This is a genomic window from Roseovarius sp., assembly GCF_030373445.1.
Lineage (GTDB): Bacteria > Pseudomonadota > Alphaproteobacteria > Rhodobacterales > Rhodobacteraceae > Roseovarius.
In genome coordinates, this window is sequence record NZ_JAUCYU010000007.1 from 1 (window position 1) to 54,091 (window position 54,091).

Sequence of the window (54,091 nt, forward strand, 5' to 3'; positions counted from 1 at the left end):
GCAGAGTGACACTTCTGCTTTGCTCATGGGTGACATTTTAGCTTTGCGCGTACATCAATTTGGCGCATAATATATATTATGTTAAATCTAATGATGCCCGGAAGAAGGCATATTACCAATATCTGCAATACCTTACGCCCCGAAGCTCCGATTGCACAGCACATTCCCCCCTGCATCCGCAACGTTTCCACCGCCCACGGCCCGGCGTTTACCAGCACCCGAGCGGGCAACTTCGCCACACCTGCCGCGCGTCCTGTCATCTACCGCACGTGATCCCTCGACAGCTTCCCTGACATCCGTTTTAAATGCCCCGCAATAAGGGCGCATAATCAATGACTTCGATACTCGTACTCAACGGTCCGAACCTCAACCTGCTGGGTCAGCGCCAGCCGGAGGTCTATGGCGCCACCACGCTGGCCGAGATCGAGGCAACCTGCCGCGCCAAGGCCCGTGACATCGGGATCGGCCTCGACTTCATGCAAAGCAATTCCGAGGGCGCGCTGGTCGACGCGATCCATGCCGCCAAGGGCACGCATGACGGCCTCATCCTCAACGCCGGCGCCTATACCCACACCTCCATCGCCCTGATGGACGCGATCAGCTCGGTCGAGCTGCCCGCCATCGAGCTGCACCTCTCCAACGTCCATGCCCGCGAGGATTTCCGCCACGTCTCCTATATCGCCCGCGTCGCCGTCGGCGTGATCTGCGGCTTCGGCCCGGCCGGCTACGAGCTCGCCATCGACGCCATGCGCCGCCACCTGGAGGCGCCAAAGTGATCCCCGCGGAGGAGCTCAACGCGCTGATCACGGCGCCCAGCATCGAGCTCCTCTGGGACATGCACACCCGCCACATGGGCCGCTACGGCTTCGACCGGCTGATCTACGGCTTCACCCGTTATCTCACGCGCCATTCCCTCGGCGACCCCGACGATTTCGTCCTGCTCAGCAACCACGACAGCGCCTATACCGACCGCTTCATCGGCGACGGCCTCTATTTCAACGCCCCCATGGTCCGCTGGGCGCTCGAGAACGACGGCGCGCGCTCCTGGTCGCTCCTGCAGGACATGATCGAGATCGGCGCCCTGACCGAGGACGAGCGCAAGGTGGTCGAGTTCAACCGCTCGATGGACGTGGTCGCCGGCTACTCGATCAGCTTCAAGTCGGTCTCCAGCCGCGCCAAGGGTGCCATCGCGCTCACCGCCCGCGCCGGCATGACCCAGGCCGAGGTCGACGAGGTCTGGGCGGACCACGGCGAAGACATCCTGCTGCTCAACAACCTCACCCACCTGCGCATCATGACCCTGCCCTATACCGGCCCGGCCCGCGCGCTCACCGACCGCCAGCGCGAGGTGCTGGAATGGGTCGGCGACGGCAAGACGGTTCAGGATATCGCGCTGCTCATGGGGCTGACGCCGCCCACGGTGGAAAAGCACCTGCGCCTGGCCCGCAAGGCCCTCAGCGTCGAGACCACGGCCCAGGCCGTTCTCAAGGCCGCGTTCCAGAACCAGATCTTCGTCGTCGAACGATAGAATTGTACGCTGGAATACAAATTTTTACCGGATGGTAAGGAAATCCCTACTTTCCTGACGCCACGTAACGTCGCATTCTGGCCACGTTCCGTGAGTGGTGGCTTAAAGCCTGGAACAGGGATCGGGAACCCCTTGCGATTTCAGGGCTCTTCGATCCCCCGGCATGTGCCGGATGCCGGCTGTGGCGCTTTATTTGTTCGGGCGTCCAGCCGGCGCTTTCCCTCCGTCAGTTCATCCCCATGATGCGGGCGGCGGGGTCTGAGCGGTACTGCGCCCTCCCCATGGGCCAGTGCCGCTTTTGATTCCAAGTGGCCCCCTGCCCTCCATCCTCACATGAAAAGGGCGCCCCAAGGCGCCCTGATCAAACGATTTTTCCGGTTTGGACAGCTCAGCCGCCGGCGGCAGTCTTCGCGACTTCCGCGGCGAAATCCTCGTCTTTCTTCTCGATCCCCTCGCCCACTTCCAGGCGCACGTAACCGGCGATCTCGGCACCCGCTTCCTTGGCGGCCTCGGCCACCGTCTGGTCGGGGTTGATCACGAAGGCCTGACCCAGAAGCGTGACCTCGGCCATGAACTTGCGCATCCGGCCTTCGATCATCTTCTCGATCACCTGCTCCGGCTTGCCGGATTCGCGGGCGATGTCGATCTGGATCTGGCGTTCCTTCTCGACGATCTCGGGGTCGAGCGACGCCTCGTTCAGCGCCGCCGGGTTGGTGGCGGCGATATGCATCGCGACCTGCCGGCCGAACGCCTCGTCACCGCCGTTCAGCGCGACCAGCACGCCGATCTTGCCCATGCCGTCGGCCGCGGCGTTGTGGATGTACGAGACAACGGTCTGCCCCTCGACCTTGGCCATCCGGCGCACCGACATGTTCTCGCCGATCGTGGCCACCTTGTCGGTGATCACGTCGTTGACGCTCTTGCCGCCCATGTCGGCCGCCTTCAGCGCCTCCACGTCCGACACGCCAAGGGCAACGCCGGCGATATCCGACACCATCTTCTGGAAATCGGCGTTCTTGGCGACGAAATCGGTCTCCGAGTTCACCTCGACAGCCACGCCCTGGCCGCCCTCGACCTGGACGGCGACGAGACCCTCGGCCGCGGTCCGGCCCGATTTCTTGGCGGCCTTGGCCAGCCCCTTGGTGCGCAGCCAGTCGACGGCGGCATTCATGTCGCCATCGTTCTCGGTCAGCGCCTTTTTCGCGTCCATCATGCCTGCGCCCGTCGAATCGCGCAGTTCCTTCACCATCGCAGCAGTGATCGCCATCTCGGCTCTCCTCAAATCTTCAGGATCGTGTGGCGGCGGACTACCCCGCCGCCCGTGTCAGTTTCGTGAAAGCGGCTCAGCTTTCGGCCTTCTCCTCGGCCTCTTTCTTGACCTCTTCGGCCGATTCGAGGTCGTAGGGCGCGTCCTTGGCCACGGTATCGTCATGCGCGGTCTCTTCGCTCACGTCGCCGGTCTCGACGCCGGTCGATTCGGCGGCGGCCTCTTCGACCGGGGCCTCTTCCATGGCGCCGATATCGACACCCGCGGCGCCCATCTGCGCCGACATGCCGTCAAGCGCCGAGCGCGAAACCAGGTCGCAGTAGAGCGAGATCGCCCGCGCGGCGTCGTCGTTGCCGGGGATGATGTAATCGACCCCGTCGGGCGAGCAGTTGGTATCGACCACGGCCACCACCGGGATGCCCAGCTTCTTCGCCTCGGCAATCGCCAGCGCTTCCTTCTTCACGTCGATGACGAACAGCAGGTCCGGCAGGCCGCCCATCTCGCGGATACCGCCAAGGCTCGCCTGCAGCTTCTCCTGCTCGCGCTCCATGCCCAGGCGTTCCTTCTTGGTCATGCCCTCGGCACCACCGCCCAGAACTTCGTCGATATGCGCAAGCCGTTGAATCGACTTGGAAACCGTCTGCCAGTTGGTCAGCGTACCGCCCAGCCAGCGGTGGTTCATGTAGTATTGCGCGCATTTCTCGGCGGCTTCCGCCACCGGGGCGCTGGCCTGCCGCTTGGTGCCCACGAACAGCACCCGGCCGTTCTTGGCCACGGTCTCGCGGATCACGTTCAGCGCCGCGTCGAGCATCGGCACGGTCTGGGTCAGGTCGATGATGTGGATGCCGTTGCGCGCGCCATAGATGAACTCGCCCATGCGGGGGTTCCAGCGCTGCGTCTGGTGGCCGAAGTGAACGCCGGCTTCCAGAAGCTGACGCAGATTGAACTCGGGAAGAGCCATGGTGTATTTCCTTTCCGGTTTACGCCTCGGCACGGGGAGAGAAGCGGGATGCTTCAACCGGTGGACCGCCGGGGATGTCTCCCCCGATCAGCCCGCCCATGCCTGCGGGATTGAATGGCGCGCATATAAACGCAGCAGCTCCCCGGCGCAAGCCCCCTGGCGCGATCCGTGCTATACTGTCCCGGCCAGAGGAGGAACCGCCATGGTCCGTCGCACCGAAGAGGAACAGTTCGCCTATCTCAAACGCGTCATGCCGATCGCCGCAGTGTGTCTGACCGTCGCCACCTTCATCATCATACGGCTCGCCGGCCACCCCGTCGACAAGGCACTGCTGATCGCCGGCATCATGCTGGGTTTCGTGCTGCTCAACTGGCTGATGCGGGTGCTGCTGGGGCCGCAGGGCTACATCGTCGCCATCGCCGCGCTGGGCCTGCTCGGCTGGCGCCTGCAACATTCCGGCCTGCTCTGACCCGGATATGTCGAAATCTTTAAGAGAATTCGACCCGCATTCTTTCAAAGAAAGCGCCCCCCACCCCGCCTCAACCATTGCGCGACCCTCACCCCATGTTACCCTGACCCGGAAGAACCCGCGTGGCCGCGCCGCGCCAACATGAAGTCCCGCCGATGACCCGGTTTGCCCTGCCCGCCCAATTCGCCGACATGCTGGCCCGCAATGGCCCTGCCCCTGCCGCTGAACCGGCCTCCCTTTCCGCCCCGCACCCGGCCCTTTTCTTCGACTGGCTCGCCCCCGCCGCCACGCGCGCGGCCTCGAACGGCCCCGCCCACCTCTTCTCCGAGGACGCGGTCGACACGTTCGATTTCGTCACCACCGCCGAGGGCGACGGCCGCCTCCTTCCCGACCCCGAGCCCTCCGCCCTCGCCGAGGACGCCGACCCGGACCCGGCCCCGCCGCCCCAGCCGTCCGAGCCCGCCCCCGACCCCCCGCAGGAGAACGGCCGCCCCGCCGGGGCCCAGCCCGGCACGCCCACTTCCTCGCCGCCCGCGCCGCCACCGCCCGACGACAACGCCGCCTTCGGCCGCCCGCCCGGGGCCGAGCCCACGCTCCCGACCGGCCCGGTCAGCACCTACACCAGCCCCGGCCCCGCCGGCAGCAGCTACAACGTCACCATCGAGTTCGAGGGCAACTGGACGGTCGAGCTGCAACAGGCCTTCATCGAGGCCGCCGATTACCTCGGCAGCGTCATCCTCGAGGACATCCCCGACGTCTACGTCGATGGCGAACTGATCGACGACATCGTCATCACCGCCACGCTCGACACGATCGACGGCACCGGCGGCATCCTCGGCAGCGCCGGCCCCCGCGTGCTCCGGGACGACGGCACCTACCTGCCTGCCACCGGCGCCATGACCTTCGACGTCGCCGATGCCGAGGCGCTCTACGACAACGGCAACTGGGGCGCCGTCGTGCTGCACGAGATGCTCCACGCCCTCGGCTTCGGCTCGCTCTGGTCGCTCATGGACCTGCTCAGCGGCTCGGTCGCCGCCGGCGACCTGCGCTTCACCGGCCCGAACGCCACCGACACCTACAATACCGAGTTTCCGGGCATCGCCGGCGCCGATGCCGGGTCGCTTTCCGGCGTGCCGGTGGAAACCGACGGCAGCTCCGGCACCGCCGGCGGCCACTGGGACGAGGCGCTCTTCGATGAAGAATTGATGACCGGCTATATCGACGATGGCAGCTACGTCTCGGTCATGACCATCGCCACGCTCGAGGACATGGGCTACGACACGGTCTTCGACGATCCCTACGACCCCGACGACCAGTTCGGCCCGATCCCCGCCGCCCCGGTGAACGACGACCTCATCGCCTGACCCGGCCTCAGCATCGCGCCACGCCCTCCGGCGCGACCCCCGCCAGCTCCGGCACCGCCTCGGCCAGCAGCCCGTTCAACTCGCCACTCCCGACCGGCGCGTAGAACCACGTGCCCTCGTCCCAGAACAGAAGCCACATGCCGCAGCCGCCCAACGCGACCCCGGGCTTTGCCACCTCGTCCTCTCGCTCGGCCACGACCAGCCCCCAGCGCCACGGCCCCTCGGCGCCGTGCTCGATATCCTCCACGTGGCCGAAATCGTGGCCCGATATCTCGAACGGGTCCGCCCTGTCCGGATCGGTCAGCACCGCCCGCAATTCCGCCTCCGTCAGCCCCGTCTCCGACGCGTATTCCGCCAGCAGCGCCCCCGGCACATGCGCCAGCCGCTCTTCCCGCCGCTCCCGCAATTGCCGCGCCTGCACCAGCCAGTCCATCCGCACGCCGGACAGCCCGCCCGCGCCGGGATCGACCGACAGGTTCAGGAAGTCCGAGATCACCTCGCTCCGCCGTGCCGCCTCGTCCTGCCCGATCAGCCAGGCCTGCGGCAGGTTCGCCGCCAGCCCCGCCGCCACCAGCAGGCCCAGAAGGTAGTACCGGTACTTTCGCAGAAGCTGCTTCACGCCCATCGCCCTCGTTCCCTGCCCCGGTATCCCCCAGCCGCTCGCCCGCCTCAAGCCCCGAACCGCACCGCGCGCCGCGTTAACCGGGCGCGACACCGCCGCGAACACCGACGCAATACCGACGTCATACCGACGCGATGCCGACCCCGCTTTTCTCCCCCGAACCAACTCGTTAACCCCGATTCGCGCCCCCTGCCCCGGAATCCGCCTTGCACCCGGCCGACCGACACGCAACATGGGACCCATGACAGATATCCTCTGCATCGGCTCCGTCCTGTGGGACGTGATCGGCCGCTCGGCCAGCGTCATGCGGCAGGGCTCCGACGTGCCGGGCCGGATCACCCGTATCCCCGGCGGCGTCGCCCTCAACATCGCCATGACCCTCCTGCGCTTCGGCCTCCGCCCCGTCCTGCTCAGCGCCGTCGGCCGCGACCGCCAGGGCGAGGAACTCCTCGCCCGCTGCACGGCCATGGGGATGGACACCGCCCATGTCTACCGCTCCGACGACCTGCCCACCGATCGCTACATGGCCGTCGAGGGCGCCAACGGCCTCATCGCCGCCATCGCCGACGCCCACACGCTCGAAGCCGCCGGCCCCCGCATCCTCGACCCCCTCCGCGACGGGCGGTTGGCCCAGGAAACCAAGCCCTTCGACGGCCCCGTGGCGCTTGACGGCAACCTCACCGCCGAGCTCCTCTCCGAGATCGCCCGAAGCCCCCTCTTCGCCACGGCCGACCTCCGCGTCGCCCCCGCCTCGCCGGGCAAGGCCGAGCGCCTCCTGCCATTCCTGCAACACGCGCGCGGCACCCTCTACGTCAACCTCGAAGAGGCCGGCCTCCTCTGCCAGCAGCCCTTCGCCACCGCCCCCGAGGCCGCCCACGGCCTGCTCAAACGCGGCGCCCGCCGGGCCATCGTCACCGATGGCGGCAACCCCGCCGCCGACGGGCTGGGCGACAGCGTGCTCACCGGCCAGCCACCCCAGGTGCTCGTCACCCGCGTCACCGGCGCGGGCGACACGTTCATGGCCGCCCATATCGCCGCCGAAACCGCAGGCGCCGACCGCCCCGCCGCCCTCACCCGCGCCCTCGAGGCCGCCGCCCACCACGTTTCCGGAGATACAAGTCTTTGACCGACATCACCTTTTCCCCCGAGGTCTCGACCGCCCTTGCCGAGGGCGCCCCGCTCGTGGCCCTCGAAAGCACCATCATCACCCACGGCATGCCCTGGCCCGACAACCTCTCGACCGCCCGCAAGGTCGAGGCGACGGTGCGCAAGGCCGGCGCCATCCCGGCCACCATCGCGGTGCTCAACGGCACGCTCCACGTGGGCCTCAGCGAAACCGAACTCGAAGCCCTGGCAAAGGCGAAAGACGTGGCCAAGCTCTCCCGCGCCGACTTGGCCGTCTGCATGGCCCGCGGCGGCACCGGCGCCACCACCGTCGCCGCCACCATGATCGCGGCCCGCCTCGCCGGCATCGCGACCTTCGCCACCGGCGGCATCGGCGGCGTCCACCGCGGCGCGGAACACAGCTTCGACATCTCCGCCGATCTCCACGAACTGGCGCAAACCCCCGTCACCGTCGTCTGCGCCGGCGCCAAGGCCATCCTCGACCTGCCGAAAACGCTGGAAGTGCTCGAAACCCTCGGCGTTCCCGTCATCGCCTACGGGCAGGACAGCTTCCCCGCCTTCTGGTCGCGCACCTCCCCCCTGCCCGCGCCCCTGCGCCTCGACACCCCCGCCGCGATCGCGCAGGCCCACCTCGCCCGCACAGCACTCGCCCTCCCCGGCGGCCAGCTCGTCGCCAACCCCATCCCCGCCACGGCCGAGATCCCGCCCGAGGAGATCGACCCCATCATCGCCCAAGCCACGGCCGAAGCCGCCGAAAAGAACATCACCGGCAAGGCCGTCACCCCCTTCCTGCTCGACCGCCTCTTCGACCTGACCGGCGGCCGCTCCCTGACCGCCAATATCGCGCTGGTGCTCAATAATGCGGCCCTGGCCAGCGCCATCGCCACCGAAATCGCCAAACGCCAGCCCGCCCGGGCGTGACAGGAAAAGCCATTGTGGCCCAACGCAGAAGGCCTTAATTAACCTCTGTCCAGCTGTGGCAGAATATATGCAATGAATACGCCTTTCGACGACGATACCCCCAAGCGCCCCGGCCTCTTCGCCGGGCTGCGGGCCAGCTTCCTGACCGGTATCGTCGTGATCGCGCCGGTGGGCCTGACCATCTGGCTGATCTGGACGCTGATGGGCTGGGTCGACAGCTTCGTCCTGCCCCTCGTGCCCTACAACATGCGCCCCGAGAACTACATCGGGATCAACCTGCGCGGCGTCGGCGTCATCATCTTCCTGCTCTTCACAATCATCGTCGGCTGGATTGCCAAGGGCCTGATCGGCAAGTCCATGATTCGGTTCGCGGAATCCCTGGTCGACCGGATGCCGGTGGTCCGCTCGATCTACTCGGGCGTGAAACAGATCGCCGAAACCGTCTTCGCCCAGACCGAGCGCAGCTTCGAAAAGGCCTGCCTGATCCAGTACCCGCGCAAGGGCATCTGGGCCATCGGCTTCATCTCGACCGCCGCCAAGGGCGAGATCACCGAGAAGGCCGAGACCGGGGGCGAGCTGCTGTCGGTCTTCGTGCCGACCACGCCCAACCCGACCTCGGGCTTCCTGCTGTATTTCCCGAAAGAGGACGTGATCGAACTCGACATGTCGATCGAGGATGCGGCCAAGCTGGTGATCTCGGCGGGGCTTGTCTACCCCAACATGCCCGCCCCGGGCGAAGGCACGCCCGCCAAGCGCGACCGCGCCGCTTGAGCCTCAGGAATAGGCATCCGCCAGGTCGACCGTGCCGCGCTCTCCAAGGTCGTCGCGGTGCTGCTCCAGGAACCCCTCCGCCGCCCGGCGCCCGGCCGCCTTCAACCGGCTCAGCGTCAGCGGCGTCGGCATCAGCTTGGTCGCCACCGACATGTCCCGCATCAGCCGGTCGTCCGAGATCATGTGCACGAACAGCCGCTTCATCGCGCCCTCGTTGATGATGTCCTGCTCCAGCAGGCGCTGCGCGAAGTTGATCGCCCGCAACTCCCGCAGAAGCGAGCTGTTGAAGCTGATCTCGTTGATCCGGTTCTGGATTTCCTGCGGCGACCGCGGCACTTCCGGCCGGTCCAGCGGGTTGATGTTGACGATCACGATATCCGCCGGCAACTCCGCCCGGAACAGCGGGAACAGCGCCGGGTTGCCGGTATAGCCGCCATCCCAGTAATGCGCCCCGTCGATCTCGACCGCCTGGAACAGCGTCGGCAGACAGGCCGAGGCCAGAAGGCTCTCGGGGCTGATATCGTCGCCCGAGAACACCCGGATCTTGCCCGAATGCACGTTGGTCGCGCTGACGTACAGGCTCGGCCCCTCCAGGGCGCAAACCTTCTCGAACGAGAACTCCCGCGCGATCCGCTCCAGCGGATTGACGTAGAACGGCCCATAGGCATAGGGCGAGATCACCCGCGTCATCGCGTCGGCCACCAGGAACTGCGGCGAGGCCTCCAGCGCCGTCGCCACCTGCCCCGGGATCAGCGGGTTGCCCGCCATCCACCCCGGCAGCCGCAGGTCATTGAGCGCCCCCATCTGCCGCCACAGCCAGTCGAGGCTCGCCCGCGCCCCTTCTCGCCCGCCGTCCAGCCAGCCCGACTTGTAGGCCGCCCCGTTCAGCGCGCCCGCCGAGGTGCCGGTGATCGCCGCCACCTCGATATCCTGCTCGTCAAGCAGCCGGTCCAGCACGCCCCAAGTGAAGGCGCCATGCGCGCCCCCGCCCTGAAGGGCAAGGTTGATCCGCTTGGTCATGCGTCACCCCCGGTCGGCAAGATGCCGGCGCGCCCTTACAGCGCGGTCCAGCCGCCATCCACGCTGATCGTCGTGCCCGTCACCTGCGCCGCGGCGTCCGAACACAGGTACAGCGCCGTGCCACCGATCTGCTCGACCGTGGCGAACTCCTTCGAGGGCTGGCGTTGCAGCATCACGTTCTTGATCACCTCTTCCCGGCCCATGTCGTATTCCTTCATCGTGTCGGGTATCTGCGCCTCCACCAGCGGCGTCAGCACGTAACCGGGGCAGATCGCGTTGGCCGTGATCGGCTCCTCCGCCGTCTCCAGCGCCGTGACCTTGGTCAGCCCCACGACCCCGTGCTTGGCCGCCACGTAGGCCGACTTGTAGGGGCTCGCCGTCAATCCATGCGCCGAGGCGATGTTGACCACCCGGCCCCACCCGGCCTTGCGCATCATCGGCAGCGCGGCGGCCGTGGTATGAAAGGCCGAGCTCAGGTTGATCGCGATGATCGCGTTCCACTTCTCCACCGGGAACTCCGGGATCGGCGCCACGTGCTGGATGCCGGCGTTGTTCACCAGGATGTCGCAGCGCCCGGCCTCTTCCACCAGCCTGCGGCAGGCGTCCGGGTCCGACATGTCCGCCTGGATATAGCGCACCTTGACGCCGAACTCCTCGCCGATGTCACGGGCCAGCTTGTGGTCTTCCTCGTTATCCGTGAACGAGTTGATCACCACCTCCGCCCCGGCCTTCGCCAGTTCCCGCGCGACGCCAAGCCCGATCCCCGAATTCGACCCCGTGACGATTGCTGTCTTGCCCGAAACTGACATGATCTTCCCTCCGCAAGCGGTTTCAATTGGTCTGAGGGCCCACATAAGCCCTCCGCCCGGAGCCTGCCATGCTGCGCCTGCAAAATAAACGCGATAATCCCGCGCCCCGCCGCGATTTCACAGTTTTGTTGATTTCACCGTGTTTAAACGTCAGGACAAACCGCAGACGACCGGGAAAGATGACGCGATGAACCACTTTGATCACGAAGACGGCCCCTCCGACTGGCTCGCCGCCGAACTCGCCGACACGCTCGACGAGGATTTCGAACTCGAGATGTCCGAACCCGCCCTGTCGATGGAAATCCGCCGGATCTACCGCGAGGCACACCCGCCCTCGCTCGAGCGCAAGGATTACTTCGTCAAGCTGCTCACCCTGCAATCCGAACTCATCAAGCTGCAGGACTGGGTCCAGGCCACCGGCGAAAAGATCGTCGTCATCTTCGAGGGCCGCGACAGCGCCGGCAAGGGCGGCGTCATCAAGCGCATCACCCAGCGCCTCAACCCCCGCATCGTCCGCGTCGTGGCGCTCCCCGCGCCTTCCGACCGGGAAAAGACGCAATGGTACTTCCAGCGCTATGTCCCCCACCTGCCCGGCGCCGGCGAGATCGTGCTCTTCGACCGCTCCTGGTACAACCGCGCCGGCGTCGAGCGCGTCATGGGCTTCGCCTCCGAGGGCCAGGTCGAGGATTTCTTCCACGACGTCCCCGAATTCGAGCGCATGCTCGTCCGCTCCGGCATAAGGCTGGTGAAATACTGGTTCTCCATCACCGACGAGGAACAGCAGCTCCGCTTCCTCATGCGCATCCACGACCCGATGAAACAGTGGAAGCTCTCGCCAATGGACCTGCAAAGCCGCGTCAAGTGGGAGGCCTACACCAAGGCCAAGGAAGAGATGCTCGAGCGCACCAACATCCCCGAGGCGCCCTGGTACATCGTCCAGGGCAACGACAAGAAGCGCGCCCGCCTCAACTGCATCGACCACCTCCTCGGCCTCGTCCCCTACGAGCCCGTCGAACACGAGGATGTGACCCTGCCGGACCGCGTCTACAATTCCGATTACGAACGCCGCGTGCTACCCGACGACCTGTACGTTCCACAGAAATACTGACCGGCCCGCCAGCGGCCGCGATGCAGGGGGGCGCTTCGGCGCCCTTCTCGTTGAGGGGGAAGCCCGATGACCCAGGCCGCGAACCAGAAAGCCGCGAACAAAAAAAACGCCGGCACGAAGCCGGCGTTAAGTTATTGAGGCAGGTTTCATACAGGCAAGAAACCTATCGAGCAGTAACCCCTTTATAAGCAATCTGGCGCCGCGATCCAAGCTAAAAGTTTGAAAAGACGAGAATCCGTCTTTACGGTCCCGGCCAGCCATACAAAGACGTGACGGGATTGTTGCCGAAATGAGATCAGAATTTTTCAGGCGCGCCCGGCTCTGCGTCGCCTCCGCCGCCCTCGTCCTCACCGCCCCCGCAACCCTCGCGGACCCCGCCCATGGCATAGCTATGTATGGCGATCCCGCCCTCCCCCCGGATTTTGTGTCCCTGCCCTACGCCAACCCCGACGCCCCCCGCGGCGGCGCCGTCGTCACCGGCAATGTCGGCAGCTTCGACACCCTCAATCCGTTCACCCTGAAGGGCGAGGCGCCCTGGCAATTATCCTACCTCACGCACGAGTCCCTGATGGGCCGCTCCTACGACGAACCCTTCACGCTCTACGGCCTCCTGGCCGAATCGGTCGAGACCGGCCCGAATCGCGAGTGGGTCGAATTCACCCTCCGCGAAGACGCCCGCTTCTCCGACGGCTCCCCCGTCACGGTCGAGGACGTGATCTGGTCCTACCGCACCATCGGCGAGGAAGGGCACCCGAAATACCGCGCCTTCTGGAACCAGGTGGGCGAGATCACCGCCACCGGCCCCCGCTCCGTCCGCCTCACATTCACCACCGAGGACCGTGAACTGGCCCTCCTCGCCGGCATGCGCCCCATCCTCAAGAAATCCCAGTGGGACGAGCTCGATTTCGCCGCCTCCCGGCTCGAGGATATCCCAATCGGAACAGGCCCCTACACGGTCGAGAATTACGAGATCGGGCGCCACGTCACCCTCCGCCGCAACCCCGATTACTGGGGCAATGACCTCCCCTTCCGCCGCGGCACGATGAATTTCGACGAGATCCGCATCGAGTTCTACGGCGACAACACCGTCCTGCAGGAGGCCTTCAAGGCCCAGGCCGTCTCCTACCTGCGCGAATTCAACGCCGAACGCTGGGCGACGCAGTACGATTTCCCCGCCGTCGAACGCGGCGACATCGTCCTGACCGAGATCCCCCACAACAAACCCTCCGGCATCACCGGCTTCGTCTTCAACACCCGCCGCCCCCCGCTCGACGACTGGCGCGTGCGCGAAGCCCTGATCCGCGCCTTCAACTTCGAGTATGTCAACGACACGCTCACCGGCGGACGCCAGCCGCGCATCACCTCCTATTTCTCCAATTCCGACCTAGCCCTGCAGCCCGGCCCCGCCAAGGGCCGCGTCCGCGAACTGCTGGAGCCCTTCGCCGACACCCTGCCCCCCGGCACGATCGAGGGCTACCAACTGCCCGAGGGCGACGGCACCAAGCGCAACCGCGGCAATATCCGCGCCGCCATGAAACTCCTCAACGAGGCCGGCTGGAGCGTCGAGAACGGCGTGCTGACCAACCCCGAGGGCCGCCCGCTGGTCCTGAGCGTGCTTCTCCGCCAGGACGCGCTCCTCAGCCAGGTCACCACCTACATGGAGATCTACAAGCAGGCGCTGGAACGGCTCGGCATCGACCTGCGGATCGAGACCATCGACAACGCCCAGTACCTCGCCCGCGAGGCGGAATACGATTTCGACATCACCTTCATGCGCCGCGACCTGTCGCTCTCGCCCGGCAACGAGCAACGCCTCTACTGGGGCGCCGAGGCCGCGGACCAGCCCGGCGGGCGCAACCTGATGGGCATGAAATCCGACGCGGCCGACGCGATGATCGACGAAATGCTCTCCGCCCGCACGCGAGAAGACTTCCTCGCCGCCGTCCGGGCGCTCGACCGGGTGTTGATTTCCGGCCGCTATGTCATTCCGATTCATCAATATTCCGAGGGCCGGATTGCGCATGTGAAGGAATTGAGTTATCCACAGGATCATCTGCCGGTCTACGGGGATGGCGTTTGGTTCCTCCCGCAGGTCTGGTGGTATGAGGCAGAAGACCGATAACAGGCATAACAAGAAACCACGAGGGTGGACCCATGAAGAGGCTGATTGCTTTGGCGCTGATCGCTGTGGCCGTATCCGGTTGTGCAACGATCGACGGCGTTGGCCGGGATATCTCGGGCGCGGCACGCGGCGTTCAAAGCTGGTTCTAAAACCAGCGTCATCTGATTGTCACATGCTTCCGCTAGGGCGCGAGGCATGAATATTCTCGTCCTGTGCACCGGCAATTCCGCCCGGTCGATCCTGCTCGAATCCATCCTGAACACCGAAAGCGTCGGCCGCGTCCGCGCGTTCTCCGCCGGCTCGCAACCGTCGGGCCGGGTGCATCCGCAGTCGCTGAAGCTGCTCGAGGAGAAGGGCCACGACACCACCCATGCCCGCTCCAAAAGCTGGGACGAGTTCGCCGCCGACGACGCGCCCCTGATGGACATGGTGATCACCGTCTGCGGCTCGGCGGCGGGCGAAACCTGTCCCGTCTGGCCCGGCGCCCCGGTGCGCTCGCATTGGGGCGTGGACGACCCGGCCGCCGCCCCCGAGGCGGAATGGGACACGGCCTTCACCACCGCCTATGACAGGCTGGAGGCCCGCGCGCTGGCGCTGCTCGACATGAACTTCGAGACCATGGAACAGGGCGAGTTGAAAGCGACGCTGGATCGCATCGGTCAGCAGGGCTGACCAACCCGCGAAGCCGCCCTGTTGCGCGGCACACAAGATCTTGCCTGTTGCGCCCGGTACGGCGCATCAACACCCCGCGAAACTGACCGGAACACCGACGTGTTACCGACGTATTACCGACGCGATACCGACATCGCGTCCCCAGCAAAGTAACGCCGTTAACCCGATTCGCCCGGAAACCCTGTCGACAGCCGCGAAATCACCGCGGCGTCACCCGCAGCCAGATCCCGTCCTTCCCCCGCACCGTCAGGTGCGCCACCGGCATCGCCGGCCGTTCCGGAACGGCCTCGAACCGGCATTCCCTGACCAGGAGCGACAGGATCAGCGGCCCCTCGATCATCGCGAACCCCGCCCCGGTACACACCCTTTGCCCGGCCGAAAACGGCATATAGGCATGGCGCAAACACTCTTTCCCGTTCTCCGTCGCGAACCGCGCCGGGTCGAACTCATCCGGCCTTTCCCAAAGCCTCTCGTGCCGCTGCAAATGCCATGGGCTCAGCACGATCTGGCTGCCTTTCGGCACCTCCCTGTCGCGGAACCTCTCCGGGCACGCGGCCTCCCGCACCATCATCGGCACCGGCGGGTAAAGCCTTAGAGTCTCACGGAAAATATCTCTCGCCACCCGCAGCTTGCCCATGTCGGAAAAGCCCGGAACCCCCGCGCCATAGACCTCCTCCGCCTCCGCCGCCAGCCGCTCCTGCCACTCCGGATAAAGCGCCAGCAGATACAGCGCCCAGGCCAGCGCCGAGGCGCTCGTCTCATGCCCCGCCAGGAAGAAGATCGCCACCTGGTCGACCATCTCCTCCGTGTCGAACCGCTCCCCCGTCTGCGGGTCCGCCGTGGTCATGATCTTGGTCGCCAGATCGTCCGGCGCCTGCCCCTGCTCGATTTCCGCCATCCGCTCTGCCGTCAGCTGCGTGATCAGCCGCCGGATCGTCGCCGCCGTGGCCTTCGTCTTCCTCCGGTGAAAGCGCGGAAACCAACGTGGCAAGGGGATCAGCGCCCCCAGGTTCAGTACCGGCTGGCTCCGCTGATGCTCCTTGAACTCCGCAAAGACCTCCCGCGCCACCGCATGTTCAATGGGGATCGAGAACAGCGTGCGAAAGATCACGTCGGCCGCGGCGTGGCTGGTTTCCTCTTCTATTTCAAGGGGTTCTCCATCGGCCCTCGCCCTCACGCGCGCCACCGCCCCCTGCCCGGCCTCCAGCATCGCGGGGAAGGTATCGCGCAGCCGCCCGCCCTCGAAAGACGGGTCGATGATCCGCCGCTGCCGCTTCCACACCTCGCCATTCGTCACGAACACCGAGTTCCCCAGAAGCGGCCGCAACCCCTCGCGAATACGGTCCGATTTCGGAAAATCGTCGGGCCGTTCCTTCAGGATCAGGTCGACCAGTTCCGGCTGGTTGCAAAGGAAAGACCGAAAGAACGGTGTCCGGTATTCCGCCATCCACGCCCGGTACAACCTTGCCGGCTGGGCCGATAGAATATCCTGCCGAAACAACCGCATATACCGCCGCAGCGATACCGCACCCTCCCGCGCGGGGGGCTTGGGCGGCAGGGTCATGCCGCCGTGCTCGTGTATTTCGAGGCGGCGATTTCGATCCGGCTGGGCGATGGCGGGCGATCCTCGAACCGCTCCGACAGGGTCATCGGCCCGGCGGTGATCCGGAAATAGTCATAGTCCCCCGGCAGGTCGAAGGCGCAAAGGTATTGAAAATGCAGCCGAAAAAACCGCCAGCGCAGCGCCTTCCACCGCTCGGGGCTCAGCGTCTGCGTGAACGCCGCCGACAGGATCAGCGGCCAGCGCTTGCCCTCCTCCGGCGCCACGCCCGACACCGCCACCGGGTCGCACAGCGCAAAGGCACAGCCATCGCCGGGCGCCGTCACGTCGACCCAGGTCAGTTCGCTGCGGGTACACAGGAACGCAAGATCACGCCGTAACCTCTTGGCATCCGGGAGAAAAGACACCATCGGCACCACCTGCCCCAGCGACAGGAACGACAGCGTCGGCCCGTTCGCGGGCACGTATCCCAGCCGGATCAGGTCGGCCAGCACCGACACCGCCAGATGCGCCCCCGAGGAATGCCCGACGATCAGCACCTCGTCCACATCCGACCTCATCGCGTCGGCAATCTCGGCCGTGAACCGCGCCATCCGCGTCTCCAGCTCCGGCGGTTCGGCCCCGCGATGCCGTGCAGAATAGGCATAGTCATGCATCAGGTAATACGCGAAGAACTTGTTGTCTTTCCTGCGAAACCACTCCAGCGCAAAGGGCACCACCACCAGCCCCGCCCAGAACAGCCAGGGATGCACATACGCCGCCAGAAGGCTCCCCAGCCCCCAGGCCAGCAACAGCGCGATCACCAGCTGCACCAGCAGGAACCCCACCGGGTAAAGTGCTGCGATCACCGGCCCCTTGCGCAGCCGCATCAGTCGGAACAGCGCCCCCGAGGCGATATAAATCCACGCCGTGCGGATCATCAGCAAGTACGTCCCCACGATTCCCCGCTCCATGCTGTCCCGCACGATGTCCGACCAGACCAGCACGTCGAACTCGGCATCCACCGTCGCGCCGTCCATCTTGCCACGCACGCTCCAGCCATAGCGCTTCTTGCCGCGCTTGGCCTGCAGGTCGATGGCATAGCCCGAAATCTCCGCCTGCTCCGCGCCCTCTTTCCGATAGAGCTCGCGATAGCGGCGGGGATGGATCGGGTCATAGCCCGGGATGTAGAAAACGCGCCGGCGGCGCACGGTTTGCTGGGGCAAGCTGCTCATACCTCACCTCTGTTGGGCGATAGCCTAGCGCAGCTTTTTGGCAAGAGTAAGACCTAACCGAGGGTGGCAAGTGCCGGGAATGTCTCGAGAAGCCAGAAGGAAAAGGCGGAAAAGCCCCCCGTGAGCATCAGCAGCCCGATCGTCCAGAGCAGCAGGCCCATGACCCGCTCGATCTGTTCCATGTGCCGTTTCATCCACGCCATCAGCCTGCCCAGCCGGGGCAGGAAGGCCGCGACCAGAAGGAACGGCACGCCCAGCCCCACCGCGTAGACCGCCAGCAGTGCGGTTCCGCGCGTGACAGAGCCTTCCGACGCCGCCAGCGACAGGATCGCCCCAAGCTGCGGCCCGATGCAGGGCGTCCAGCCGAAGGCGAAGGCCAGCCCCAGAACATAGGCCCCGAAAGACGATCCACCCCGGTCGCCCACATCCATCCGCGCCTCGCGGTCGAGAAAGCCGATCCGGTAGACGCCCACGAAATGCGCTCCGAAGACCATGACAACTATGCCCGCCAAGGTATTGAAATACCCCTGGTATTGCAGGAACACCATGCCCGCAGCCGAGGCCGCGAAGCCAAGCAGGAGGAACACCGTCGACAGCCCCAGCACAAAGAACAGCGCCGGCAGAACGGCCCGGGATCGCGGCTGTCCGGAGGCTGAAAGGTCCCCCACGGTGATCCCGCTCATATAGGCCAGGTAAGGTGGCACCACGGGCAGCACGCAGGGGCTGAGAAACGAAATGATCCCCGCGACAAGGGCCACGGCCATGGCCGGAAGAAGGGCCGCGTCGATGATTTCGATTCCGAACATGGCGCTCACATAGACCATTCGCGGGGCCGGGTCACGAGGCCATCTGTCACAACCCTGTAGACTTGCCGTGATGCGTGGATTATCCCGCGCACATGGAAGCCGATCTTACCCTCGATGCCCGCGGATTGCTCTGCCCCCTGCCGGTGCTGAAACTGCGCAAGCGCCTGAAGTCGCTGGAGATTGGCGCGGTGCTCGAGCTGTGGGCCGACGATCCGGCGGCGGTGATCGACGTGCAGCATTACTGCAGCGAATCCGGCCATGATTTCCTCGGGATGGACGAGCAGGACGACTACACCGCCTACCGCGTCCGCAAGTCCGGCTGAGGCGTCCGACATGAAAATCCCGGCCGCGAGGGGCCGGGATCATTCGTTTCTTTGACCGGATCTACCGCCCGATCGACCACCAGCCGCGGCGTTTCGGCTTGTCGTCTTCCTCGGCCGGTTCCGCCGATGCGTTGGCGGGTTCCGGCTGACGCTCCGGTTCGGGTTCCGGCGCGCTTTCAGGCTCAGCCGGTGCCGGCTCCGAGGCCGCTTCAGGTGCGGCTTCGGGCTCGGGCTCCGGTGCCGGTTCAGGCGCCGGCTCGGCCTTCTTCGAGCGCGACCGGGTGGTCTTTTTCGGCGCCGGTTTCTTGGCGGTCTCTTCCTCTGCCACCTCCGGTGCCTCCGGCGCCTCGACCGTTTCCGCTTCGGGCTTGGCTTCGACGGCCTCCGCCTCGGGTTTGGCGTCCGCGGCTTCCGCGGCCTCCGGCGTGGCCTCGGCCTCCTCGGCCTTGGCCTTGGACTTCGACGAGCTGCGCGGCTTGCGTGTCACCTTGCGTTTCGTCGCGGGTTCAGCCTCTTCGGCTTTCGCCTCTGCGGTCTCGGTCTTGTCGGATTGGTCGTCAGCGGCTGTCTCGTCCTCCGCCTCGGGCTTGGCCTCAGGTTCGGAGCCCCCCTCTTCCGTGGAGCTGTTGTCGTCCGACGCGTCCTCGGTCCTCTGATCCTCGCCATTGCCCGAGCGGGATTTCGACCGGCGACGACGACGGCGGCGGCGCTTCTTCGGCTTGCCGTCATCCTCGCCATTGCCCGGCGCCGGAGCCTCCTCGGCCTGCTGGGCCTGATCCTCTTCGGTGCTTTCGTCCTCGTCGACATCGTCCATCAGCGAGCTGTCGACCGACACCACCGGCGCGGCCTCGGGCACGTGGCGGGTGGCGGTCTTGAACTTGTCGATGCTGAAATCGGGGCTGATCAGAACCGGGTCACCCTCGATCCGCACGGACAGGCCGTAGCGCATCTCGATCTGGGCGACATGCTCGCGCTTCTGGTTCATCAGGAAGTTGGCGATGCCCACCGGGCATTTCACCAGCACCTCGCGCGAGCGGCGGCGCACGCCTTCCTCCTCGATCTGGCGCAGGATCGACAGGGCCAGGTTGTCGTCCGACCGGATCAGGCCGGTGCCGTGACAGGCCGGGCAGGCCTGCGTGGTCGCCTCGATCATGCCGGGGCGCAAACGCTGGCGGCTCATCTCCAGCAGGCCGAAGCCCGAGATGCGGCCGACCTGGATGCGCGCGCGGTCGGATTTCAGCTTGTCCTTCAGCTTCTTCTCAACGGCGTTGTTGTTCTTGCGCTCGTCCATGTCGATGAAGTCGATCACGATCAGGCCGGCAAGGTCGCGCAACCGAAGCTGGCGGGCCACTTCCTCGGCGGCCTCGAGGTTGGTCTTGAGCGCCGTTTCCTCGATCGAGCCTTCCTTGGTGGCCCGGCCGGAGTTGACGTCGATCGCCACCAGCGCCTCGGTCACGCCGATCACGATGTAGCCGCCCGACTTGAGCTGAACCGTCGGGTTGAACATCGAGCTGAGGTAGCTTTCCACCTGGTAGCGGGCGAAGAGCGGCATCTGGTCGGCGTAGTGCTTCACGTTCTTGGCGTGGGACGGCATGATCATCTTCATGAAGTCCTTGGCCACGCGATAGCCGGCCTCGCCCTCGACATGCACCTCGTCGATGTCGCGGTTGTAGAGGTCGCGGATCGAACGCTTGATCAGGTTGCCTTCCTCGTAGATCTTCGCGGGCGCGATGGATTTCAGCGTCAGCTCGCGGATCTGCTCCCACAGGCGCTGCAGGTATTCGTAGTCGCGCTTGATCTCGGACTTGGTGCGCTTGGCCCCTGCGGTGCGCACGATCAGGCCGGCGCCCTTGGGCACGTCGATCTCGGACGCGATTTCCTTCAGCTTCTTGCGGTCGGCGGCGTTGGTGATCTTGCGGGAGATGCCGCCGCCGCGCGCGGTGTTGGGCATCAGCACGCAGTACCGGCCGGCCAGCGACAGGTAGGTGGTCAGCGCGGCGCCCTTGTTGCCGCGCTCTTCCTTGACGACCTGCACCAGCAGGATCTGGCGGACCTTGATAACTTCCTGGATCTTGTAGCGGCGCGGGCGCGGTTTGCGCGGCGGACGGATGTCATCGGTATCGTCGTCATCGGCGACCGACTCGATCGTGTCGTCCTTCGACGCGGCGTCGGACCGCTTCGACGAGGACCGGCCCTTGGACGAGCCGTTGCCGTTATCGTTGTCGTCGTGAGAATGATCATGGTTGTGATCATCCTCGCCGGACTTTGCATCCTTGTCCGCGGATTTGCCTTCGCTTTCCGCAGCTTCCGTGCCGGCGCTGTCCTCTTCGGGTTCCTCGACCGGGGTTTCCGCCACGGTTTCCATCGGCGAGAGGCCTTCCTCGTCCCCTGCCCCGGCGCCCTCGTCGAGCTCGATTGTTTCCATGCCCGAGATTTCCTCGGACGAGGTCACGGCATCGTCGGTCTTCGCCTTGGCGGCCTTCGAGCGCGACGACGAGCGGCGCGAGGAGGATTTCTTGGGCTTCTCGTCGTCATCCTCGCGGGCGCGCTGCTGCTCGGCATAGGCGCGCTCTTCCTCGAGCAACGCCTCGCGGTCGGCCACGGGGATCTGGTAGTAATCCGGGTGGATTTCCGAGAAGGCGAGGAAGCCGTGCCGGTTTCCGCCGTAATCGACGAAGGCCGCCTGAAGCGACGGTTCGACGCGCGTTACCTTTGCGAGGTAGATATTTCCGGCGAGCTGCCGTTTGTTCTCGGATTCAAAATCGAATTCCTCGACCTTGTTTCCGTCGACCACCACGACGCGGGTCTCTTCCGCGTGGGTGGCATCGATAAGCATCTTCTTAGCCATTTATGTCCGTTGCACGACAAGGACCGCCTGCACCCCGGGGGTGCGAGCGGGCGTTGGTCATGTCTTTCTGGAGCGATTTGCAACGCGCGGAAGGCCCGACCGGATCGGGTCTTTCTGTGGAACGTCGATGTTCTCGCGCGCGTCATCGCGGTTCTTCTCCAGGGCTGCGGGACCTCGGCCCCCGCCCCCGTTCATGTGCCGCATCATCATTCGGGATGTGTCGGCGTCTCGTGGTCCATCAAAGGACCCAATCGGTTGCCTCGCGATCCGTTTTTCGGGCCGAGGCAGCGAAACTCTGGAATGGTCCACAACCGGTGGACGCTATCTCCTAAATAACGGGGGACGGTGGCAAAACACAATGGGTAATCGTGACTGCGCGGCAAATCGCGAAGGCGCGGCCTGGCCGGCCGAGCGTGAAATTCGCGGAGACGTTTCACCCGCGCGGCCCGTAACCGCGCGGGTGTTGGCCCCTCAGGCCGAGAAGTTGGGCTGGCCGTTCGACGCCATGAGGCCGCCATCGACAGGCAGGACCACGCCGTTGACGAAGCGCGCGTCGGAAGAGGCAAGAAACGCGATCACGTCGGCCACCTCTTCCGGTTGGGCACCGCGGCCCATTGGAATGCGGTCCTTGAACCGTTTCATAAGGGCGTCATCCTCGCGGATCCCTTCGGACATGGCCGTTTCGGTCATCGTCGGAGCCACGGCGTTGACGCGGATATCCGGCGCAAGGTCCAGGGCCATGGCGCGGGTCATGTTGCTGACCGCACCCTTCGACGCGTTGTAGCCGAACATTGTCCAGTCGCCGCCTTCGCCCGATACCGAGGAGGTGTTGACGACAGAGGAACCGTCCGCCTTTTCAAGATGCGGAAGCGCGGCTGTCACGCAGTTGAAGACGCCGCCGACATTGGTGCGCATGATGTCCTCGAAATCGCCATGGGACAGCTCGCCCGGGGCGCCCCCGCGGGCAATGCCGGCATTGTTGACCAGACAGGTGAGGCCGCCGAAGGTTGCGACCGTTTCCTCGACCAGCTTTTCGGCGTCCTCGCGAGACGACACGTCTCCCGAGACGATGTGACGCTGCATCTCGGGCAGGTCCTTGGCAACGTTCTGGAGCTTTTCCTTCGTCCGGCCGTTGAGGACGACGTTCCAGCCGTCCTCGGCAAAACGCCGGGCCGTGGCGGCGCCGATACCTGAACCGGCGCCGGTGATGATGACGGTGCGGGTCATGCTGCTTTCTCCTACTCGTGTTGAAGGAGAAACGCGTGGTCCGCGGGCTGGTTCCGGCGCGCTAGAGGTAGTCGGAACGCTGCAGGCCGTACTTGGCCATCTTCTCGTTCAACGTCCGTCGCGGCAGGCACAGCTCGTCCATCACCGAGGCGATCGAGCCCTTGTGCCGGCGCATCGTGTTGTCGATGAGCATCCGCTCGAACGCCTCGACATATTCCTTGAGCGGCTTGCCCTCGGTCGTCATCACCGGCTGCATGTCTTGGTGATCCGACATCAGGAGCGAGGCGATGGTGCCGCTGCCGCGCCGGGCCTGAAGCACGGCGCGCTCGGCCACGTTGATGAGCTGGCGGACGTTACCGGGCCACGGCGCCTGCAGCAGTTGCGCGGCTTCCTGTGCCGAGACCTGCGGCGCGTCGCAGCCGTAATCCTCGGCGAACTGGTCGGAGAAGCGGGTGAAGAGCGTCAGGATGTCCTCGCCCCGCTGGCGCAGCGGCGGCACGGTGATGCGCAGGCTGGCCAGCCGGTAGAACAGGTCGGGGCGCAGCGCGTCTTCGCAGGTGCGGTCCTGTTCCTGCAGGTTGCAGATGGCCACGATCCGGGTTTCCGGCGGCGCACCCTCATCGTTGATGAAGGTCAGCAGCTTGGCCTGCGCCGCGTCGCTGAGCGACTCGATGTCTTCCAGCACCAGCGTGCCGCCTCGGGCCTCTTCCACGGCAGGAAGCTGGTTGTCCTCGGGGTTCATCGGTCCGAGAAGGCGCTTGACCAGCACGTCCTGTTCCAGCGCGGCACAGGAGATCAGAACGAATTTCTTGCCGGCCCGGGCGCCCACGGCATGCAGGGCATGGGCCACCAGCGTCTTGCCGGTGCCGGTCTCGCCCTCGATCAGCACGTGGTTGTCGGCCTGCCCGAGGTCGAGGATATCCTCTTTCAGGCGCTCCATCACCGGGCTCTGGCCGATCAGCTTCTTCATGAGCTGGCCGCCATCCGACAGCTCGCGCCGCAGCGCGCGGGAGTCGAGCGTCATCCGGCGGGCATTGGCGGCCTTCTTGGCCAGCTCGTTCATCCGGTCGGGGTTGAACGGCTTCTCGAGGAAGTCGAACGCCCCCATCCGCATCGCCTCGACCGCCATTGGCACGTCACCATGGCCGGTGATCATGATCACCGGCAGGCTCGAGTCGGTGCCCATCAGCTTTTTCAGGAACTGCATCCCGTCCATGCCGGGCATCTTGATGTCGGTGACGACGATGCCGGGGTAATCCGGGCCCAGCACCTTCAGCGCCTCCTCGGCCGATGGGAAGGCCTCGGTGTCGTAACCGGACAGGGCCAGCCACTGGCTGATCGACTGGCGCATATCCTTTTCGTCGTCGATGATCGCGATCTTCATGGCGCTTGGCATCTTGTTCTTCTCCGCTGCCGATTATTCTGCGGCCGGCCGTTTGGCCGTCTGCGTGTCTTCCGGTAAGATAGGTAGCTGCATTTCAAATACAGCCCCGCCCGATGCGGCGTTGCGTGCCGTCAGGCGCCCGCCCAAGTCGTTCACGATGCCCGAGGAAATGGCAAGGCCCAGCCCCACCCCCTCGCCCGGCTGCTTGGTCGTGTAGAACGGCTCGAACAGGTTCTCGATGTTCTCGATGCCGATGCCGTTGTCGCGGACGGTCAGCACGGCGGTCTCGCCGGCGGCGAGGATGATGTCGATGGTGGCGTCGGGCAAGGTGCTCGTGGCGTCGAGCGCGTTGCGCAGCAGGTTGATCATCACCTGCTCGATGCGCACCCGGTCGCCCATCACCATGACCGGCCCGTCGGGCAGCGTGCGGGTGATCTTGACCTGCCGCTGGCGCAGTTGCGGCTCCATCATGGCAAGGGCGGAATTGAGCGCATCGGCCATGTTTACAGGGGCAAGCTCGTCGCCGCTCTGGCGGGCGTAGGACTTGAGCTGCCGGGTGATCGCGCCCATCCGCTCGATCAGGTCGTCGATCCGCTGGAAGGAGGAAACGGCCTCTTCCGGGCGGTTGCGGTTGAGCAGCAGGCGGGCCCCCGCGAGATAGGTTTTCATCGCCGCCAGGGGCTGGTTCAGCTCGTGACTGACGGCCGCCGACATCTCGCCCAACGCGGCCAGTTTGGAGCTCTGCGCCAGCGTCTGTTCCGCCACCGCGAGGTTTTCCTGAACCCTCTGTCTTTCGGCGATTTCCCGCTGCAACCTCATGTTCAGTGCGCGAAGCTCCGCCGACTCGCGCTGGAAGAGCGCCATCCGCACGGTGGCCTTGCGGTTGAGGAAATAGAAGGCCAGCGCCAGCAGGATGGCGAAGCACATGATCTCGAGCGCGAGGAAGCCGTTCACCTTTTCCCGCACGCTGGCATAGGTGGTGAAGCTGGCGATGCGCCACCCGCGGAAGGCCACCCGGCCGCCCACCCGCATCACCGCCTCGCCCTGGACATAGGCGTCGGGCGGCAGGGTGTTCCAGTCGGCGGTGGCCTGAAGGGCGCGCTGGATGGCGCTGGAGGGCGGCTCCTTGGCGAGCGCCTCTTCCTCGGTCAGGCCACGCCAGCGGGGTTCGGTGGCAAGGATGATCCGCCCCTCGCTGTCGGTGACGAGCACGGCGTCGGAGATGCCGGCCCAGGCGCGTTCGTACTTGCCCAGCCCCACCTCGACGAGGATCACGCCCGCCAGCCCCGCCTGTGTCTCGACCCGGCGGGAATAGAAGAACCGGAAGCGGCCGGCATCGTCGCGCAGGATGTTGAAAATGTTGTCTTTCGAGCGCGTCGCCTCGATGAACACGGGCGACTCGCGGTAGGACTGGCCGATCGATTCCCGGTCGGTCGAGGCCACCACCCGGCCGTCATTGCCCAGAAGCGTGAGCGAGGCCGCCGAGATCTCCTCGTTGAACGAGATAAGCCGTTGCGAGGATTGTGAGAAATCCGAGGTGGCCAGCGCCGAGATCAGCGTCGGGTCGCGCGACAGAAGCTGCGGAACGATGGCGTTCTGGCGCAGTTCGCTCAGAAGGTTGCCGCTGTAGAGGACCAGCCGCAGCTCGGCCCGGTTGCGCGTCGTCTCGGTGAAGCGGTCGGTCAGCAGGCTGTTGGTCACCGCCACGGTCGAGACCGCCAGCACCACGAGGATTGCAAGCGCCAGCCGCGCCCGCCAGCTCAGCGTGCGCGGGCGCCTGCGCGGGCCGCCCGAAGGATCTTTGTCCGACGACGTTGCCATGCGGGTCAGGATACGCCGCCGCAGGCGTTGCAACAAGGGCTCACGCGGTCTGCAGCTGGTCGACGAGGCTGTTGAAGAGGATGCGCCCCTCGGTATTGCCGTGCAGCGGGTCGGCCATCCGCTCGGGGTGGGGCATCATGCCCAGCACGCGGCGGTTTTCCGACAGGATACCGGCGATGTCCTGCAGCGAGCCATTGGGATTCTGCACGTAGCGGAAGGCGACGCGGTTCTCGTCGTTGAGCCGCTTGAGCGTGTCCTCGTCGGCGTAATAGTTGCCATCATGGTGGGCGATCGGGATGGTGATCCTGTCACCTTCCGAGTAGCCCGATGTATAGGCGCTGTCGGCGGTTTCCACTTTCAGGTCAACGGCCTTGCAGACATATTTCAGCCCGCCATTGCGCAGCAGCACCCCCGGCAGAAGCCCGGTCTCCGTCAGAACCTGGAAGCCGTTGCAGATGCCAAGGACGTAGCCGCCCTTCTCGGCATGGGCTATGACCGACTGGCAGATCGGCGAGTTCGCCGCGATCGCCCCGCAGCGCAGGTAGTCGCCGAAGGAAAACCCGCCCGGCACGCCGATCACGTCGATGCCCGAGGGCATCTGCGTGTCCTTGTGCCAGACCATCGTCACGTCGGCCCCGGCGTTCTCGAAAGCCACTTTCAGGTCCCGGTCGCAATTCGAACCGGGAAAGACCACCACTGCCGCTTTCATGTCGTGTCCTTTCTGAAGAAGATCCTGTCGGTGACGAGCCAGAGCAGACCGGCGACGGACCAGCCGACAAGACTGATGAGCCCAAGGATAACGGGCATAAACCACAAGCCCTGCCAGGTGTCGAGCCGCACGTTGCCTCGGGAGGCGGGAATCGCGCGGATCGCGGCGGTCTCGCCCACCCCGATGTCGAAGGAGGCATGCGCGCTGCCGACGCTGGCGCGGCGCGGGACGCCGTCGATCTCGTAGGTGAAGACCGGTTCGTAGTTCACCGTGCCACGGTCGAAGATCGTCTCGCCCGGCCATTCGTAGCGTTCCACCACCGTGCCGATGACGCGCTCCGATCGGGCGACATAGACAGCGCTTTCTAGGCCATAGAGCATTGCCGCGAGAAGTGTCAGGACGGGAAAGACGAACAGGACCACGGCCACCCGCTGGCGCAGCGTCATCCGCGCGAGCGGCCCCCAGAGGGCCCACGCCACGATTGCCCCGGTAGAGCCCCGGGGCCGGTCCATCAGGCGATCTCGACCGTGTAGCTTTCGATCACCGTGTTGGCGAGCAGCTTCTCGCACATCTGTTTGACGGCTTCCTCGGCCTTGGCCTTGTCCGTCTCGGCCAGGTCGATCTCGATCACCTTGCCCTGGCGCACGCCCTCGACGCCATCGAAGCCCAGCGACCCCAGCGCGTGGCGCACTGCCTCGCCCTGCGGGTCGAGCACCCCGGTTTTCAGCATGACTTGCACGCGTGCCTTCATCGGTCCTGCCCCTCTTCTGCTCAGTTGATCAGGTGCGGCTTGGTCATCGGGGTCGATGCCTTGGGCATGACGCCCAGCCGCTTGGCCACTTCCGAATAGGCATCCGTCAGGCTGCCGAGGTCGCGGCGGAACACGTCCTTGTCGAGCTTCTGGCCGGTCTCGATATCCCACAACCGGCAGCTGTCGGGAGAGATCTCGTCGGCCACGATCAGGCGCATGAAATCACCCTCGTAGACGCGGCCGATCTCGATCTTGAAGTCGATGAGCTTGATGCCGACGCCGTACATGACGCCCGCGAGGAAATCGTTGACCCGCAGCGCGAGGCTCAGGATGTCGTCCATGTCCTGCTGGGTGGCCCAGCCGAAGGCGGCGATATGTTCCTCGGTGACCAGCGGATCGCCCAGCTTGTCGTTCTTGAGGCAGTACTCGACGATCGGGCGCGGCAATTGCGTGCCCTCGTCCATGCCCAGCCGCTTGGCCATCGACCCGGCGGCATAGTTGCGCACGATCACCTCGAGCGGAATGATTTCGCAGGCGCGGACGAGCTGTTCGCGCATGTTGAGCCGTTTCAGGAAGTGGTTCGGGATGCCCACGTTGGTCAGCCCGGTCATGAAATACTCGCTCAGCATGTTGTTGAGCACGCCCTTGCCTTCGATCACGTCCTTCTTCTCGGCATTGAAGGCGGTGGCGTCGTCCTTGAAATACTGCACGATGGTGCCCGGTTCCGGCCCCTCGTACAGGGTTTTCGCCTTGCCTTCGTAGATTTTCTTGCGACGCGCCATGCTGACTCCAGATATCGCAGGTGCCGGGCGACTCCCCGTCCTGCCTTTGCGCTCTCCATAAGGCATGGGACCCTCTGCCGCAAGACACCGGGGGCATGGGCCCCGCGGCGCCCTGCCCCCTTGCGGATTGCGGCCCCTGAGGGCATACCCAAGGAGAAACCGAAACGCTTTGCCTGGGAGCGGAGACATGACCACATTCGACGATCGCGAAAACGCCTTCGAAAACAAGTACGCCCATGACGAGGAGATGAAGTTCAAGGCCGAGATGCGCCGGAACAAGCTGCTGGGTCTCTGGGCGGCGGAGCTGATGGGCAAGACCGGCGAGGATGCCAATGCCTATGCCGTCGAGGTGGTGAAATCGGATTTCGAGGAAGCCGGTCACGAGGACGTGGTGCGCAAGGTCGCGGGCGACCTGGGCGACCTGGCCGATGCCGACACGATCCGAGGCAAGATGGACGAGCTTCTGAAAATCGCCAAGGACCAGGTGATGAAAGAGGCGTAAGCCCCTGGATCAAGACCTTTTGGGGGCGTTTCCGTTGCTTCGGGGACGCCCTTTTTCGTTTCCTTGGCCCGTCACCCGCAAGGGCGATTTGTATTTGCGCGCGGCCCGGGAACGTGACAGATAAAACCGCAGTCTTTTGACAGGATACCCGATGACCAACGCCCTCTCCCGCATGATGGAAACCCGCGACTGGATCCTGGCCGACGGCGCCACGGGCACCAACCTCTTCAACATGGGGCTGAGCTCGGGCGACGCGCCCGAGATGTGGAACGAGGAGCATCCCGACCGGATCGAGAAGCTTTATTCCATGGCCGTCGATGCGGGCAGCGACCTGTTCCTGACCAACTCCTTCGGCGGCAATGCCGCGCGGCTGAAGCTGCACGGGGCGGAAAAGCGGGCGCGCGAATTGTCACGCATCTCGGCCGAGATCGGGCGCGAAGTGGCCGACCGGCGGGATCGCCCGGTGATCGTGGCAGGTTCGGTCGGCCCAACGGGCGAGATCATGGCGCCGATGGGCAAGCTCACCCACGAGCTGGCGGTGGAGATCTTCCACGAACAGGCCGACGGGCTGAAGGAAGGCGGGGCCGACGTGCTGTGGCTCGAGACCATCTCGGCGCCCGAGGAATACCAGGCCGCGGCCGAGGCGTTCCGGCTGGCCGGGATGCCGTGGTGCGGCACGATGAGCTTCGACACCGCGGGCCGGACGATGATGGGCCTGACCTCGGCCGGGATGGCGGACATGGTGGAAAAGCTCGACACGCCGCCGCTGGCCTATGGCGCCAATTGCGGGGTCGGCGCGTCGGACCTGATGCGCACGGTGCTGGGCTTCGTGGCGCAGGGCACCGGGCGGCCGATCATCGCCAAGGGCAACGCGGGCATTCCCAAATACGTGGACGGGCACATTCACTATGACGGCACGCCGGAGCTGATGGCGGAATATGCCGTGCTTGCCCGTGACGCGGGCGCCACGATCATCGGCGGCTGCTGTGGCACGATGCCCGAGCACCTGTCGAAGATGCGCGACGCGCTGGAGACGCGGGAGCGCGGCGAGCGTCCGACGCTCGACCGGATCACCGAGGCGCTGGGGCCGTTTTCGTCGGCCGTGGACGGCACGGAAGAGGACAGCGACCCGCAATCGGCCCGCCGGGGCCGTGGCGGGCGCCGCCGCCGCGGCTGACGCGGTCAGAGGCCGAAAAGTTCTGACATCACGCGGCGATCTGCCTGCGCCCTGTCCACGACCCAATCGCGAAATCCGCGCTGGACCGGCCCGAAGCGCCGGCCATCGACCCAGATGAGCTTGTGCTCGTAAGACGCGGGGAAAACGGAGACTTGTCCGAACGGCATGATCAAGGTGCCCTGCGCGACAGAGGCAAAGATCTCGGACAGGCCGCCCAGAACCAGCCCGACGCCGGAATGCGCCAGGCGCACGCCGCTGCCCGTCAGCGCATAGCGCGGCTGCGCGGACTGCGCCTCGTCGATCGGCACGCCCATCTCACGCCCCCAGCGCCCCCAGTCGGCCCAGTCGGGGTCGGTGGTGGGCACGTCGATATGCACCAGCGGCACGCCACTGACATCCATCGCCCCTTCCTCCAGACCATAGCGCGCGGCAAACTCCGGCGTGCAGACCGGCACCACCCCGCTCGGCAACAGGGGAAGACCGGCCAGGTCTTCGCCGATCTCGCCCATGTAGCGGATCGCGAAATGCAGATCCGCCCCGTGCAGGTCGACCACGTCCCATGTCGTGTTCAGGTTCAGGTCGATCGGCCCCAGCCGCGAGAAGAGACCGGGCAGATGCCGGGGCAGCCAGGTCTCGGCAAAGGTCTGGGTCACGGACACGGCCACGCGGTTGCCTGCCGGTTCGGCGGTCAGCACCTCCTGCGCGCGGGACAGGGCCGTCATCGCCCCGGTCAGCCGCCCCGCGACCGCCCCCAGTTCCGCCGTGGGGGCCAGCCCGCCGGGCGTTCTGGTGAAAAGCGGCCGGCCAAGCCGCTCTTCCAGCCCGCGCACCTGCGCGGTGACGGCGGCCCGCGTCACGCCCAGTTCCTCGGCCGCCTCGGCGATGGTGCCAAGGCGATGCACCGCCTCGACCGCCCGCCACCCGTTGAGATGCGACAGCTGCATCAAGCCTCCTGACAAGCTTTCCTTGCCAGGATAGCAGAAAGACTGACGTGATTTGCAGAATAATCGGGTGTTCACTGAGGGGGCGACTAGAATTCCTGAAGGAGGAGCATCCCATGAAAGCCTATATGATCGAACGCGACATTCCCGGCGTCGGCGCCATGACCGGCGATGAGCTCTGCGGCGCCGCCGCCACATCCTGCAAGGCGCTCGCGCAACTGGCGCCCAAGGTGCAGTGGCAGCATTCCTACGTGACCGGCGACAAGACATTCTGCATCTACCTCGCCGATGACGAGAGCGCGATCCATGAACACGCGAGACTCAGCGGGTTCCCGGCCACCAAGGTCACGCCGATCGCCGGCCAGATCGACCCGACGACGGGCGATGCCCACGCCGGCTGACGCCCTTGCCCGGCGCCGCGTCAGAACAGGTCCAGCTGCTCGGCGCGGCCCGGCACGCGGAACAGGTCGGTCCGCAATGGCGGCAGGCGCTTGTTCAGCCCCAGCCGCCGCGCCGCCACGCGGAAGCGGGCCGCGATCAACTCGGCATGGGCCCCCTCGCCCCGCATCCGGCGGCCCCATTCGGGGTCGTAATCCTTGCCGCCATGCATGCCCCGCACCAGCCCCATGACCCGCGCGGCCCGGTCCGGGAAATGCGTCTCCAGCCATTCGCGGAACAGCGGCGACACCTCGAGCGGCAGGCGCAGCATGACCCAGCTGGCCCCTTCGGCGCCGGCGTCCCTGCCGGCCTTGAGCAGCGCCTCGACCTCGTGATCGTTGATCGCGGGAATAATGGGCGAGGTCATGATCCTGACCGAGATGCCGGCCGAGCTGAGCCGTTCGATCGTCTGCAGGCGGCGCGCGGGTGACGGTGCGCGGGGCTCCATCTTGCGGGAGAGATCGGCGTCGAGCGTGGTGACCGAGAGGCCCACGCGCACCAGCCCGCGTGCGGCCATGTCCGACAGGATGTCGATGTCGCGCTCGATCAGAGTGCCCTTGGTGACGATGCCGACCGGATGGTTGAAATCGCTCAGCACCTTCAGGCAGGCGCGCATGATTTCATGCGTCTTCTCAATCGGTTGATACGGGTCGGTGTTGGTGCCGATGGCGATGGTCTCGGGCCGGTAGTTTCCGTTCGACAGCTCGCGCGCCAGCACCTCGGGCGCGGCGGGGCGGGCCACCAGCCGGGTTTCGAAATCGAGCCCCGCCGACAGGCCGAGCCAGGCATGGCTGGGCCGGGCGAAGCAGTAGATGCAGCCATGCTCGCACCCCCGGTAGGGGTTGATAGAGCGGTCGAACGGCAGGTCGGGCGAGCGGTTGTAGGTGATCATCCGGCGCGGCACCTCGACGCTGACCTGCGTGCGCAGCGGCGCCTCGTCGTCGGGGGCGCTGTTCCAGCCGTCATCCTCGTAGACGCGGCCATGCCGCTCGTACCGCCCGGCGGCATTGCTTCGGGCACCGCGGGCGCGGCGCCTGAGTCTCGGGTCGACGGTTTCCGACATGTTCCGTTCCATACCGCATTCATGGAACATTAAGGGAACATTTGCAATAACCCCATGGATCAAGGCCCGTTGGCTTCCCCCGCCCCGTCGCGAAATCGCGCGAGACGTCGGAAGCGATGCGGCCAGTGTCGTAATTCGGAAAGTGCGCCTGCGACAAATTGACGATAGCTTCGGCTGAAACACACGCGCGCGGCGCCAGCGATTGCAAGGAACGGCTTATGTCCGACGAAGAAGACGACATCATCCTGTCGGAACTGGACGACGAGGAACTTGTCCAGCAGATGTTCGACGACCTCTACGATGGTCTCAAGGAAGAGATCGAGGAAGGCGTAAACATTCTTCTCGAGCGTGGCTGGCAACCTTACCAGATCCTGACCGAGGCGCTGGTCGGCGGCATGACCATCGTCGGAAAGGATTTCCGCGACGGGATCCTGTTCGTACCCGAGGTGCTTCTGGCGGCCAACGCGATGAAGGGCGGCATGGCCATCCTCAAGCCGCTGCTGGCCGAAACCGGCGCGCCCCGCGTGGGCAAGATGGTGATCGGCACGGTCAAGGGCGACATCCACGACATCGGCAAGAACCTCGTCTCGATGATGATGGAAGGGGCCGGGTTCGAGGTGGTCGACCTCGGGATCAACAACCCGGTCGAAAACTATCTCGAGGCGCTGGAAACCGAACAGCCCGACATCCTGGGCATGTCGGCCCTGCTGACCACGACGATGCCCTACATGAAGGTCGTGATCGACACGATGGTGGAACAGGGCGTGCGCGATGATTACATCGTTCTGGTGGGCGGTGCGCCGCTGAACGAGGAATTCGGCAAGGCGATCGGCGCCGACGCCTATTGCCGCGACGCGGCCGTGGCGGTGGAAACCGCCAAGACCTTCGTCAGCCGCAAGCACAACCAGGGCGCCACGGGCTGAACCGCCGCCTGATCGGTATTCGGAACGGCCCGCCCGACTGTGCGGGCCGTTTCTTTTCGGGGTGAGATGATGACCGAGCTGCCAAGCGACACGACCCTGACCGAGGACGGCTTTGCCGAGCCGGCGCGGGGTCGCATCATGCTCATCGCCTGCGGGGCGCTGGCGCGCGAGATCCTGGCGCTCAAGCGCGCCAATGGCTGGGATCACATGGTGCTGCAATGCCTGCCGGCGAAGTACCACCTCTACCCCGAGAAGATCACGCGGGCCGTCGAGGAGACGGTGCACGAGAACCGCGGCGCCTATGACGAGATCTTCGTGGTCTACGCCGATTGCGGCACCGGCGGGCTGCTGCAGGCGAAATGCGCCGAGCTGGGCGTCGAGATGGTGGCGGGCCCGCATTGCTATTCCTTCTTCGAGGGCAACGGCGCCTTCGCCGCCCGCGACGAGATCACCGCCTTCTACCTGACCGATTTCCTGGTGAAGCAGTTCGACGCCTTCGTGTGGAAGCCCATGGGCCTCGACCGGCATCCCGAGCTGCGCGACATGATCTTCGGCAATTACACCAAGCTGGTTTATCAAGCGCAGGTTAACGACCCGGCGCTTGAAGCGAAGGCGCGGGACTGCGCCGCGCGACTCGGGCTGGACTACGAGTATCGCTTCACCGGTTACGGAGACCTTAAGACCGCGCTCGCCGCCCGCGCCTGACCTGCCGCTTCTTCTGGCCGGAAACATCCCGGGGGTGAGTGGGCTTCTCGGGACCTTTCCGGTGGAGAGGTCCGCCCACGAACGGGCGGAGCCCAGGGAATTGGCCCGCAGGGCCAAGAGGGGCAGCGCCCCTCCCCCTGCTCAGGCGGCCTCGGCCGCGACGCTGCGGATGCGTTCGACCATCGCGCGCAGGCCGTTGGAACGCTGCGAGGACAGGTGATCGTTCAGCCCCAGCCGGGCCAGTTCGCCATGGGCGTCGACCTTGGGCACCTCGGCCACGGGCCGGCCGTTGTAGAGCGCCTTCAACACCGCGATCAGCCCGCGCACGATCATCGCGTCGCTTTCGCCCTCGAAACTGAAGGTGTCGTTCTCGATCCTGGGGTGCAGCCAGACCTGGCTGGCGCAGCCGTCGACCTTGGTGGCCGGCACCTTCAGGGCGTCGTCGAGCGGCTCCATCGCCTTGCCGCGATCGATCACGTAGCGATAGCGGTCTTCCCAGTCCTCGAGTAACTCGAAATCCTCGACGATCTCCTCAAATGCCTCTGTGGCCAAAGGTCCGGTCCCTTTTCCTTGCGTCCCCAGACACCTAGGCGCGCATTTGCGGCACGTCCAGCCCCAAGGGCGCTTTTCAAGTCACGCCAATTGCGGTAACAGGCGGAAAGCCAAGGAAAGGTCTTCGCGCATGCGCTTCACTGTTGTCGCCCTCATCCTTTCGACTTTGCTGCTGTCGGCCTGCGGCGGGGGCCTGCGAGAGTCGCGGCTGAACCCGGCCAACTGGTTCGGGCGCAGCACGTCGGTCGAGACGGAACCGGCCACGGTGCGCACCTCGGACGGGCGCGTGCAGGAAGTGAACCCGCTGATCGGCGAACGGGGGCAGTCGCAGCTCATCGCGGCCAACCGCAAGGTGACGACCGAGCGTACGGGCCTCTTCGGGCGCAAGAAGGAGGTCATCTACCAGGGCACGCTGATCAGCCAGGTGACCGATCTCACGATCGAGCCGACCGCCACGGGGGCCATCGTGCGTGCCGTGGGCGTGACCTCGCGGCAGGGCGCCTATGACGTGCGGCTGCTGCCGCTGTTCGATGGCGAGCCCCGAGATGGCGTGCTGACCTACGAGTTTCTGGCGCTTCAGCCGATCAACACGCCGCAGGGCCCCGAGCATACCCGCCGCATCCAGGCCGCGCAGCCGCTGAGCCATGGCGACCTGGCAGAGATCCGGACGATCCGGGTGATCGCCAAGCGCAACACCCGCCAGAGCGCCCGGCGCTAGTTCATTCGAGACATCTGGCAAAGGCGAAACGCAGGCCCCGTTCAAGCGTCGCGCGCGTGTCGCTCAGGGCCGTGGCCCGAGTTTTTCCCGAAACGCCTCAGAGGTCGACCGCCACGATCGACTTGCCCTTGGCGGCCAGCGCCACCTTGCCCTGGCAGAGCCGCATCGCGTCGCGGCCGAAGACCTCGTTGCGCCAGCCCTTGAGCGCCGGCACGTCGCGTTCGCCGGCGGAGATGGCATCGAGATCGGCGGCGCTGGCGATGAGCTTGGAGGCAACACCGAATTCCTCGGTCTTGGCTTTCAGCAGCACGCGCAGCAGGTCTGCGAGCGCCGGGTTGACCTGCAGCTTCTCGCGCGAGCGGTCGGGCTTGGGCACATCGTCATTGGGCGTCTCGAGCCCCGCCTTCACCGCCGCGAGGATGCCGTCGGCGATCTCGCCCTTGCGGGCCTCGCGCAGCAACAGGCGGGAGCGGCCCAGCTCGTTGAGCGAGCCGGGCTTGGTCGAGGCCAGCTCGACCAGCGCGTCGTCCTTGTAGACCCGGCTGCGGGGCACGTTGCGGGTCTGGGCGTAGTCCTCACGGAAGCGGGCCAGCTCGCGCACGATGGCGAGGAAGCGGCCCGAGGCGTTGCGGGTCTTGACCCGTTTCCACGCGTCTTCTGGCCGGATGATGTAGGTTTCCGGGTCCTTGAGGATTTCCATTTCCTCAGCCACCCATTTCTCGCGCCCGGTCTCGGCCAGCTTGTCGGCGAGGTATTCGTAGATGTCGCGGAGGTGGGTCACGTCGGCCAGCGCATAGGTCATCTGCGCCTCGGTCAGGGGGCGGCGCGACCAGTCGGTGAAGCGCGAGGTCTTGTCGAGCGACTGCCGGGCGATGCGGCGGACGAGGGTTTCGTAGCCCACCTGCTCGCCGAAGCCGCAGACCATGGCTGCGACCTGCGTATCGAACAGCGGCTCGGGGATGACCCCGGCATCAACGTGGAATATCTCGAGGTCCTGCCGCGCCGCGTGGAAGACCTTGACGACAGAGGTGTCGCGGAACAGGTCGTAGAGCGGCTCGAGCGACAGGTCGCCGGCGATCGGGTCGACCAGGACGGCATCGTCCTCGCCCCGTGTCGGGAGGGCAAGCTGCACGAGGCAGAGCTTGGAATAGTAGCTGCGCTCGCGCAGGAACTCGGTATCGACGGTCACGTAATCGCAGTCGGCCGCGCGGGCGCAGAATTCCGCCAGCGCCTCTGTCGTGGTGATGGTGGTGATCCGCGAACGGGTTTTTTCCTTGGTCATTCTGCCTCTTCGTCCCCAGTTCGGCACGGTATATGACAGCAGATCGGCAAAGAAAAGGCGATGGTTGAATTCTCCGGCGCAGGGGTCGCGGGACGCGGGTGCCGGTTATTTGGGCGTGTCGCGGGCGTCGATGATGAGCGGGGCGCGGTCGCCCATTGCGAACCGGTGCAGGACGGCCGGGTAGAGGATATGTTCCTGGGCGAGGACGCGGGCGGCGAGCGTGTCGGGCGTGTCGCCGGGGCGGATGGAAACGGTGGCCTGCCCCAATATCGGGCCTGCGTCGAGGTCGGGAATGACCTTGTGCACGGTGCAGCCGGCCTGGGTGTCACCGGCGTCGAGGGCGCGGGCGTGGGTGTTGAGACCGGGGTATTTCGGCAGGAGCGACGGGTGGATGTTGAGCATGCGCCCCTGCCAACGGCGGACGAAGCCCTCGGTCAGGATACGCATGAAACCGGCGAGGCAGAGAATGTCGGCGCCGGCCTTGTCCAGCTCGGCCTGGAGGGCGGTCTCGAAGGCCGGGCGGTCGCCCTTGTAAGGCCGGTGATCGACCACGGCGGTGGGCACGCCGCGTTCGGCCGCCTTGGCGAGCCCGCCTGCGTCGGCTGAGTTGGCCAGCACCAGGCACGGCCGCGCCGGGTGATCGCCGGTCATGCTGTCGACGAGCGCCACCATGTTCGAGCCGCCGCCGGAGATCAGGATGGCGACCCGCCTGGTCAAACGAGAGTGCCGGTGTAGGAAACGCCCTGCCCTTCGGTCACGTGGCCGAGGGTATGGACGGTCTCGCCCGCGTCCTGAAGCAGCGAGGTGAGCGCGTCGGCCCGGTCGGCCGAGACCACGAGGATCATGCCGATGCCGCAGTTGAAGGTCTTCAGCATCTCGGCTTCGGCCATGCCGCCCGTCTCGGACAACCACTTGAAAACGCCCGGCAACTCCCAGGCATCAAGGTCGATTTCAGCACCCAGCTCGTCAGGCAGGACGCGGGGCAGGTTCTCGGTCAGACCGCCGCCGGTGATGTGGGCCAGCGCGTGAACGCCGCCGGCGCGAACGGCCTCGAGAGCCTGGCGGACATAGAGGCGCGTGGGGGCGAGAAGGGCCGCGCCAAGCGTGCCGTCGGACCAGGGGCAGTCGGCCTCCCAGCCGAGGCCGGAAAGCTCGACCAGCTTGCGGACGAGGCTGTAGCCGTTGGAATGGACGCCGCTGCTGCCGAGGCCGAGGAGGACGTCGCCCGCCTGCACGCCCGCCGGCAGGTCGGTGCCGCGTTCCATGGCGCCCACAGCGAAGCCCGCGAGGTCGAAATCGCCGGCCTCGTACATGCCGGGCATCTCGGCCGTCTCACCGCCGATGAGGGCGCAGCCGGATTGCGCGCAGCCCTCGGCGATGCCTTCGATGATCCGCGCGGCGGTTTCGGTCTCGAGCTTGCCGGTGGCGAAATAGTCGAGGAAAAACAGGGGCTCGGCGCCCTGGCAGACAAGGTCGTTCACGCACATGGCGACAAGGTCGATGCCGATGGTCTCGACATTCCCGGTGTCGATGGCGATGCGCAGCTTGGTGCCGACGCCGTCGGTGGCGGCGACGAGAATGGGGTCTTCGTAACCTGCCCCCTTGAGGTCGAACAGCGCGCCGAAGCCGCCGAGGCCCGCCATCACGCCGGGGCGCGCGGTGCGCTTGGCGGCGGGCTTGATCCGCTCGACAAGGGCGTTGCCCGCGTCGATATCCACGCCTGCCTCGGCATAGGTGATGCCGTTCCTGCCCTTGCTCATCGTCAGACCTCTCGCCGCTCGGTGGCGCCGGGTTAGCTTATGCGTAACGTGAAGGGAAGTACCTTGCGGGGTACGGCGCGGAGAATCAGGGTTAACCTGCTGAAACGGCGGGAAAACCGGATGTCGGTATCACGTCGGTATAACGTCGGTATTTTGTCGGTGCTTTTTTCGGTGGCGGGACGGGGTTAACGGGGCGTGCGGTGGCGTTGCGCCCTGCCCTGCGCCAGATGCCCCCCGCCAAGGCTTGACAACCCCTGCCAAGGCTTGACGACCCCCGGCCCCTTGCCTACCAGTGCTTCCAGGTCGGGCCTGTAGCTCAATTGGTTAGAGCAGAGCGCTCATAACGCTTTGGTTGGGGGTTCGAGTCCCTCCGGGCCTACCAGACTATCCCTTTGAAATCACACAAAACCCTTGCCATGCAGGGGCTTTGTCCGTTCTATGGTTACAACTTTGGTTACAAAACGGGGAGGATCATGGCCGGGAAAGTCAGGCATTTAGTCAATCGCAGTGGCCGATATCACGCGCGTCTCGTGGTGCCGAAAGACCTGCGCCGGATCGTGGGTAAGACGGAATTGCGCGCCCCGCTAGGCGGCGACTACCGCCACGCCCTCAGGCTGTTGCCCGGCGCGGTCGCCGAGCTACAGCACCAAATCGCCCTTGCCGAGCGGAAGGCCAGCACCAAGCGCAGCATTGGGGCGCCGCGGTATCCGCTGGCGCCGGACCAGATCGCGCACAGTCACTACATGCAGCGCCTCGAATTCGACGACGAGCTGCGCAATGATCCACGCTACGCCTCAGTCCCGGTTGACGAGCTTCTGGTATCCCGGCTGCGCGAGGCCATCGCCGGCCGCGCCAGTGACGACGAGCTGCGCGAGCTGGTCGGCTACCAGATCGAGCAATTCCGCAAAGCTGGCAACATGTCGGCCACGCCGGGTTCAGACGAATGGCGGATCGTGGCCCGTGCCTTGTGCAGCGCCGAGCTAGAGGCGCTGGCAAGGGCCGCAGAGCGCGACGAAGGTGACTTCGCCGGCCAACCCTCAGACCCGCTCATAAAGAACGCCCAGCCGCCCGAGGATGCCCCTGCGCCGGTCAACCTCGCCCTGCTTTGGAGCGACTACAAGGCGAGCCGCAAGCAAGCCGGCTTCATGAAGGACGATGGACGCCGCCAGAACCCGGTGATTGAAAACCTGCGCCAGCATCTTGGCCATAGCGATGCGGCGCGGATCACCAAGAAAGACCTTTTGGCGTGGCGCGACAAACTTTTGGAGACACGAGGCCCCAAGACGGTGAGTGATATCTATCTTTCGACGGTCAGGTCGCTCTTAGGGTGGGCCGAGGAAAACGAACGTCTGCCGGCCAACGTGGCCGCGACCGTGAGACAGCCAAGACCGCGCCGCCAGCACGGCCGCGAACGAGGATACACCGACGCGGAGGCCCTAGCGGTGTTCAACGCCGCCCTTACCTACAAGCGGAAGATCAACGAGGTTGGCCGCAGTGAGACGCCGCACCAAGCGGCCGCGAAGAAATGGTGCCCGATCATCTGCGCTTTCACCGGCGCCCGGATTTCGGAGATTACCCAATTGCGGAAAGAGGACGTGCGCCAAAAGGGTGACTGGTGGATCATCCGCATCACGCCGGACGCCGGCTCACTGAAGGCGGGTAACTACCGCGACGTGCCGCTGCACCCCCAGGTAATCGAGCTGGGCTTCGTGGACTTCGTCAAAGCCGCCTCGCCCGGCCCCTTGTTTCATGCTGGCAAGGATCCCGAGAAATACGCCACGGCGGCGAGTAGCGTATCAGATCAGGTTGCCAAATGGCTGCGCAATTCCGGCCTGATACCCGAGGGTGTTTGGCCTAACCATGCGTGGCGGCACCGGTTCAAAACGGTCGCACGTGAGATTGGCGCGTCGGATCGCGTCACGGATGCGATTTGCGGTCATGCTGGCAGGACGGCCGGCGACAACTACGGCGACGTGACGTTGAAGGCGAAAGAGAGGTTGATCGATAGTTTGCCTCGGTTTTCGACAAACTAATACATTCGTCTATTTGATCGTGAAGTTGTCTCTATGGTCATCCATTTCCGCCCACACGTCATCGGGTATTATATACGGCCACCTCAGCCTATTATGCGTGCCGGGAACGATCTCCACCAAACCTAATGCCAGAAGAGGTTCAAGCTCTGGCTGGTTAAACTTTGCTGTGAATGATTGTTTGTTTTGCTCGAAATGGTGCGCCATGACCCGATGCTGTTCTTCAGGCAGTCTGTGGAGCTTTTCGACAACTTTCTTGCGAGCCGATCGATATTTGGACCGTTTAATCGCCAATTGGATTGAGCTTGCGACTTTACCCACCAGATTAGCTAACACGATGGACCAACTGAAGATCGCAACGATAAAGAAAATCAGCGCAACCCAACTAGGGAGGTCTTTCAGCAAAGGCCATCGGTAAATACTTCCCGCGGTCGTAAGTGACGAGGCAAATCCGGCGGCTAAAGCTGAGCGCCAGTTCGCCGACATCGCCTCTGTAAATTCTTTGAGGGTTGGTAACTGCATGCCATTTCTCAAATAAGTCTTACGCAACCAAATTATCTTCAATTTTTCAGACCCTGCAATTGGAGAAATCGTTACTTACACGATGTGTAATGATATAACATTTTTCTTTATCCACGTTTCCGAGTGTGTTATTTGTGCAACACACAAACACGGACGCGGATTGCATGGCATTCGAAAAATTCAAGAAAAAGCTGGGCTTTGTAGCCGATGAAAAGGCCTACACGCTCACCGATCCCGAGGCGCTCGCCTTCTTCGGTGCCATCCCTACCACGTCCGGCCTGTCGGTTGGCCCCGGCAACGCAATGCGCGTCCCGGCCGTGGCTTGCGCCACCGCTCTCATTTCCGAAACCATCGGCTCCCTGCCGGCCAAGCTTTACGACAGCGCCGACAAGAGCGCCCTGACTGATCACGCCGCCTACCGCCTGATCCACAGTGAGGCGAACGAGTGGACCAGTGCCGGAGAGCTGCGCGAAGCCCTTACCCTTGATGCCCTGCTGCATGGCGCCGGCCACGCCTACGTCACACGCCTCAGCGACGGCACCCCCTATGAGCTGCACCGGATTGAACCGGGGAAGGTGCAACGCGACTTCGAGCCGGACGGCGAACCCTTCTATCGCGTCACCACTGCGAACGACCAAGTCCGCATGTCCTACCGCGACGTGCTGCGCATCGAAGCCCTTGGCGGCGTATCCCCGATCACCCTTGGCCGTGATGCTATTGCGTTGGCCTTGGCCTTTGAAAACCATATCAGCACGTTCTTCAAAAATGGCGGCCGTCCTTCTGGGATCATCAAGGTGAAAAAGTCCATGGCGCCTGAGGCCAAGCGAGCCTTGGCTGAAAGCTTCTTCAGGACGCATAGCGGCCAAAATGCCGGCACCGTCGCGATCTTTGATGAGGATATGGATTACATTCCACTCACCGTTTCCCCTGCCGACGCGCAGTTTTCCGAAAACCGGCTTGAGCAAATCCGCGAGATCGCCCGTGTGTTCCGCGTCCCGCCGACGATGCTCTTTGAGCTTAGCCGCGGCACGTGGAGCAACACCGAAGAAATGGCCCGCCAGTTCCACGCGATCACGCTCAAGCCGTGGCTGACAGCGTGGGCGTGGTCCTATGCCCAGTGTCTGCTTACGCCTGAGGAACGCACCGGCGCCTATGTCGAATTCATCACCGACGACCTGCTGACCACCGACGCGGCCGCCCGTGCGACCGCCTATGGCCAGTATCGCAGCATGGGCGCGCTCACTGCCAACGAGGTGCGCGCCGGGCTCAACCTGCCCCCGCAGGCCGGCGGCGACAAACTTCAGAATCCTTACACCACCACCGGCAAGGAACCCGTCGAATGAAGCACACCGCATTCTTCGGTGACGCTGAACACACGTTCGCGCTCACCGACCCCATGATCACCGAGCTTGAGCGCATCACTGATCTTGGTATCGGCGCGCTCTACCTGCGCGCCGTCAACATGCAGTTCAAGCTTACCGATCTGGTCGAGATCATCCGGCTTGGCCTGATCGGCGGCGGGGCCAACCCCGAACAGGCCATGCAGCTCACCGACACCTACGGCCGCAACCGGCCGATTGATGAGCTCTATCCCCTCGCCATGGATATCCTTGATGCCCGTTGGGGTGGCGACACGGCCGACAGCGAGGCCGACAAATGACCGAGCGCCTCGAAGTCAAAGCCAACCTCGAAGTGACCGACGAAGGCACGATCACCGGTATTGCGTGGCCCTTCGCCTCGCCCGACCGCGTAGGCGACACCATCACCAAGGGCGCGCTCACCACGCCCGACACCCTGCCTATGCTCTTTGCCCATGACCAAGGCCAAGTCGTCGGTGTCTGGGATGCGATTGCCGAAACCGACGAAGGCCTGACCGTCAAGGGCCGCTTGCTGGTCGAGGACGTGGAGCGCGCCCGCGAGGTCCGCGCCATGATCCGCAACAAGGCGGTATCCGGCCTGTCCATCGGCTTCGTCACCAAGCAGGCCAAGCGCCATGCCAAAGGCCGCAACATCACGGCCGCCGACCTTCACGAAATCTCAGTTGTTGCCGTCCCGTGCCATCCGGGCGCGCAGATCACATCCATCAAATCCGATGGCACCCCCCTGCCCCATATGGAGACCCCGAACATGGAAAACGAAGAATCCGAAATCGAACAGAAACACGAGGCACAGACGCCGGCCAACGACACGCCCCAAGTGCCCCAGGTCGACACCAAAGCCTTCAACGAGATCAAGGCGCGGCTCGACAAGCTGGAAGCCAAGGGCAACCGCCCGCTGATCACCGGCTCGGGCAATCCGGCCATGGGCGCCGAGGAAGTGAAGGATTTCACGCACTACCTCTCCACCGGCGAGAAGAAATCGCTGACCACCGCCAGCGATACCGCGAACCATATCCTTGCCCCCGAGGACGTCAGTTCCGAATTCATCCGCAATCTGGTCGAGTTCAGCCCCGTGCGCGCTATCGCAGACGTGCGCAGCACCACGGCCGCCACGGTGATCCTGCCGAAGCGCACCGGCGTGACCAATGCCGCATGGGTTGGTGAGACCGACGCGCGCACCGGCAGTGAACCAGCGTTCGATCAGGCCGAGCTGAACATCAAGGAAATCGCCACTTACGTGGATATGTCGCTTCAGCTCGCCGAGGACAGCGCCAACGTGCTTAGCGAAGTCAATCTCGCGCTCGCCGAGGATTTCGGCCAGAAAGAGAGCCTTTCGTTTGTCAGCGGCAGCACCACCCTTGAGCCGGCTGGCTTCATGGCCAACGCCAACATCGCCGCTACCAATGCGACCGGCGCCGCGGCTATCGACCCCGACGAGCTGATCGCAATGATGTATGCCCTGCCCGGCACCTACCGCAACGCAGGCACTTGGGTGATGAACGGCGCCACGCTGGCAGCCATCCGCAGCCTGAAGGACGGGAACGGCAACTACCTTTGGCAGCCGTCCTATCAAGCAGGCCAGCCCGAGACGATCCTTGGCCGGCCGGTGATCGAAGCCGTCGACATGGCGAATATCGAGGCCGAAGCCGAACCGATCATCTTCGGCGACTTCAAGCGCGGCTATCGTATCTATGACCGCCTGTCGCTGGCGGTGCTGGCGGACCCCTACACGCAACGCGCCAATGGTCTGATGCGCTACCACGCCCGGCGCCGTGTCGGTGCTGGCGTTGTGCGCCCTGACGCCTTCCGCAAGCTCAAACTGGCCGCAGCCTAAGCCGGTCATGCCTAAGCTGTCCGCATATGAAGGGGTGGCGCTGGAATACGGCGGCAATGTCGTGTTCCTGCGCCCCTCTTTGCGGGCAGCAACCCACCTTGAGCGCCTGCACGGCGGCTTCCCTGCCCTGTTGCGCAAGATCGAGGAATTCGACACGCGCACCGTGCGCGCCGCTATTACCTACAGCGCCGACAGGGACGCCGCCGAGCGCCTTATGGCTTACGCAGGCACTCAGCCCCTCTCCGGTTTCATGCTGGCCGCACAACGGCCGCTCTTTGAGCTGGTGCAGGCCCTTCTGCCCGAGGCACCTGACGACCAGCACAAGGACAAGTCCACCGGCGACCCGATGCCATGGGCCGAGGTCTACCGTGAACTGTTCGGCCTCGCGACCGGTTGGCTTGGCTGGACCCCTGAGACAGCTTGGAGCGCCACGCCCCAAGAGATCACCGACGCCTTCAACGCGCACCTGGCCAAGCTGAAGGCCATCCACGGCGCTGGCGAGGATGATGACGACCAGACCCCCGAAACCTACACGCCCGGACAACTGGCGCAGATCGAATCCCAAGGCCACGATCCGGCCTTCGACCGCGCCGGCCTGCAAGGGCTGAAGGCCAAGGGGAAAGCCTGATGCCCCGCCCGCCCCATATCTGCACGTGTGGCCGCACCGTGGCGCATGGTGACGTCTGCCCCTGTAAGCAGGCAGCCAAGCGCGCCCGTGATCGGCGCCATGATGCAAACCGGCCACGTGCCTCAGAACGTGGATACGGCCACAAGTGGCGTGTCGCTCGTGACCAGTTCCTTGCCATCAATGATAGCTGCGCATGGCCCGGCTGCTGCGCCCCTGCCACCGTTGTGGATCACCGCATTCCGCACCGTGGCGACATGACCCTGTTTTGGGATCGCACCAATTGGCAGCCGCTATGCGCGCGCCATCACAATCGGCACAAGCAACGGCAGGAGCGCAGCCAATGACTACCTCTTACGCCGGGCGTGTCATCCGCCGAATGTTTCTTCCTTCTTCGGTCGCGGTAAGAGCACCGTTGTCCGTTTCGACCGCAAGGCCGCGTGCGATCAAGACTTCTGCAACCGTTTCGTCGAAGTGCCGAACATCACCGTGCTTAAGCCGCATCATCAATTGGTATTGTTCGCCAGAAAGGCGGTCGCCAAATATCTCCATTGTTCGTCTCCGTTTTCGTGGAGCTCGAGATTCTTCGAATTGCGAAGGCCAATCAAGAGTCAAAAAAGCAACAGGTCTTGGAGCGCGCTTTCAAGTGGAAGAACTCCAATGAGCTACGATGGCGACCGCGCGCTCTGGTGCGAAGTGCTCGCACTGGCAATCTCTGATGCGCTTGATGGCATTCGAGGCGTCCACCGTGACCGCCTTTTGAAGGTGCGCGCAATCGAGGCTGCGCGCCGATACATCATCGAACCGAACCACGACTTCAACTTCGTCTGCACCAATGCCGGTCTTGAACCTGAGGTAGTGCGCGCCCGGTTGGCCAAGCAGATCGCAGATGCGCCGACCCCCGAACAGATTGTCGAGCAGAACGGAAGGCCAGCAACGAACAAGTTCAGTGTGCGCCGTGAACGGAAGCACAAGCAGAAGCACCGCGCCCAAGGGCCGGGGGTGGTCTCCGATTTTGCGAGGGATTCAGGGACCGGCGCGGGGAGGTCCGCACAAGACAGCCCGAATATAAGTTTTTCAAAGGAGTGCGCATAATGGCCGCACAAACTGCCCTGACCCTGCTTAAGTCGCAGCTCAATCTCGACCACAATCTTGATGACGTGCTGTTGACCCACAAGCTCGAAGCTGCCGAGCTTTGGATTGCCAATTACACCGGCGTGGAGTTCGACGCCGGCAACCCAGCTATGACCGAAGCGGCGTTGCAGCTCGCCGCCTACTGGTATGAGCAACGCGAGGCCGCATCCTTTGGCTTGACCACAGCGCCGGTGCCCTTCGGCGTCCGCGACTTGCTTTCCCCCTATCGCAATCAGGTGACCGGCCATGTCGCTGACTAAGCAATCGAAGGCGCTCGAAGCCCGCCTGAAGGCCATCCCGCGCGAGGTGCTGCGCGAGGTCCACCCTGCCCTTGTCAAAGGCGCCGAGGAAACCGCCGACGCGATGCGCGCCCTTGTTCCGGTTGCCGAGGGCGACTTGCAGGCGTCCATCACCGTGACCGCACCGGGCGAGACCACCCCGGCATATGCGGAAGGCGGCGGGCGCCGGACGGCCGAAGACAATCAGGCACTTGTGACGGTTGGCAACGAGAAGGTGCGGCACGGCCACCTGCAAGAGTTCGGCACGGTGAAACAAGAGGCGCAGCCCTTCTTTCGCCCCGGTGCCCGGCTGGCCCGGCCCAAGGCCATGCGCCGGATTCAGCGCGCCATCGGCAAGGCCATCAGGAATGCAGGGGGCAAGACATGATCGAACCTAGCATCGCCCTGCAAACGGCGCTCAGGGGCGCGCTCATTGGCAACTCGGCCGTGATGAACCTTGTGGCCGCGGATAACGTGCGCGCCGGCTCGACGCGACCGGACAACCTGCCGTGCATCATCTTGGCCAATCCGCAGACCGTTCACCTGGGCCGCGCCAGTGGTGGTGCCTACCTGACGCGCGTGTTTCTCGACTTGCACGTCTGGGCGGTCGAGGATGGCGCGGACATGGCTAGGCAGATCGGGGGTGCCGTATCGGTAGCGCTTTGGGATCGACCGGCCGCCGATGGCATTGCCATTGATGCCTATGATCGCCCCAGCTTCGTCTACATGCGCGACCCCGACCCCGAACGCGCATACTGCCATGGTGTCGGCACGGTCGAAGCTGTCGTGCAGTGGAGGGCGTGACCATGCTGCGCGCCGGGAAGCTTGACCGCGAAATCACGATTGAGCGCGAGACTGAGACTGTTGCCGCGAGCGGCGCGGTGTCGAAGACATGGGCGCCAGTGGCAACCGTGCGCGCTGAGCTGGTGCAGCAATCGGCCGAAGAATATCTCGCAGGCTTTGGCGAAGCTGAGGGCGGCAACGTGGTGTTCCGTATCCGCTACCTCGCAGGGATCACCACGGCCGACCGTGTGAGCTACGCCGGTGCCGCCTACGATATCGACGGGATCAAGGAAGTGGGCCGGCGCCGAGCGCTAGAGCTGAAGTGTGTGATTGGCAAATGAGGGTAGACCTAGCAACCACGCGAGGCGGGCGCGGTGTGTTCATCGCTTCGGTGGAGCTCGCTATGAGCCTGAGAAAACGCGCGGCACTCGTCGGAGCGCGTAATCAGAGAGAAGACAACCGCGAGAGGCAAGATAACCACAAGAATTTTGGTCAGGGCAGCATCGGGATTCATGGCAGTCTCCAGCCGAAGTTCGCGCCTCCATCGCGATCGAAAAATTTTGACCATTTGGTCAACTATGAAGAATTTTGGGGCGCCGTATGACTGTTCATTCCCGTGGAGTCAAGCCACCCCTCTCACCCGATACTGACGCGCTCACAAAGGCGCCGCCGGTGCCCCGTTACTTGGCCCCGCAGGCCAAGGCCGAATGGAAGCGGATCATGCCGCAGCTCATTGCGCGCCGGGTGATCACCAAGGCCGATCTGGCTGGCGTGGAGAATTACTGCATCTGCATTGGGACCGTGCGCCAGATCGAAGAAGACCGCGCCGGCGGTCAGATCGACGTGAAGCTCTTTGGCGTGATGAACCGGGCGGCACAAACTGCGCGCCAGCTCGCGGCCGAGTATGGCCTGACGCCTACAAGTCGCGCCCGTATTGGCGCCGTCCAGTCGAGCGATGACGACGACGACAACCCGCTCGCGGTGTAACGATGAGCGCGACCAGCATAGAAGCCAAATGCGAAACCGTTTCGCATTCTCCTAGCACCTATCCGGGCTGGATCTTCGACGGCAGCCCTATTCCTGACCCGCTAGGCCACGGCGAGCGCGCCGTGAAGTTCCTGCGCCGGCTGCGCCATCCCGCCAGCACCGAGCCGAAGCAGCGCTTCCAGCTCTATGCGTTCCAAGAGCGTATCGTGCGCCGCATCTACGGGCCGCGCCACAAGGATGGCAGCCGGATCGTCAAAACGGTCTTCCTGATGCTCCCAAGGGGCAACCGCAAAACCAGCTTGGCGGCGGCGCTGTCGCATCTCCACGTGATCGGCCCCGAGAAGCGGCCGGCCGGTCAGGTGATCTTCGCGGCGTCGGATCGTGAACAAGCCGGGATTGGCTTCCGCGAAGCCGCCGACATCATCCGGTGCGACAAGCGGCTTGTGGAAGCGACGCGCATTCATGACGCCTTCAACAGCGCGAAGCAGATCACCGACAAGGCCAGCGGCGCCCGCCTGCGCGCCGTGTCGAGCGACGGCCGCGCCCAGCACGGCACGACGCCGGCCTTCGTGCTGGCCGACGAGATTCACGCTTGGAAGGGCCGCGAGCTTTGGGAGGCGCTCAAGTCCGGCCTCGCCAAGACCGACGATAGCTTGCTCGTGATCGCCACCACGGCCGGGCGTGGCCATGAGAGCTTGGCCGCAGAGCAATTCCAGTATGCCCGGCGGGTTGCCCTGGGCGAAATCAACAACCCCGAATTCCTGCCGATCATCTTCGCCGCCGAGGCCGACGACAATTGGCAGGATGAGAAGGTTTGGCACAAGGTGAACCCCGGCCTGCAACATGGCTTCCCGTCCCTGCCCGGCTTGCGCTCACTGGCGAAGGAAGCGCAGGATCACCCGGCCGAGCGCTACAGCTTCCAGCAATACAACCTGAACGTCTGGCACGGGAACAGCCGCGACCCGCTGTTCAGCATGTCCACATATGACGCCCGGCGCTTCGATGACGATGAAACCGACCTAGAGGCCCTGCCCTGCTGGATCGGCGTGGACATGGCGCGCAACGGCGACACGGCGGCCGTGGTCGCGGCATGGCTGCACGATGACAGCCAGATCACGGTCAAGCCGTGGTTCTTTGTGCCGGGCGACGACCTGAAAGAGCGCAGCGACCGTGACGGCGTTCCCTATGAGCGCTGGCGCGACGAAGGGCTGATCACGGCCACGCCCGGCCCAATCATCGACCCGGATATCGTCGAGGATCACGTGCGCGAGCTGGCGGCGCGCCATGACGTGCAAGAGATCGCCTTCGACCCCCACCTCGCCCGGCAGATCATGCAGCACTTGCACGATGATGGCCTGCCCGTGGTGGAGCTGCGACAGGCGCCCCTGAGCATGGGCGTAGCGACTGGCGACCTAGAGCGCACCGTCAACGGCCGCATGATCCGTCACGATGGGCACCCGGTGTTACGACATCACTTCGACAGTGTGGTTGTCAGCCGAAATGAGACGACCGGGCTTGTCCGGATGCACAAAGACAAGAAGGTCGACCGGATCGACGGCGCGGTCGCGGCCGCGATGGCGGTTCACCGGACGGTAGCAGGCGAAACCAGCCGCTCACAATACACCGGCGAAGACGCCGAGATTTTCACTTTCTGAGGTATGAGCAAATGAATGACGCAACCCTTCCCGGCTTGGTAGTCAACGTCGAAGCGCGGATCACGAAACTTGAGAAAGGCCTTGAGCGCGCCAACCGGGCGCAGCGCCGCGCCAGTCAACAAATGGAGCGCCGCGCCCGCCAGAGCGCCGACAGGATGAGCGCCAGCTATGCACGGGCAGGCAGTGCCGCCGCCGGGGCGTTCAAGCGTGTGGGTGTCGGTGCGCTGGCCGGTTTGGCGTCCGTTCAGACCGTCCGGCAGATCGGCAACGTGACGCGCGGTGTCGCTCAGTTGGGCGACGAGGCCGAGCGCGCCGGACTGGCCGTCGAGCCGTTCCAGGAATGGAAGTATGTTGCCGAGCAGAACCGCATCGGCCTCGACGCGATGGTTGACGGCTTCAAAGAGCTGAATCTGCGCGCCGATGAATTCATTACCACCGGCAAGGGACCGGCAGCCGAGGCATTCCAGCGCATGGGCTACGGTGCCGATGAGCTGCGCGAGAAACTGAAAAACCCGTCCGACCTTATGCTTGAGCTGGTCGACCGGATGCGCCGCTTCGACACCGCCGCGCAAATCCGGCTCACCGATGAGATTTTCGGCGGCACCGCCGGGGAACGTTTTGTTGAACTGGTTGATCATGGTGGCGCGGGGCTGCGTGCCACCATGGATGAGGCGCGTGAGCTTGGGCTTGTGCTTGACGAGGATGTTGTGCGCCGCGCCGATGAGTTGAATCGCAAATTCGACCAGTTGGCGGCCAAGGTTAGCGCGTTCGGCAAGCGGCTGGCGGTCGGGATCGCGGAAGGTGCCGCCGAGATCGCCGGTTTGCGTCAGGAGCTGACCGACCTGTTCGAGAACGAGGCGCATGCCCGTGCGGTTTTGGGAAATGAGGTGTTCGACAATCTCGACCAGAACGGCGGCGCACTTGAGAAGCACAAGGCCGAAGTGGTCGATCTGCGCGAGACCTACGCCGAGCTTTTCCGCGAAGTGAACCGCCTGTCCGGCCCGGATGGAATTCGCGTCTTTGAGATCGACGACGAAGAAGTGAAATTCGCGCTGGCCGGGATCGTCACAGAAATCAACGACCTGACCCGCCAGCTCGAAAACGGACAAGTCAGCGCCGACGACTTCACGAATGAGATGAGCGACTTGGCCGGCGAAGCTGACGCACTGCTTCAAGAATTGGAGAATATAGACGGTGCCGGTTTCTCAAATGTGATCGAAGGTATTGGCAGCCTCACATCTGCCATTCGTGAGGCCATCGGCGAGGCGTCGAAACTGCGCAGCGAATTGCCCGGCGGCTATGTCGCATCTGGTCGCGGTGACGGCCGCAACGAGGCTGACCGGCGCAGGCGCGAGGATAACGGCCGCGCGACCCCACAGGCGCCGACAACCTCACTGCGCCCGAGGGCTGCGCCGGCTATGGTTCATGACAACGTGCGGACCGATACGCGCGACACTGGCGGCGGCCGCAGCGCCAACGAATACCGCGAGGCGGCCGAGGCCATCCGCGAGGAAACGCGCGCACTTGAGCTTGAGGCGGCTGCACTCGCGGCCGTGGCGCTCGCCGGTGATGATCTGGCGCCGGCCGTCGAAGCCGCGCGGCGCGAGGCCGAGTTGCTCAACGAGGCGCAGCGCCAAGGGCTGGCGATCACGCCCCAGCTTCGGCAGGAGATCAGGCAGACGGCCGCAGCCTATGCGCAGGCCGATCAGGCGGTCGCGCAGGCCGAGGAACGTATCGACGATTTCGAGGCCGCTAAGGATCGGCTCAAAGGGACCGCCGAGAGTGCCTTCACCGGCTTGATCACCGGCGCCCATAGCTTCCATGACGCGCTGTTGATGATCATCAACGATCTGGCGCGCATGGCCGCGTCCCGCCTGTTTCAGTCGTTGTTCTTTGGCGGCAGCTCGACCGGCGGCGGGCTTTTGGGCGGTCTCTTTGGATTCGCTAGTGGCGGCTACACCGGCGATGGCGGCAAGTTCGAACCGGCCGGGATCGTGCACAAGGGCGAATTCGTCATGTCGAAAGAGGCGACCAGCCGCATTGGTGCCGATAAGCTCGCAGGACTCCACAGGGCCGCGCTGGCGGGCTTTAGCTCTGGCGGGCTGGTAGGAGGCCCGAAAACCCTTAAGAGCGGCTCACGGGCGCGCTCTGAGTCTCTGGCGGGTATGAACGTGACGATCAATGCCCCTGTGCATGTCGAGGGCAGCGCCGGAACGCCGGAACAGAATGACGACCTCGCCAAGCGCATGGCACGGCAATTTGAGGCTACCATGAGAGGCACCGTGGTGTCGGAAATCCAAAAGCAGATGCGGCCGGGCAACATGCTGGCGCAGAAGGGTGGCCGGTGATGGCACTCCAAACCTTCGAGCCGCCTGTCGCGCCCTCACCCGGCACCACGTTCAAGCCGAAGGTAACGCTCAACCGCGCAGACTTCGGCGACGGGTATGTGCAGGCGTCACCGCGTGGGCTCAACCACATCCGCGAGAATGTGGAGCTGAGTTGGCACGGTCTCACGGAACCGCAGATGATCCTGATCCGCGCCTTCTTCGAGGCGCATGGCGGATACACCCCTTTCTGGTATCAGCCGCGTGGGCGCACGGAAGCCCTCTTGTGGACGTGTGAGGCGTGGACGGTCTCAGACGCGGCACCTTGGAGGGTGACCGGCACGCTCGTGCAATGGTTTGGGCCGGGAGAGTGAGAGGGTGAGACCGCGACCGGGATGGGCTTGAATAATCCCTACCCTCTTCCGGTCGCGGTATGAGAGTGGGCGCCGGGCGCCAGCCCGGCGGCAAGGCCGAAGGCCGCGCAGGGGCGGCGCAGCCGCCCAATGAGGGTGACCGGGTGAGAACTCAAAAGGTAATGGTTTGCACGTAATCTCATATTCTTCTTGTATGAGTATATAGGTGTATAGGTGGTAGAGTTATAAAAATACGTGCAAACCATTACCTATCTCTCCTTCCATGGAGCTCGCACCCTCACCCGGCTAACGAGAGCAATAAACGCTATAGCATTTCCTGCGCACTTATGCTATAGTGTTGGCAATGTGTCAACTACACCCGGACGAGAACATGACGAGAAAGCAAAACCCCACAATCCAACTTCCCCGCGAGCGCATCGAACAATTGCGCCAATTCGGTCAGGCCACGTCCACCTCAACCATGAGTGAGATTGTCGGCTCCCTGCTTAAGCTGGCACGTCAGCAGGGTCTCGTGGAACACGGCATCCCAGGTATCAACGTCAAAGTGAACGTGCTCGCGGATGGCCTCGCAATCCGCTTCCCCAACAGCCCGACTGCCGGATTCAGTTTCGACGCCGCCTCGAAGATCGCCGACACGATCCGCGAATATCTCGACGGCCAACACGCTGGCGAGAAGAACGCGCACCTGACCGACCCCGACACCCACGCCAACAGCTTTGCTATCTGGCGCCGCGGCAATTCCATCAAGATCGCCATTCCAATGAATGCACCTGAGAAGAACTTCACGCACGATTTGGCGGAGGAATTCGCAGACCTCTTGGACAACGCGGTCGCCCGGTCGAAGATCGCCCACTAGCACAAGAAAGGGCCGGTGCGGCAACACCGGCCCCTTACTGTATACGTGGCTACTTTTGGAGGAACATCACGTATGAAAGAACATAGCGCATCGCCAACCAGACCGCACGAGGAAAATGACCGCGAGGACGAAAAACGTGAAGGCTTCGAGGCATTTTTCGCTGGTGCGCCAACGGTCAATGCACTTAGTCTTGGGCCTAGCGACGAAGAAATCGCGGCACATGACGAGGCTATGCTTGCCGAGTTCGACCGCGAGTTCGACCGCCTGTTCGACGACGCCGAAGCTGATCAACCGCGCGTAGACCCCTGCTCGGCACCGTCCGAGGAAGGTGAAGTCGAGATCATTCAACATGAGCCAAGCACGACTACGCCCTACGACAAAGCCTTCGTCGAGGTTCGGCGGCTTGAAGCCGAGCCAGACAGTCTAGAGCGCGGGAGTGACGAGTATCACCGCGTCATGAGTGATCTGGCAAAAGCTCGTGGTCGCCTCAAATTGGAGACTGACCGGGGCAAGAGCGATAGTTGGCGGTGGCGCCGGAAGGTCGATGAATGGCGCAAGGACGAAGGTCACGAGAAATACAATGCTTCGCGTCGCACACGCGGCAAGCCCAACCATATGACCCCCAAGAAAGTTCTGGACGCTATGACGCCAGAGGAACGCGCGCAGCACGACAAGGACAGGAACGCGGATCGCGTCAATCGCTCCAAGTATATGAAGAAGTTCGGCACGGATGGATTGGGCTTGTCCGGTGACGAGCTCAAGGAAGCTGTCGAAAAAGAGGTCGTGCGTGCCCGGCGCAAGCGACTGGCAAAAAGAACTGGCGCCTGAGTGTATTATGTTATATCATAACACACAGAGGGCTCATTCCCCGCCCTCTCACACCACCGTCCCGGCTCCCTTTGAAATCAATCGGATGTAAGTCAGCATTCGCCGGGGCGGTGGTTAAGTCACAACTTACTTACAATAAAAACAATAACTTACGCGACACTTTTCGCTTGATCAGTGGATTCCGCGTGTGCAATTGATCTGGATATTCACGCTACCAGAGAGAAGGACACACGAAC

59 protein-coding genes and 1 tRNA gene are annotated in these 54,091 nt (G+C 64.5%); 36 read left to right on the forward strand and 24 right to left on the reverse strand.

All coding sequences use genetic code 11. The features are described from left to right. Window positions 1–332: 332 nt before the first annotated feature. Both aroQ and QUV18_RS13400 read left to right on the forward strand, forming a co-directional pair. Window positions 333–776 carry a type II 3-dehydroquinate dehydratase gene (gene aroQ / locus QUV18_RS13395; RefSeq protein WP_300894446.1) on the forward strand — a complete coding sequence of 148 codons (444 nt, stop codon included), beginning with the start codon at window positions 333–335 and terminating at the stop codon, window positions 774–776. Next, a complete protein-coding gene (locus tag QUV18_RS13400; RefSeq protein ID WP_300894448.1) occupies window positions 773–1,528 on the forward strand; it encodes a LuxR family transcriptional regulator in 756 nt (251 codons plus the stop codon). The genes aroQ and QUV18_RS13400 overlap by 4 nt, the downstream gene beginning before the upstream one ends. A gap of 388 nt (window positions 1,529–1,916) precedes the next feature. Here the strand turns inward: QUV18_RS13400 and tsf are convergent, their stop codons facing one another. Continuing rightward, window positions 1,917–2,795 (reverse strand): translation elongation factor Ts, encoded by an 879-nt coding sequence (gene tsf / locus QUV18_RS13405; RefSeq protein WP_300894451.1) that lies wholly within the window; start codon window positions 2,793–2,795, stop codon window positions 1,917–1,919. Window positions 2,796–2,871: 76 nt separating this feature from the next. Continuing rightward, window positions 2,872–3,756, reverse strand: a complete 885-nt coding sequence (rpsB, locus tag QUV18_RS13410) for a 30S ribosomal protein S2 (protein ID WP_300894453.1) — start codon at window positions 3,754–3,756, stop codon at window positions 2,872–2,874. A gap of 202 nt (window positions 3,757–3,958) precedes the next feature. Here rpsB and QUV18_RS13415 point away from each other — a divergent pair, with 202 nt between their 5' ends. Then, entirely contained in the window at window positions 3,959–4,225 is a 267-nt protein-coding gene (locus tag QUV18_RS13415) for a hypothetical protein (protein WP_300894455.1), read from the forward strand. A gap of 155 nt (window positions 4,226–4,380) precedes the next feature. Beyond that, entirely contained in the window at window positions 4,381–5,589 is a 1,209-nt protein-coding gene (locus tag QUV18_RS13420; protein ID WP_300894457.1) for a leishmanolysin-related zinc metalloendopeptidase, read from the forward strand. A gap of 7 nt (window positions 5,590–5,596) precedes the next feature. Here QUV18_RS13420 and QUV18_RS13425 read toward each other — a convergent pair whose 3' ends face one another. Beyond that, window positions 5,597–6,214, reverse strand: coding sequence for a hypothetical protein (locus QUV18_RS13425; RefSeq protein WP_300894459.1), 618 nt, complete (start codon window positions 6,212–6,214; stop codon window positions 5,597–5,599). Window positions 6,215–6,443: 229 nt separating this feature from the next. On the opposite strand from QUV18_RS13425, the gene QUV18_RS13430 reads away from it, so the two are divergent. From QUV18_RS13430 to QUV18_RS13440, 3 genes are all read left to right on the forward strand, one after another. Continuing rightward, window positions 6,444–7,337 carry a PfkB family carbohydrate kinase gene (locus QUV18_RS13430; RefSeq protein ID WP_300894461.1) on the forward strand — a complete coding sequence of 298 codons (894 nt, stop codon included), beginning with the start codon at window positions 6,444–6,446 and terminating at the stop codon, window positions 7,335–7,337. Beyond that, a complete protein-coding gene (locus QUV18_RS13435) occupies window positions 7,334–8,257 on the forward strand; it encodes a pseudouridine-5'-phosphate glycosidase (protein WP_300894463.1) in 924 nt (307 codons plus the stop codon). The genes QUV18_RS13430 and QUV18_RS13435 overlap by 4 nt, the downstream gene beginning before the upstream one ends. A gap of 72 nt (window positions 8,258–8,329) precedes the next feature. Next, on the forward strand, window positions 8,330–9,028 hold the full coding sequence (locus QUV18_RS13440) for a DUF502 domain-containing protein (protein ID WP_300894465.1): 699 nt from the start codon (window positions 8,330–8,332) through the stop codon (window positions 9,026–9,028). Window positions 9,029–9,031: 3 nt separating this feature from the next. Here QUV18_RS13440 and QUV18_RS13445 read toward each other — a convergent pair whose 3' ends face one another. Both QUV18_RS13445 and QUV18_RS13450 read right to left on the reverse strand, forming a co-directional pair. Next, entirely contained in the window at window positions 9,032–10,048 is a 1,017-nt protein-coding gene (locus QUV18_RS13445; protein WP_300894467.1) for a patatin-like phospholipase family protein, read from the reverse strand. Between the two features lie 35 nt (window positions 10,049–10,083). Further along, window positions 10,084–10,857, reverse strand: coding sequence for a 3-hydroxybutyrate dehydrogenase (locus QUV18_RS13450; RefSeq protein ID WP_300894469.1), 774 nt, complete (start codon window positions 10,855–10,857; stop codon window positions 10,084–10,086). Window positions 10,858–11,044: 187 nt separating this feature from the next. Between QUV18_RS13450 and ppk2 the strand changes: the two genes are divergently transcribed. The 4 genes from ppk2 to QUV18_RS13470 all read left to right on the forward strand — a co-directional run bounded on the left by ppk2 (window position 11,045) and on the right by QUV18_RS13470 (window position 14,759). Next, window positions 11,045–11,965 carry a polyphosphate kinase 2 gene (ppk2, locus tag QUV18_RS13455; protein ID WP_300894471.1) on the forward strand — a complete coding sequence of 307 codons (921 nt, stop codon included), beginning with the start codon at window positions 11,045–11,047 and terminating at the stop codon, window positions 11,963–11,965. A 289-nt stretch (window positions 11,966–12,254) separates the two neighbouring features. Then, window positions 12,255–14,087: an extracellular solute-binding protein gene (locus tag QUV18_RS13460; RefSeq protein WP_300894473.1), complete on the forward strand. Its 1,833-nt coding sequence runs from the start codon at window positions 12,255–12,257 to the stop codon at window positions 14,085–14,087. A gap of 32 nt (window positions 14,088–14,119) precedes the next feature. Continuing rightward, window positions 14,120–14,236: a lipoprotein gene (locus QUV18_RS13465; protein WP_300894475.1), complete on the forward strand. Its 117-nt coding sequence runs from the start codon at window positions 14,120–14,122 to the stop codon at window positions 14,234–14,236. Between the two features lie 46 nt (window positions 14,237–14,282). Beyond that, a complete protein-coding gene (locus tag QUV18_RS13470; RefSeq protein WP_300894477.1) occupies window positions 14,283–14,759 on the forward strand; it encodes an arsenate reductase ArsC in 477 nt (158 codons plus the stop codon). 199 nt (window positions 14,760–14,958) lie between these two features. Here the strand turns inward: QUV18_RS13470 and QUV18_RS13475 are convergent, their stop codons facing one another. Genes QUV18_RS13475 through QUV18_RS13485 form a run of 3 tightly spaced genes read right to left on the reverse strand, consistent with a single transcriptional unit; the run spans window position 14,959 to window position 18,340 of the window. After that, window positions 14,959–16,323 (reverse strand): cytochrome P450, encoded by a 1,365-nt coding sequence (locus QUV18_RS13475; RefSeq protein WP_300894479.1) that lies wholly within the window; start codon window positions 16,321–16,323, stop codon window positions 14,959–14,961. Next, window positions 16,320–17,534: a hypothetical protein gene (locus QUV18_RS13480; protein ID WP_300894482.1), complete on the reverse strand. Its 1,215-nt coding sequence runs from the start codon at window positions 17,532–17,534 to the stop codon at window positions 16,320–16,322. Before QUV18_RS13480 ends, QUV18_RS13475 begins: the two co-directional genes overlap by 4 nt. A gap of 53 nt (window positions 17,535–17,587) precedes the next feature. Further along, window positions 17,588–18,340, reverse strand: a complete 753-nt coding sequence (locus tag QUV18_RS13485) for a cytochrome c biogenesis protein CcdA (protein WP_300894484.1) — start codon at window positions 18,338–18,340, stop codon at window positions 17,588–17,590. Between the two features lie 92 nt (window positions 18,341–18,432). Between QUV18_RS13485 and QUV18_RS13490 the strand changes: the two genes are divergently transcribed. Then, entirely contained in the window at window positions 18,433–18,663 is a 231-nt protein-coding gene (locus tag QUV18_RS13490) for a sulfurtransferase TusA family protein (RefSeq protein WP_300894486.1), read from the forward strand. Between the two features lie 61 nt (window positions 18,664–18,724). Here QUV18_RS13490 and QUV18_RS13495 read toward each other — a convergent pair whose 3' ends face one another. The 8 genes from QUV18_RS13495 to purC all read right to left on the reverse strand — a co-directional run bounded on the left by QUV18_RS13495 (window position 18,725) and on the right by purC (window position 28,185). Beyond that, complete coding sequence (locus tag QUV18_RS13495; RefSeq protein ID WP_300894489.1) at window positions 18,725–21,511, reverse strand: ribonuclease E/G; 2,787 nt, start codon at window positions 21,509–21,511, stop codon at window positions 18,725–18,727. Window positions 21,512–21,982: 471 nt separating this feature from the next. Then, a complete protein-coding gene (locus QUV18_RS13500; protein ID WP_300894491.1) occupies window positions 21,983–22,738 on the reverse strand; it encodes an SDR family oxidoreductase in 756 nt (251 codons plus the stop codon). Between the two features lie 61 nt (window positions 22,739–22,799). Beyond that, window positions 22,800–24,134 (reverse strand): sigma-54 dependent transcriptional regulator, encoded by a 1,335-nt coding sequence (locus tag QUV18_RS13505; RefSeq protein WP_300894492.1) that lies wholly within the window; start codon window positions 24,132–24,134, stop codon window positions 22,800–22,802. Between the two features lie 21 nt (window positions 24,135–24,155). Then, window positions 24,156–25,943 (reverse strand): ATP-binding protein, encoded by a 1,788-nt coding sequence (locus QUV18_RS13510; RefSeq protein ID WP_300894494.1) that lies wholly within the window; start codon window positions 25,941–25,943, stop codon window positions 24,156–24,158. A 40-nt stretch (window positions 25,944–25,983) separates the two neighbouring features. Beyond that, window positions 25,984–26,652, reverse strand: a complete 669-nt coding sequence (gene purQ / locus QUV18_RS13515; protein ID WP_300894496.1) for a phosphoribosylformylglycinamidine synthase subunit PurQ — start codon at window positions 26,650–26,652, stop codon at window positions 25,984–25,986. After that, the gene (locus QUV18_RS13520) at window positions 26,649–27,098 is read right to left on the reverse strand and encodes a hypothetical protein (RefSeq protein WP_300894498.1); all 450 of its coding nucleotides are present in this window, start codon (window positions 27,096–27,098) and stop codon (window positions 26,649–26,651) included. The genes purQ and QUV18_RS13520 overlap by 4 nt, the downstream gene beginning before the upstream one ends. 65 nt (window positions 27,099–27,163) lie before the next feature. Further along, the gene (purS, locus tag QUV18_RS13525; protein ID WP_300894500.1) at window positions 27,164–27,403 is read right to left on the reverse strand and encodes a phosphoribosylformylglycinamidine synthase subunit PurS; all 240 of its coding nucleotides are present in this window, start codon (window positions 27,401–27,403) and stop codon (window positions 27,164–27,166) included. Between the two features lie 20 nt (window positions 27,404–27,423). Then, window positions 27,424–28,185 carry a phosphoribosylaminoimidazolesuccinocarboxamide synthase gene (gene purC / locus QUV18_RS13530; RefSeq protein WP_300894502.1) on the reverse strand — a complete coding sequence of 254 codons (762 nt, stop codon included), beginning with the start codon at window positions 28,183–28,185 and terminating at the stop codon, window positions 27,424–27,426. Between the two features lie 187 nt (window positions 28,186–28,372). Here purC and QUV18_RS13535 point away from each other — a divergent pair, with 187 nt between their 5' ends. Beyond that, window positions 28,373–28,687: a DUF1476 domain-containing protein gene (locus QUV18_RS13535; protein ID WP_300894503.1), complete on the forward strand. Its 315-nt coding sequence runs from the start codon at window positions 28,373–28,375 to the stop codon at window positions 28,685–28,687. A 151-nt stretch (window positions 28,688–28,838) separates the two neighbouring features. After that, on the forward strand, window positions 28,839–29,864 hold the full coding sequence (gene bmt / locus QUV18_RS13540; protein WP_300894504.1) for a betaine--homocysteine S-methyltransferase: 1,026 nt from the start codon (window positions 28,839–28,841) through the stop codon (window positions 29,862–29,864). Between the two features lie 5 nt (window positions 29,865–29,869). On the opposite strand, the gene QUV18_RS13545 is transcribed toward bmt, so the two are convergent. After that, entirely contained in the window at window positions 29,870–30,808 is a 939-nt protein-coding gene (locus tag QUV18_RS13545; protein WP_300894505.1) for a LysR family transcriptional regulator, read from the reverse strand. Between the two features lie 113 nt (window positions 30,809–30,921). Between QUV18_RS13545 and QUV18_RS13550 the strand changes: the two genes are divergently transcribed. Beyond that, window positions 30,922–31,206, forward strand: coding sequence for a DUF4242 domain-containing protein (locus tag QUV18_RS13550; protein ID WP_300894506.1), 285 nt, complete (start codon window positions 30,922–30,924; stop codon window positions 31,204–31,206). A 20-nt stretch (window positions 31,207–31,226) separates the two neighbouring features. On the opposite strand, the gene QUV18_RS13555 is transcribed toward QUV18_RS13550, so the two are convergent. Beyond that, window positions 31,227–32,318 carry a PA0069 family radical SAM protein gene (locus QUV18_RS13555; protein WP_300894507.1) on the reverse strand — a complete coding sequence of 364 codons (1,092 nt, stop codon included), beginning with the start codon at window positions 32,316–32,318 and terminating at the stop codon, window positions 31,227–31,229. 206 nt (window positions 32,319–32,524) lie between these two features. Here QUV18_RS13555 and QUV18_RS13560 point away from each other — a divergent pair, with 206 nt between their 5' ends. After that, entirely contained in the window at window positions 32,525–33,229 is a 705-nt protein-coding gene (locus tag QUV18_RS13560) for a B12-binding domain-containing protein (RefSeq protein WP_300894508.1), read from the forward strand. A gap of 69 nt (window positions 33,230–33,298) precedes the next feature. After that, on the forward strand, window positions 33,299–33,934 hold the full coding sequence (locus QUV18_RS13565; RefSeq protein WP_300894509.1) for a DUF1638 domain-containing protein: 636 nt from the start codon (window positions 33,299–33,301) through the stop codon (window positions 33,932–33,934). A 141-nt stretch (window positions 33,935–34,075) separates the two neighbouring features. Here the strand turns inward: QUV18_RS13565 and QUV18_RS13570 are convergent, their stop codons facing one another. Beyond that, the gene (locus tag QUV18_RS13570) at window positions 34,076–34,486 is read right to left on the reverse strand and encodes a SufE family protein (RefSeq protein ID WP_300894510.1); all 411 of its coding nucleotides are present in this window, start codon (window positions 34,484–34,486) and stop codon (window positions 34,076–34,078) included. A gap of 130 nt (window positions 34,487–34,616) precedes the next feature. Here QUV18_RS13570 and QUV18_RS13575 point away from each other — a divergent pair, with 130 nt between their 5' ends. Then, on the forward strand, window positions 34,617–35,204 hold the full coding sequence (locus tag QUV18_RS13575) for a hypothetical protein (protein WP_300894511.1): 588 nt from the start codon (window positions 34,617–34,619) through the stop codon (window positions 35,202–35,204). A 97-nt stretch (window positions 35,205–35,301) separates the two neighbouring features. On the opposite strand, the gene rnd is transcribed toward QUV18_RS13575, so the two are convergent. From rnd to purM, 3 genes are all read right to left on the reverse strand, one after another. Continuing rightward, a complete protein-coding gene (rnd, locus tag QUV18_RS13580) occupies window positions 35,302–36,459 on the reverse strand; it encodes a ribonuclease D (protein WP_300894758.1) in 1,158 nt (385 codons plus the stop codon). Between the two features lie 132 nt (window positions 36,460–36,591). Beyond that, window positions 36,592–37,203 carry a phosphoribosylglycinamide formyltransferase gene (purN, locus tag QUV18_RS13585; protein WP_300894512.1) on the reverse strand — a complete coding sequence of 204 codons (612 nt, stop codon included), beginning with the start codon at window positions 37,201–37,203 and terminating at the stop codon, window positions 36,592–36,594. After that, a complete protein-coding gene (purM, locus tag QUV18_RS13590; RefSeq protein ID WP_300894514.1) occupies window positions 37,200–38,246 on the reverse strand; it encodes a phosphoribosylformylglycinamidine cyclo-ligase in 1,047 nt (348 codons plus the stop codon). The genes purN and purM overlap by 4 nt, the downstream gene beginning before the upstream one ends. Window positions 38,247–38,551: 305 nt before the next feature. On the opposite strand from purM, the gene QUV18_RS13595 reads away from it, so the two are divergent. Together QUV18_RS13595 and QUV18_RS13600 are read left to right on the forward strand one after the other, a co-directional pair. Further along, window positions 38,552–38,628 (forward strand) — tRNA-Ile (locus tag QUV18_RS13595). A 34-nt stretch (window positions 38,629–38,662) separates the two neighbouring features. Beyond that, window positions 38,663–40,279, forward strand: a complete 1,617-nt coding sequence (locus QUV18_RS13600; RefSeq protein WP_300894516.1) for a DUF6538 domain-containing protein — start codon at window positions 38,663–38,665, stop codon at window positions 40,277–40,279. Between the two features lie 9 nt (window positions 40,280–40,288). Here the strand turns inward: QUV18_RS13600 and QUV18_RS13605 are convergent, their stop codons facing one another. Beyond that, window positions 40,289–40,798, reverse strand: coding sequence for a super-infection exclusion protein B (locus QUV18_RS13605; RefSeq protein WP_300894518.1), 510 nt, complete (start codon window positions 40,796–40,798; stop codon window positions 40,289–40,291). A 164-nt stretch (window positions 40,799–40,962) separates the two neighbouring features. Here QUV18_RS13605 and QUV18_RS13610 point away from each other — a divergent pair, with 164 nt between their 5' ends. The 4 genes from QUV18_RS13610 to QUV18_RS13625 are packed head-to-tail and all read left to right on the forward strand — an operon-like array spanning window position 40,963 to window position 44,639. Next, on the forward strand, window positions 40,963–42,141 hold the full coding sequence (locus tag QUV18_RS13610; RefSeq protein ID WP_300894520.1) for a phage portal protein: 1,179 nt from the start codon (window positions 40,963–40,965) through the stop codon (window positions 42,139–42,141). After that, the gene (locus QUV18_RS13615; protein ID WP_300894521.1) at window positions 42,138–42,458 is read left to right on the forward strand and encodes a gene transfer agent family protein; all 321 of its coding nucleotides are present in this window, start codon (window positions 42,138–42,140) and stop codon (window positions 42,456–42,458) included. Before QUV18_RS13610 ends, QUV18_RS13615 begins: the two co-directional genes overlap by 4 nt. Next, entirely contained in the window at window positions 42,455–44,011 is a 1,557-nt protein-coding gene (locus QUV18_RS13620) for a phage major capsid protein (protein WP_300894522.1), read from the forward strand. Before QUV18_RS13615 ends, QUV18_RS13620 begins: the two co-directional genes overlap by 4 nt. Window positions 44,012–44,018: 7 nt before the next feature. Continuing rightward, a complete protein-coding gene (locus tag QUV18_RS13625) occupies window positions 44,019–44,639 on the forward strand; it encodes a hypothetical protein (protein ID WP_300894523.1) in 621 nt (206 codons plus the stop codon). A 351-nt stretch (window positions 44,640–44,990) separates the two neighbouring features. Here the strand turns inward: QUV18_RS13625 and QUV18_RS13630 are convergent, their stop codons facing one another. Further along, window positions 44,991–45,188 (reverse strand): hypothetical protein, encoded by a 198-nt coding sequence (locus QUV18_RS13630; protein WP_300894524.1) that lies wholly within the window; start codon window positions 45,186–45,188, stop codon window positions 44,991–44,993. 108 nt (window positions 45,189–45,296) lie between these two features. Between QUV18_RS13630 and QUV18_RS13635 the strand changes: the two genes are divergently transcribed. From QUV18_RS13635 to QUV18_RS13690, 12 genes are all read left to right on the forward strand, one after another. Next, window positions 45,297–45,731: a hypothetical protein gene (locus QUV18_RS13635; protein ID WP_300894525.1), complete on the forward strand. Its 435-nt coding sequence runs from the start codon at window positions 45,297–45,299 to the stop codon at window positions 45,729–45,731. Beyond that, window positions 45,731–46,030 carry a head-tail connector protein gene (locus QUV18_RS13640; protein ID WP_300894526.1) on the forward strand — a complete coding sequence of 100 codons (300 nt, stop codon included), beginning with the start codon at window positions 45,731–45,733 and terminating at the stop codon, window positions 46,028–46,030. Before QUV18_RS13635 ends, QUV18_RS13640 begins: the two co-directional genes overlap by 1 nt. After that, entirely contained in the window at window positions 46,017–46,436 is a 420-nt protein-coding gene (locus QUV18_RS13645; protein WP_300894527.1) for an HK97-gp10 family putative phage morphogenesis protein, read from the forward strand. The genes QUV18_RS13640 and QUV18_RS13645 overlap by 14 nt, the downstream gene beginning before the upstream one ends. Beyond that, on the forward strand, window positions 46,433–46,852 hold the full coding sequence (locus tag QUV18_RS13650) for a DUF3168 domain-containing protein (protein WP_300894528.1): 420 nt from the start codon (window positions 46,433–46,435) through the stop codon (window positions 46,850–46,852). Before QUV18_RS13645 ends, QUV18_RS13650 begins: the two co-directional genes overlap by 4 nt. A gap of 2 nt (window positions 46,853–46,854) precedes the next feature. Continuing rightward, window positions 46,855–47,172: a phage head closure protein gene (locus QUV18_RS13655; RefSeq protein WP_300894759.1), complete on the forward strand. Its 318-nt coding sequence runs from the start codon at window positions 46,855–46,857 to the stop codon at window positions 47,170–47,172. A gap of 62 nt (window positions 47,173–47,234) precedes the next feature. Continuing rightward, the gene (locus QUV18_RS13660; RefSeq protein ID WP_300894529.1) at window positions 47,235–47,435 is read left to right on the forward strand and encodes a hypothetical protein; all 201 of its coding nucleotides are present in this window, start codon (window positions 47,235–47,237) and stop codon (window positions 47,433–47,435) included. Beyond that, a complete protein-coding gene (locus QUV18_RS13665; protein ID WP_300894530.1) occupies window positions 47,432–47,818 on the forward strand; it encodes a P27 family phage terminase small subunit in 387 nt (128 codons plus the stop codon). Before QUV18_RS13660 ends, QUV18_RS13665 begins: the two co-directional genes overlap by 4 nt. A gap of 2 nt (window positions 47,819–47,820) precedes the next feature. Then, window positions 47,821–49,473 carry a terminase TerL endonuclease subunit gene (locus QUV18_RS13670; protein WP_300894531.1) on the forward strand — a complete coding sequence of 551 codons (1,653 nt, stop codon included), beginning with the start codon at window positions 47,821–47,823 and terminating at the stop codon, window positions 49,471–49,473. Window positions 49,474–49,484: 11 nt separating this feature from the next. Further along, on the forward strand, window positions 49,485–51,821 hold the full coding sequence (locus tag QUV18_RS13675; RefSeq protein ID WP_300894532.1) for a hypothetical protein: 2,337 nt from the start codon (window positions 49,485–49,487) through the stop codon (window positions 51,819–51,821). Beyond that, entirely contained in the window at window positions 51,821–52,171 is a 351-nt protein-coding gene (locus QUV18_RS13680; RefSeq protein WP_300894533.1) for a phage tail protein, read from the forward strand. The genes QUV18_RS13675 and QUV18_RS13680 overlap by 1 nt, the downstream gene beginning before the upstream one ends. Window positions 52,172–52,631: 460 nt before the next feature. Next, entirely contained in the window at window positions 52,632–53,027 is a 396-nt protein-coding gene (locus QUV18_RS13685) for a hypothetical protein (protein WP_300894534.1), read from the forward strand. Window positions 53,028–53,099: 72 nt separating this feature from the next. After that, the gene (locus tag QUV18_RS13690) at window positions 53,100–53,855 is read left to right on the forward strand and encodes a hypothetical protein (RefSeq protein ID WP_300894535.1); all 756 of its coding nucleotides are present in this window, start codon (window positions 53,100–53,102) and stop codon (window positions 53,853–53,855) included. Window positions 53,856–54,091 lie beyond the last annotated feature (236 nt).

Excerpts from the sequence above, each read along its gene's own strand:
- QUV18_RS13575 (WP_300894511.1), top strand. The coding sequence starts at position 34,617 with ATGCGCTTCACTGTTGTCGCCCTCATCCTTTCGACTTTGCTGCTGTCG.
- QUV18_RS13630 (WP_300894524.1), bottom strand. The coding sequence starts at position 45,188 with ATGGAGATATTTGGCGACCGCCTTTCTGGCGAACAATACCAATTGATG.
- rpsB (WP_300894453.1), bottom strand. The coding sequence starts at position 3,756 with ATGGCTCTTCCCGAGTTCAATCTGCGTCAGCTTCTGGAAGCCGGCGTT.
- QUV18_RS13490 (WP_300894486.1), top strand. The coding sequence starts at position 18,433 with ATGGAAGCCGATCTTACCCTCGATGCCCGCGGATTGCTCTGCCCCCTG.
- QUV18_RS13500 (WP_300894491.1), bottom strand. The coding sequence starts at position 22,738 with ATGACCCGCACCGTCATCATCACCGGCGCCGGTTCAGGTATCGGCGCC.
- QUV18_RS13680 (WP_300894533.1), top strand. The coding sequence starts at position 51,821 with ATGGCACTCCAAACCTTCGAGCCGCCTGTCGCGCCCTCACCCGGCACC.
- QUV18_RS13655 (WP_300894759.1), top strand. The coding sequence starts at position 46,855 with ATGCTGCGCGCCGGGAAGCTTGACCGCGAAATCACGATTGAGCGCGAG.
- QUV18_RS13560 (WP_300894508.1), top strand. The coding sequence starts at position 32,525 with ATGTCCGACGAAGAAGACGACATCATCCTGTCGGAACTGGACGACGAG.
- purS (WP_300894500.1), bottom strand. The coding sequence starts at position 27,403 with ATGAAGGCACGCGTGCAAGTCATGCTGAAAACCGGGGTGCTCGACCCG.
- QUV18_RS13485 (WP_300894484.1), bottom strand. The coding sequence starts at position 18,340 with ATGTTCGGAATCGAAATCATCGACGCGGCCCTTCTTCCGGCCATGGCC.
- QUV18_RS13465 (WP_300894475.1), top strand. The coding sequence starts at position 14,120 with ATGAAGAGGCTGATTGCTTTGGCGCTGATCGCTGTGGCCGTATCCGGT.
- QUV18_RS13645 (WP_300894527.1), top strand. The coding sequence starts at position 46,017 with ATGTCGCTGACTAAGCAATCGAAGGCGCTCGAAGCCCGCCTGAAGGCC.
- QUV18_RS13440 (WP_300894465.1), top strand. The coding sequence starts at position 8,330 with ATGAATACGCCTTTCGACGACGATACCCCCAAGCGCCCCGGCCTCTTC.
- purC (WP_300894502.1), bottom strand. The coding sequence starts at position 28,185 with ATGGCGCGTCGCAAGAAAATCTACGAAGGCAAGGCGAAAACCCTGTAC.
- QUV18_RS13520 (WP_300894498.1), bottom strand. The coding sequence starts at position 27,098 with ATGACGCTGCGCCAGCGGGTGGCCGTGGTCCTGTTCGTCTTTCCCGTC.
- QUV18_RS13565 (WP_300894509.1), top strand. The coding sequence starts at position 33,299 with ATGACCGAGCTGCCAAGCGACACGACCCTGACCGAGGACGGCTTTGCC.
- QUV18_RS13425 (WP_300894459.1), bottom strand. The coding sequence starts at position 6,214 with ATGGGCGTGAAGCAGCTTCTGCGAAAGTACCGGTACTACCTTCTGGGC.
- aroQ (WP_300894446.1), top strand. The coding sequence starts at position 333 with ATGACTTCGATACTCGTACTCAACGGTCCGAACCTCAACCTGCTGGGT.
- ppk2 (WP_300894471.1), top strand. The coding sequence starts at position 11,045 with ATGAACCACTTTGATCACGAAGACGGCCCCTCCGACTGGCTCGCCGCC.
- QUV18_RS13535 (WP_300894503.1), top strand. The coding sequence starts at position 28,373 with ATGACCACATTCGACGATCGCGAAAACGCCTTCGAAAACAAGTACGCC.
- QUV18_RS13495 (WP_300894489.1), bottom strand. The coding sequence starts at position 21,511 with ATGGCTAAGAAGATGCTTATCGATGCCACCCACGCGGAAGAGACCCGC.
- QUV18_RS13605 (WP_300894518.1), bottom strand. The coding sequence starts at position 40,798 with ATGCAGTTACCAACCCTCAAAGAATTTACAGAGGCGATGTCGGCGAAC.
- tsf (WP_300894451.1), bottom strand. The coding sequence starts at position 2,795 with ATGGCGATCACTGCTGCGATGGTGAAGGAACTGCGCGATTCGACGGGC.
- QUV18_RS13650 (WP_300894528.1), top strand. The coding sequence starts at position 46,433 with ATGATCGAACCTAGCATCGCCCTGCAAACGGCGCTCAGGGGCGCGCTC.
- QUV18_RS13415 (WP_300894455.1), top strand. The coding sequence starts at position 3,959 with ATGGTCCGTCGCACCGAAGAGGAACAGTTCGCCTATCTCAAACGCGTC.
- QUV18_RS13550 (WP_300894506.1), top strand. The coding sequence starts at position 30,922 with ATGAAAGCCTATATGATCGAACGCGACATTCCCGGCGTCGGCGCCATG.
- QUV18_RS13600 (WP_300894516.1), top strand. The coding sequence starts at position 38,663 with ATGCAGGGGCTTTGTCCGTTCTATGGTTACAACTTTGGTTACAAAACG.
- QUV18_RS13545 (WP_300894505.1), bottom strand. The coding sequence starts at position 30,808 with ATGCAGCTGTCGCATCTCAACGGGTGGCGGGCGGTCGAGGCGGTGCAT.
- QUV18_RS13420 (WP_300894457.1), top strand. The coding sequence starts at position 4,381 with ATGACCCGGTTTGCCCTGCCCGCCCAATTCGCCGACATGCTGGCCCGC.
- QUV18_RS13615 (WP_300894521.1), top strand. The coding sequence starts at position 42,138 with ATGAAGCACACCGCATTCTTCGGTGACGCTGAACACACGTTCGCGCTC.
- QUV18_RS13480 (WP_300894482.1), bottom strand. The coding sequence starts at position 17,534 with ATGAGCAGCTTGCCCCAGCAAACCGTGCGCCGCCGGCGCGTTTTCTAC.
- QUV18_RS13510 (WP_300894494.1), bottom strand. The coding sequence starts at position 25,943 with ATGGCAACGTCGTCGGACAAAGATCCTTCGGGCGGCCCGCGCAGGCGC.
- QUV18_RS13620 (WP_300894522.1), top strand. The coding sequence starts at position 42,455 with ATGACCGAGCGCCTCGAAGTCAAAGCCAACCTCGAAGTGACCGACGAA.
- QUV18_RS13635 (WP_300894525.1), top strand. The coding sequence starts at position 45,297 with ATGAGCTACGATGGCGACCGCGCGCTCTGGTGCGAAGTGCTCGCACTG.
- QUV18_RS13470 (WP_300894477.1), top strand. The coding sequence starts at position 14,283 with ATGAATATTCTCGTCCTGTGCACCGGCAATTCCGCCCGGTCGATCCTG.
- QUV18_RS13460 (WP_300894473.1), top strand. The coding sequence starts at position 12,255 with ATGAGATCAGAATTTTTCAGGCGCGCCCGGCTCTGCGTCGCCTCCGCC.
- QUV18_RS13445 (WP_300894467.1), bottom strand. The coding sequence starts at position 10,048 with ATGACCAAGCGGATCAACCTTGCCCTTCAGGGCGGGGGCGCGCATGGC.
- QUV18_RS13665 (WP_300894530.1), top strand. The coding sequence starts at position 47,432 with ATGACTGTTCATTCCCGTGGAGTCAAGCCACCCCTCTCACCCGATACT.
- QUV18_RS13670 (WP_300894531.1), top strand. The coding sequence starts at position 47,821 with ATGAGCGCGACCAGCATAGAAGCCAAATGCGAAACCGTTTCGCATTCT.
- QUV18_RS13475 (WP_300894479.1), bottom strand. The coding sequence starts at position 16,323 with ATGACCCTGCCGCCCAAGCCCCCCGCGCGGGAGGGTGCGGTATCGCTG.
- purQ (WP_300894496.1), bottom strand. The coding sequence starts at position 26,652 with ATGAAAGCGGCAGTGGTGGTCTTTCCCGGTTCGAATTGCGACCGGGAC.
- QUV18_RS13450 (WP_300894469.1), bottom strand. The coding sequence starts at position 10,857 with ATGTCAGTTTCGGGCAAGACAGCAATCGTCACGGGGTCGAATTCGGGG.
- QUV18_RS13675 (WP_300894532.1), top strand. The coding sequence starts at position 49,485 with ATGAATGACGCAACCCTTCCCGGCTTGGTAGTCAACGTCGAAGCGCGG.
- QUV18_RS13690 (WP_300894535.1), top strand. The coding sequence starts at position 53,100 with ATGAAAGAACATAGCGCATCGCCAACCAGACCGCACGAGGAAAATGAC.
- purM (WP_300894514.1), bottom strand. The coding sequence starts at position 38,246 with ATGAGCAAGGGCAGGAACGGCATCACCTATGCCGAGGCAGGCGTGGAT.
- QUV18_RS13610 (WP_300894520.1), top strand. The coding sequence starts at position 40,963 with ATGGCATTCGAAAAATTCAAGAAAAAGCTGGGCTTTGTAGCCGATGAA.
- QUV18_RS13625 (WP_300894523.1), top strand. The coding sequence starts at position 44,019 with ATGCCTAAGCTGTCCGCATATGAAGGGGTGGCGCTGGAATACGGCGGC.
- QUV18_RS13640 (WP_300894526.1), top strand. The coding sequence starts at position 45,731 with ATGGCCGCACAAACTGCCCTGACCCTGCTTAAGTCGCAGCTCAATCTC.
- QUV18_RS13430 (WP_300894461.1), top strand. The coding sequence starts at position 6,444 with ATGGGACCCATGACAGATATCCTCTGCATCGGCTCCGTCCTGTGGGAC.
- QUV18_RS13555 (WP_300894507.1), bottom strand. The coding sequence starts at position 32,318 with ATGGAACGGAACATGTCGGAAACCGTCGACCCGAGACTCAGGCGCCGC.
- QUV18_RS13505 (WP_300894492.1), bottom strand. The coding sequence starts at position 24,134 with ATGCCAAGCGCCATGAAGATCGCGATCATCGACGACGAAAAGGATATG.
- QUV18_RS13660 (WP_300894529.1), top strand. The coding sequence starts at position 47,235 with ATGAGCCTGAGAAAACGCGCGGCACTCGTCGGAGCGCGTAATCAGAGA.
- QUV18_RS13685 (WP_300894534.1), top strand. The coding sequence starts at position 52,632 with ATGAGTGAGATTGTCGGCTCCCTGCTTAAGCTGGCACGTCAGCAGGGT.
- bmt (WP_300894504.1), top strand. The coding sequence starts at position 28,839 with ATGACCAACGCCCTCTCCCGCATGATGGAAACCCGCGACTGGATCCTG.